The organism is Myxosarcina sp. GI1 (assembly GCF_000756305.1).
GTDB lineage: Bacteria > Cyanobacteriota > Cyanobacteriia > Cyanobacteriales > Xenococcaceae > Myxosarcina.
In genome coordinates this window covers 173015-230685 of record NZ_JRFE01000016.1, presented here as the reverse complement: position 1 = coordinate 230685, position 57671 = coordinate 173015, and the positions used below count along the sequence as shown (strand labels likewise).

58 protein-coding genes (2 of these 58 running past the window's edge) are annotated in these 57671 nt (G+C 40.3%); 22 read left to right on the top strand and 36 right to left on the bottom strand.

All coding sequences use genetic code 11. The features are described from left to right. Both KV40_RS12645 and ilvN read left to right on the top strand, forming a co-directional pair. A protein-coding gene (locus tag KV40_RS12645) for an alpha/beta fold hydrolase (protein ID WP_036481769.1) crosses the window boundary here: on the top strand, positions 1 to 114 show its 3' end. The gene continues 795 nt to the left of window position 1, outside the view; the window shows 114 of its 909 coding nt (coding positions 796-909); the start codon falls outside the window, past its left edge; it ends in the stop codon at positions 112 to 114. 184 nt (positions 115 to 298) lie between these two features. After that, complete coding sequence (gene ilvN / locus KV40_RS12640; protein WP_036481766.1) at positions 299 to 823, top strand: acetolactate synthase small subunit; 525 nt, start codon at positions 299 to 301, stop codon at positions 821 to 823. Here the strand turns inward: ilvN and KV40_RS12635 are convergent. Both KV40_RS12635 and KV40_RS12630 read right to left on the bottom strand, forming a co-directional pair. Then, positions 818 to 1648, bottom strand: a complete 831-nt coding sequence (locus KV40_RS12635) for an alpha/beta fold hydrolase (RefSeq protein ID WP_052055598.1) — start codon at positions 1646 to 1648, stop codon at positions 818 to 820. The two genes, ilvN and KV40_RS12635, sit on opposite strands and share 6 nt — an antisense overlap. 65 nt (positions 1649 to 1713) lie before the next feature. Next, entirely contained in the window at positions 1714 to 2430 is a 717-nt protein-coding gene (locus KV40_RS12630) for a 1-acyl-sn-glycerol-3-phosphate acyltransferase (protein ID WP_036481763.1), read from the bottom strand. Between the two features lie 470 nt (positions 2431 to 2900). Here KV40_RS12630 and metG point away from each other — a divergent pair, with 470 nt between their 5' ends. Both metG and KV40_RS12620 read left to right on the top strand, forming a co-directional pair. After that, the gene (gene metG / locus KV40_RS12625; protein ID WP_036481760.1) at positions 2901 to 4499 is read left to right on the top strand and encodes a methionine--tRNA ligase; all 1599 of its coding nucleotides are present in this window, start codon (positions 2901 to 2903) and stop codon (positions 4497 to 4499) included. 101 nt (positions 4500 to 4600) lie between these two features. Then, positions 4601 to 5218 carry an NYN domain-containing protein gene (locus tag KV40_RS12620; protein WP_036481757.1) on the top strand — a complete coding sequence of 206 codons (618 nt, stop codon included), beginning with the start codon at positions 4601 to 4603 and terminating at the stop codon, positions 5216 to 5218. 69 nt (positions 5219 to 5287) lie between these two features. On the opposite strand, the gene msrA is transcribed toward KV40_RS12620, so the two are convergent. Together msrA and KV40_RS12610 are read right to left on the bottom strand one after the other, a co-directional pair. Continuing rightward, a complete protein-coding gene (gene msrA, locus KV40_RS12615; RefSeq protein WP_036481753.1) occupies positions 5288 to 5770 on the bottom strand; it encodes a peptide-methionine (S)-S-oxide reductase MsrA in 483 nt (160 codons plus the stop codon). Between the two features lie 176 nt (positions 5771 to 5946). Further along, a complete protein-coding gene (locus KV40_RS12610; protein WP_036481750.1) occupies positions 5947 to 6684 on the bottom strand; it encodes a GAF domain-containing protein in 738 nt (245 codons plus the stop codon). A gap of 285 nt (positions 6685 to 6969) precedes the next feature. Between KV40_RS12610 and KV40_RS12605 the strand changes: the two genes are divergently transcribed. Beyond that, the gene (locus KV40_RS12605; RefSeq protein ID WP_036481747.1) at positions 6970 to 8295 is read left to right on the top strand and encodes a TMEM143 family protein; all 1326 of its coding nucleotides are present in this window, start codon (positions 6970 to 6972) and stop codon (positions 8293 to 8295) included. 12 nt (positions 8296 to 8307) lie between these two features. Here the strand turns inward: KV40_RS12605 and KV40_RS12600 are convergent, their stop codons facing one another. Continuing rightward, a complete protein-coding gene (locus tag KV40_RS12600; protein ID WP_036481743.1) occupies positions 8308 to 8517 on the bottom strand; it encodes a hypothetical protein in 210 nt (69 codons plus the stop codon). Positions 8518 to 8665: 148 nt separating this feature from the next. Between KV40_RS12600 and KV40_RS12595 the strand changes: the two genes are divergently transcribed. Continuing rightward, positions 8666 to 9406 (top strand): SDR family NAD(P)-dependent oxidoreductase, encoded by a 741-nt coding sequence (locus KV40_RS12595; protein ID WP_036481741.1) that lies wholly within the window; start codon positions 8666 to 8668, stop codon positions 9404 to 9406. Positions 9407 to 9429: 23 nt separating this feature from the next. Here the strand turns inward: KV40_RS12595 and KV40_RS12590 are convergent, their stop codons facing one another. Further along, complete coding sequence (locus KV40_RS12590) at positions 9430 to 10017, bottom strand: ParA family protein (RefSeq protein ID WP_036481739.1); 588 nt, start codon at positions 10015 to 10017, stop codon at positions 9430 to 9432. Between the two features lie 265 nt (positions 10018 to 10282). On the opposite strand from KV40_RS12590, the gene KV40_RS12585 reads away from it, so the two are divergent. Then, on the top strand, positions 10283 to 10846 hold the full coding sequence (locus KV40_RS12585; protein ID WP_036481737.1) for a DUF3124 domain-containing protein: 564 nt from the start codon (positions 10283 to 10285) through the stop codon (positions 10844 to 10846). A 17-nt stretch (positions 10847 to 10863) separates the two neighbouring features. Continuing rightward, positions 10864 to 12468 carry a cation:proton antiporter gene (locus KV40_RS12580; RefSeq protein WP_371260778.1) on the top strand — a complete coding sequence of 535 codons (1605 nt, stop codon included), beginning with the start codon at positions 10864 to 10866 and terminating at the stop codon, positions 12466 to 12468. Here KV40_RS12580 and KV40_RS12575 read toward each other — a convergent pair. Then, positions 12465 to 13145: a TrkA family potassium uptake protein gene (locus tag KV40_RS12575; RefSeq protein ID WP_036481734.1), complete on the bottom strand. Its 681-nt coding sequence runs from the start codon at positions 13143 to 13145 to the stop codon at positions 12465 to 12467. The two genes, KV40_RS12580 and KV40_RS12575, sit on opposite strands and share 4 nt — an antisense overlap. A 171-nt stretch (positions 13146 to 13316) precedes the next feature. Here KV40_RS12575 and KV40_RS12570 point away from each other — a divergent pair, with 171 nt between their 5' ends. Further along, positions 13317 to 14729: an NAD-dependent malic enzyme gene (locus KV40_RS12570; protein ID WP_036481732.1), complete on the top strand. Its 1413-nt coding sequence runs from the start codon at positions 13317 to 13319 to the stop codon at positions 14727 to 14729. 37 nt (positions 14730 to 14766) lie between these two features. Next, positions 14767 to 15576: a D-alanyl-D-alanine carboxypeptidase family protein gene (locus KV40_RS12565; RefSeq protein ID WP_036481730.1), complete on the top strand. Its 810-nt coding sequence runs from the start codon at positions 14767 to 14769 to the stop codon at positions 15574 to 15576. Between the two features lie 70 nt (positions 15577 to 15646). Here KV40_RS12565 and KV40_RS12560 read toward each other — a convergent pair whose 3' ends face one another. Next, a complete protein-coding gene (locus KV40_RS12560) occupies positions 15647 to 15841 on the bottom strand; it encodes a cation transporter (RefSeq protein ID WP_052055596.1) in 195 nt (64 codons plus the stop codon). Between the two features lie 308 nt (positions 15842 to 16149). On the opposite strand from KV40_RS12560, the gene KV40_RS12555 reads away from it, so the two are divergent. Both KV40_RS12555 and KV40_RS12550 read left to right on the top strand, forming a co-directional pair. Continuing rightward, entirely contained in the window at positions 16150 to 17016 is an 867-nt protein-coding gene (locus KV40_RS12555; protein WP_036481726.1) for an SWIM zinc finger family protein, read from the top strand. Between the two features lie 17 nt (positions 17017 to 17033). Then, positions 17034 to 17525, top strand: coding sequence for an OsmC family protein (locus KV40_RS12550; RefSeq protein WP_036481724.1), 492 nt, complete (start codon positions 17034 to 17036; stop codon positions 17523 to 17525). Between the two features lie 81 nt (positions 17526 to 17606). On the opposite strand, the gene KV40_RS12545 is transcribed toward KV40_RS12550, so the two are convergent. The 4 genes from KV40_RS12545 to clpS form a co-directional block, all read right to left on the bottom strand. Then, positions 17607 to 18398: a biotin transporter BioY gene (locus KV40_RS12545; protein ID WP_036481721.1), complete on the bottom strand. Its 792-nt coding sequence runs from the start codon at positions 18396 to 18398 to the stop codon at positions 17607 to 17609. A 107-nt stretch (positions 18399 to 18505) separates the two neighbouring features. After that, positions 18506 to 20050 (bottom strand): NAD(P)/FAD-dependent oxidoreductase, encoded by a 1545-nt coding sequence (locus KV40_RS12540; protein WP_036481718.1) that lies wholly within the window; start codon positions 20048 to 20050, stop codon positions 18506 to 18508. Positions 20051 to 20060: 10 nt separating this feature from the next. Further along, complete coding sequence (locus KV40_RS12535) at positions 20061 to 20354, bottom strand: DUF2103 domain-containing protein (RefSeq protein ID WP_036481715.1); 294 nt, start codon at positions 20352 to 20354, stop codon at positions 20061 to 20063. Between the two features lie 41 nt (positions 20355 to 20395). Next, complete coding sequence (clpS, locus tag KV40_RS12530) at positions 20396 to 20689, bottom strand: ATP-dependent Clp protease adapter ClpS (protein WP_036481712.1); 294 nt, start codon at positions 20687 to 20689, stop codon at positions 20396 to 20398. Positions 20690 to 20912: 223 nt separating this feature from the next. Here clpS and KV40_RS12525 point away from each other — a divergent pair, with 223 nt between their 5' ends. Beyond that, positions 20913 to 21698 carry a type 1 glutamine amidotransferase gene (locus tag KV40_RS12525; RefSeq protein WP_036481709.1) on the top strand — a complete coding sequence of 262 codons (786 nt, stop codon included), beginning with the start codon at positions 20913 to 20915 and terminating at the stop codon, positions 21696 to 21698. Between the two features lie 46 nt (positions 21699 to 21744). Here the strand turns inward: KV40_RS12525 and KV40_RS12520 are convergent, their stop codons facing one another. From KV40_RS12520 to KV40_RS12495, 6 genes are all read right to left on the bottom strand, one after another. Continuing rightward, on the bottom strand, positions 21745 to 21960 hold the full coding sequence (locus KV40_RS12520) for a DUF5818 domain-containing protein (RefSeq protein WP_036481706.1): 216 nt from the start codon (positions 21958 to 21960) through the stop codon (positions 21745 to 21747). 245 nt (positions 21961 to 22205) lie between these two features. Next, positions 22206 to 23969 (bottom strand): S8 family peptidase, encoded by a 1764-nt coding sequence (locus KV40_RS12515; RefSeq protein ID WP_036481703.1) that lies wholly within the window; start codon positions 23967 to 23969, stop codon positions 22206 to 22208. A gap of 233 nt (positions 23970 to 24202) precedes the next feature. After that, complete coding sequence (locus KV40_RS12510; protein ID WP_036481700.1) at positions 24203 to 25165, bottom strand: pentapeptide repeat-containing protein; 963 nt, start codon at positions 25163 to 25165, stop codon at positions 24203 to 24205. A 138-nt stretch (positions 25166 to 25303) separates the two neighbouring features. Further along, positions 25304 to 25900 (bottom strand): 3-isopropylmalate dehydratase small subunit, encoded by a 597-nt coding sequence (gene leuD, locus KV40_RS12505; protein ID WP_036481698.1) that lies wholly within the window; start codon positions 25898 to 25900, stop codon positions 25304 to 25306. Between the two features lie 18 nt (positions 25901 to 25918). Further along, positions 25919 to 27223 (bottom strand): hypothetical protein, encoded by a 1305-nt coding sequence (locus KV40_RS12500; protein WP_036481695.1) that lies wholly within the window; start codon positions 27221 to 27223, stop codon positions 25919 to 25921. Between the two features lie 174 nt (positions 27224 to 27397). Beyond that, positions 27398 to 27796 (bottom strand): hypothetical protein, encoded by a 399-nt coding sequence (locus tag KV40_RS12495; protein WP_216595605.1) that lies wholly within the window; start codon positions 27794 to 27796, stop codon positions 27398 to 27400. Between the two features lie 76 nt (positions 27797 to 27872). Here KV40_RS12495 and ispF point away from each other — a divergent pair, with 76 nt between their 5' ends. From ispF to KV40_RS36965, 6 genes are all read left to right on the top strand, one after another. Then, positions 27873 to 28358: a 2-C-methyl-D-erythritol 2,4-cyclodiphosphate synthase gene (gene ispF, locus KV40_RS12490; protein WP_036481693.1), complete on the top strand. Its 486-nt coding sequence runs from the start codon at positions 27873 to 27875 to the stop codon at positions 28356 to 28358. Positions 28359 to 28561: 203 nt separating this feature from the next. Then, on the top strand, positions 28562 to 29302 hold the full coding sequence (locus tag KV40_RS12485) for a peptidylprolyl isomerase (RefSeq protein ID WP_036481691.1): 741 nt from the start codon (positions 28562 to 28564) through the stop codon (positions 29300 to 29302). A 12-nt stretch (positions 29303 to 29314) separates the two neighbouring features. Continuing rightward, positions 29315 to 32344: a peptidase domain-containing ABC transporter gene (locus KV40_RS12480; RefSeq protein WP_036481689.1), complete on the top strand. Its 3030-nt coding sequence runs from the start codon at positions 29315 to 29317 to the stop codon at positions 32342 to 32344. A gap of 79 nt (positions 32345 to 32423) precedes the next feature. After that, positions 32424 to 33260 (top strand): prephenate/arogenate dehydrogenase, encoded by an 837-nt coding sequence (locus KV40_RS12475; protein ID WP_036481686.1) that lies wholly within the window; start codon positions 32424 to 32426, stop codon positions 33258 to 33260. A 2-nt stretch (positions 33261 to 33262) separates the two neighbouring features. Continuing rightward, positions 33263 to 34084 (top strand): ion transporter, encoded by an 822-nt coding sequence (locus tag KV40_RS12470; RefSeq protein ID WP_036481684.1) that lies wholly within the window; start codon positions 33263 to 33265, stop codon positions 34082 to 34084. A gap of 26 nt (positions 34085 to 34110) precedes the next feature. Further along, positions 34111 to 34242, top strand: a complete 132-nt coding sequence (locus tag KV40_RS36965) for a hypothetical protein (RefSeq protein ID WP_256381123.1) — start codon at positions 34111 to 34113, stop codon at positions 34240 to 34242. Here KV40_RS36965 and KV40_RS12465 read toward each other — a convergent pair. Next, entirely contained in the window at positions 34223 to 34900 is a 678-nt protein-coding gene (locus KV40_RS12465) for a Uma2 family endonuclease (RefSeq protein ID WP_036481941.1), read from the bottom strand. The genes KV40_RS36965 and KV40_RS12465 overlap by 20 nt on opposite strands. 60 nt (positions 34901 to 34960) lie before the next feature. Between KV40_RS12465 and hxpB the strand changes: the two genes are divergently transcribed. Beyond that, positions 34961 to 35623 carry a hexitol phosphatase HxpB gene (gene hxpB, locus KV40_RS12460; RefSeq protein WP_036481683.1) on the top strand — a complete coding sequence of 221 codons (663 nt, stop codon included), beginning with the start codon at positions 34961 to 34963 and terminating at the stop codon, positions 35621 to 35623. Here the strand turns inward: hxpB and KV40_RS12455 are convergent. From KV40_RS12455 to KV40_RS12380, 16 genes are all read right to left on the bottom strand, one after another. Then, positions 35620 to 37485, bottom strand: a complete 1866-nt coding sequence (locus KV40_RS12455) for a fatty acyl-AMP ligase (protein ID WP_036481680.1) — start codon at positions 37483 to 37485, stop codon at positions 35620 to 35622. The two genes, hxpB and KV40_RS12455, sit on opposite strands and share 4 nt — an antisense overlap. A 398-nt stretch (positions 37486 to 37883) precedes the next feature. Then, a complete protein-coding gene (locus KV40_RS12450) occupies positions 37884 to 39296 on the bottom strand; it encodes a serine/threonine-protein kinase (protein WP_036481678.1) in 1413 nt (470 codons plus the stop codon). Between the two features lie 288 nt (positions 39297 to 39584). Further along, entirely contained in the window at positions 39585 to 39941 is a 357-nt protein-coding gene (locus KV40_RS12445) for a hypothetical protein (RefSeq protein WP_052055595.1), read from the bottom strand. A 307-nt stretch (positions 39942 to 40248) separates the two neighbouring features. Then, positions 40249 to 40626: a type II toxin-antitoxin system VapC family toxin gene (locus KV40_RS12440; protein ID WP_052055594.1), complete on the bottom strand. Its 378-nt coding sequence runs from the start codon at positions 40624 to 40626 to the stop codon at positions 40249 to 40251. An 83-nt stretch (positions 40627 to 40709) separates the two neighbouring features. Then, positions 40710 to 40868, bottom strand: a complete 159-nt coding sequence (locus KV40_RS12435) for a type II toxin-antitoxin system Phd/YefM family antitoxin (RefSeq protein WP_172657282.1) — start codon at positions 40866 to 40868, stop codon at positions 40710 to 40712. Between the two features lie 63 nt (positions 40869 to 40931). Next, positions 40932 to 41288, bottom strand: a complete 357-nt coding sequence (locus KV40_RS12430; RefSeq protein WP_036481674.1) for a type II toxin-antitoxin system PemK/MazF family toxin — start codon at positions 41286 to 41288, stop codon at positions 40932 to 40934. Between the two features lie 3 nt (positions 41289 to 41291). Beyond that, the gene (locus KV40_RS12425; protein WP_036481672.1) at positions 41292 to 41558 is read right to left on the bottom strand and encodes a ribbon-helix-helix domain-containing protein; all 267 of its coding nucleotides are present in this window, start codon (positions 41556 to 41558) and stop codon (positions 41292 to 41294) included. A 115-nt stretch (positions 41559 to 41673) separates the two neighbouring features. Continuing rightward, the gene (locus KV40_RS12420) at positions 41674 to 43098 is read right to left on the bottom strand and encodes a DUF6745 domain-containing protein (protein WP_156114024.1); all 1425 of its coding nucleotides are present in this window, start codon (positions 43096 to 43098) and stop codon (positions 41674 to 41676) included. 465 nt (positions 43099 to 43563) lie between these two features. Continuing rightward, positions 43564 to 45822, bottom strand: a complete 2259-nt coding sequence (locus KV40_RS12415; RefSeq protein WP_036481669.1) for a PBP1A family penicillin-binding protein — start codon at positions 45820 to 45822, stop codon at positions 43564 to 43566. Between the two features lie 289 nt (positions 45823 to 46111). Beyond that, positions 46112 to 46318: a chlorophyll a/b-binding protein gene (locus KV40_RS12410; RefSeq protein WP_036481937.1), complete on the bottom strand. Its 207-nt coding sequence runs from the start codon at positions 46316 to 46318 to the stop codon at positions 46112 to 46114. A gap of 317 nt (positions 46319 to 46635) precedes the next feature. Next, a complete protein-coding gene (locus KV40_RS12405) occupies positions 46636 to 48708 on the bottom strand; it encodes a Na+/H+ antiporter (RefSeq protein WP_036481666.1) in 2073 nt (690 codons plus the stop codon). A 120-nt stretch (positions 48709 to 48828) separates the two neighbouring features. Continuing rightward, positions 48829 to 49551: a Crp/Fnr family transcriptional regulator gene (locus KV40_RS12400; protein ID WP_036481663.1), complete on the bottom strand. Its 723-nt coding sequence runs from the start codon at positions 49549 to 49551 to the stop codon at positions 48829 to 48831. A 197-nt stretch (positions 49552 to 49748) separates the two neighbouring features. Next, the gene (locus tag KV40_RS12395; RefSeq protein WP_216595604.1) at positions 49749 to 50423 is read right to left on the bottom strand and encodes a Crp/Fnr family transcriptional regulator; all 675 of its coding nucleotides are present in this window, start codon (positions 50421 to 50423) and stop codon (positions 49749 to 49751) included. A gap of 165 nt (positions 50424 to 50588) precedes the next feature. Continuing rightward, on the bottom strand, positions 50589 to 51029 hold the full coding sequence (locus KV40_RS12390) for a response regulator (protein WP_253274240.1): 441 nt from the start codon (positions 51027 to 51029) through the stop codon (positions 50589 to 50591). Positions 51030 to 51200: 171 nt separating this feature from the next. Then, positions 51201 to 51890 carry a hypothetical protein gene (locus KV40_RS12385; protein WP_036481654.1) on the bottom strand — a complete coding sequence of 230 codons (690 nt, stop codon included), beginning with the start codon at positions 51888 to 51890 and terminating at the stop codon, positions 51201 to 51203. Positions 51891 to 51983: 93 nt separating this feature from the next. After that, a complete protein-coding gene (locus KV40_RS12380) occupies positions 51984 to 53636 on the bottom strand; it encodes an ABC transporter ATP-binding protein (protein ID WP_036481651.1) in 1653 nt (550 codons plus the stop codon). A gap of 91 nt (positions 53637 to 53727) precedes the next feature. Between KV40_RS12380 and lptC the strand changes: the two genes are divergently transcribed. Beyond that, positions 53728 to 54885, top strand: a complete 1158-nt coding sequence (gene lptC, locus KV40_RS12375) for an LPS export ABC transporter periplasmic protein LptC (RefSeq protein ID WP_052055593.1) — start codon at positions 53728 to 53730, stop codon at positions 54883 to 54885. Positions 54886 to 55059: 174 nt separating this feature from the next. Continuing rightward, a complete protein-coding gene (locus KV40_RS35725) occupies positions 55060 to 55236 on the top strand; it encodes a hypothetical protein (protein WP_172657281.1) in 177 nt (58 codons plus the stop codon). Positions 55237 to 55490: 254 nt separating this feature from the next. Here KV40_RS35725 and KV40_RS12370 read toward each other — a convergent pair whose 3' ends face one another. Further along, on the bottom strand, positions 55491 to 57671 hold the 3' end of the coding sequence (locus tag KV40_RS12370; RefSeq protein WP_052055592.1) for a translocation/assembly module TamB domain-containing protein. The gene runs 3339 nt beyond the window's last position; only the last 2181 of its 5520 coding nucleotides appear in the window; its start codon lies beyond the right edge, outside the window; its stop codon occupies positions 55491 to 55493.

Here is a 57671-nt window from a genome sequence, read left to right as displayed (position 1 = left end):
GCTTTAAATTCTCAGATAGAGTTAGTCGAACTAGAAGATGTAGGTCACTGTCCCCACGATGAATGTCCCGATCGCTTTAATTCTCTCTTACTAAGTTGGCTACAAAAGTTGTAAGCTTTAACATCTGTTAGCTTCTTGTAAGTTATCTTACTTAGATGATATACTAATTAACTTTACAAACTATGATGGATGGCGTTTGTTTATTGTAGCCATGAGGTACAAACCAAACGCGAAAAATATTTACTAAAATTTAGTGCTCGGTAGCTAGTGCCTAGAGCATAATGACTAATTATTAATGATGAAACATACAATTTCTGTATTAGTAGAAGACGAAGCGGGAGTTTTGACTCGCATTGCTGGGTTATTTGCCCGTCGCGGTTTTAATATTGAAAGTCTGGCCGTCGGTCCTGCCGAACAAATGGGCATCTCGCGGATTACTATGGTGGTACCTGGAGACGATCGCATTATCGAACAGTTAATCAAACAGCTTTACAAATTGATTAGCGTACTTAAGGTACAAGATATTACTGAAAAGCCTTGTGTAGAAAGAGAATTAATGTTGGTAAAAGTAAATGCCACCTCTTCCAATCGCGCTGAGGTAATTCAGGTAACTCAGATTTTTCGGGCGCGAATTGTAGATATGTCTGAAGATAGTCTAACAATTGAGGTAGTAGGCGATCCCGGTAAAATGGTGGCAATTATTCAAATGTTAAATAAGTTTGGCATCCGTGAAATTGCTCGTACTGGAAAAATTGCCCTAGTTCGTGAATCAAAAGTCAATACAGAATATCTCAAGTCTTTAGAAGCCAAAGTTGGATTATGAAGCTAGATTGGCTCCATAGTTTTCGCTCGGTAAAAAGTTTTGTCGGGCGAGAATTTCGTAAAGATCGAGTTGATTTTCCAGCAAACAAGCATGCCCGCTATGAGGCAAAATCGTCATTTTCGCATGAGATAGTAGAGCTACTAAGCGTCGTGCTTCTTCGACAGAGGGTAAAAGGCGGTCTGCCGCACCTGCCAAAATCAACGTGGGTATATCGATACTGCTAAGTTCTGCTGGAGAAACCTCAAAATCTCGTAGTAGTGCCAAACGGCGACTTACCTGTTGTGGTGAAAGCAGCTTCATCGCTTTAATTAAAGCTCTACGATCGTTAGGTTCGATGCGAGATAGTTCGGCTAAAAAAGGCAGTAATCCTACAGAAGAGTAACCATGTAGCCAGGGAGGCATCCACTGGACTAGATCGACTCCCCAGCCTAAAAAAGGTCTGCGATTGAAAGATGATGCGGGATTGGCTAAGATCAAACGCTGAATCAAATTAGGAGCAGTAAGAACGACTTTAATTGCCAGACAGCCCCCAAAAGATTCGCCGCAAAGATATACCAAACGTTGGGAATTGAAATTTAATTCTCGTTCGATTAGTTCGATAGTTTCTCTTGCCAAAATGTTCCAATTGCCCAAATGGTTAGCAGGGATCGACAAACAGCGCAAAGCAAAATTAGCTGCTAGTTTGGCTTCGTGTATTTGTAGTAATTCTCCAGTCCCATCCATACCAGGAATGTAAACAAATAAAGGAAGATTAGCTTCTCGCTTTACAGGGCGATCGCCAAAACCTTTTTTCGCTGGCAGAAAATGTAGTTGGGGATGTTTCATTTAAATAAACGCAGTTAAGAGATCGAAGCCAGTAAAAAATAAAAATACTTATTAACTAGTATGTATTATTTATTAAGTAATTCAGAAATTTGCGTATGGCAATGGTTAGTAAGATCGAGAGCGAGTTTTTTTGCCTGCTTGCCCTGATACTGCTCCTTTTTTTCATTGCCAATCCAATAGGGATGACCGATAGCAACCCTGACTCGATGGTAAATTATCATTGGGTGCGAACCAGAACGGTCAAAAAACGGTTCTTCTCGATCGAATCTTTTCAACCAGCGAATGGGAATTGTGGGATAAATCGTCTCATCCAAAGCAGCAATGGCAATCGGTAAAACCGCCAGATTAGATACGGGAACTCTCCAGGCTAAATGAGCAAATCCACGCTCGAACTTACCTAACTGGTTGGGTTTAGTTGGTTCGACCATTGGTTTGGTTCCTTCGGGAAACAAACCAACCCATTGCCTGACTGCTAAAAGTTCCGAAGCGCGGTCGAAAAACTGCTTTTTTTTGCGCCCAGATTCTGCCAGGGGAAAGCATCCTAATAAATCGACTGCCACCTGTCGAATCCCTGGTGCTTCTCCCATATAGTGATGACAGGCGATCCGCAATGGATAAGGCAAACTGGCGATTAAAATTGGTGCGTCTAAAAAGCTGCGGTGATTACTGACGACAATTACAGGAACATCTTGAGGAATACGAGCCGTACCTTCTATAGATAACTGAATATTAATTGCTGACAAAATAGAGCGAGCAGTCAAATGAGAAAGATCGAAATACATTTACGTAGTTAAACTTAAGGAGTAATTTGATTTGAGAGTCAAAAAGACTGTATGCCGACATAAAATAGTTAACAAATTTTTAATTTTTTTCAATCTCACGAAAGCTATATTTAAGACGGAAATAGTCAATTCAGGGAAAAAGTAGATTTATCTTACGAATTTTGTTAAATAAATCGCATAAGTATTAAGTATTTTCCATAGTGGCAATATTCATCTATGTCGTAAATAATACTGATAGTGAAAGCTCGTCAAGCTATAAACTATAAAAAGTATAATTTGTATTTTGCGTAACAAAACTAAGATTGCCGATAAACTATCGCTAAGCGCGATCGAACTCGATAAATCCTGCAATTCCCTGTTAGCTAATTAATTTTGTATAACAACCAAACTATAAAAACCTATGCTATTAAACACGATTTACTCTGAAGTTGCGGCTGTGGAGTTAAATTTATATCTCTAATAACTAATTAATGAACGATTATCAAACTAACTTTGACAGATTTACACTAACAACTCCTCTTTATTATGTTAATGATGTTCCTCACATTGGTAGTGCCTACACTACTATAGTGGCGGATGTTATAGCTCGTTTTCAACGTTTGCAGGGCAGATCGGTACTGCTAATTACTGGTACCGACGAACACGGGCTTAAAATTCAGCGCACGGCAGCCGAAACGGGTTTAGCTACTCAAGTTCATTGCGATCGCATCGTTGATAGCTTTAAGTCTCTCTGGGACAAGCTAAATATTAAATACGATCGCTTCAGTCGAACTACTGCTAACAACCATCAGGCGATCGTCAACGAATTTTTTCAACGTGTTTGGGATAAGGGGGATATTTATCTCGCTCGTCAACAGGGCTGGTACTGCGTATCTTGTGAAGAATTTAAAGAGGAAAGGGAACTAACTACAGATAAGTGCTGTTCGATTCACGTAAATAAACCAGTTGAATGGAGAGACGAGGAAAACTATTTCTTTCGTCTTTCTAAATACCAACAGTATTTAGAAGAACTTTATAGCAAAAGACCGAATTTTATTCAGCCAACCAGCAGACGCAATGAAATTTTAAATTTTGTCAATCGAGGTTTACAAGATTTTTCAATTTCGCGCGTCAATGTTGATTGGGGGTTTCCCCTTCCTGTAGATCCCAAACATACAATTTATGTGTGGTTTGATGCTCTTTTAGGGTACGTAACGGCATTACTAGAACCAGGAGAAGAACCAACTTTAGCTAATGCTCTATCGAAATGGTGGCCGATCGATCTGCATTTAATAGGTAAAGATATTTTACGTTTTCATGCGGTTTACTGGCCCGCTATGTTAGCTTCTGCTGAATTGACCGTACCAAAAACAGTGTTCGGTCACGGTTTTTTAACCAAAGACGGACTAAAAATGGGAAAAAGTTTGGGTAATACTTTAGATCCCTTTAGTTTGGTCGATCGCTATGGTGCTGACGCAGTACGCTATTACTTTATTAAAGAAATTGAGTTGGGTAAAGACGGAGATTTTAACGAAACCCGCTTTATCAATACGCTCAATGCCGATCTCGCTAACGATCTGGGCAACCTGCTCAATCGTACCCTGGGAATGTTGCGTAAATACTGCCAGGGCAATGGTCCACAGTTGAGCCAAGCCGATTTCGATCGCGAACATCCACTTAAAAAAATCGGGATAGAATTAGGCGATCGCGTCAGTCAAAACTACATGAGTTTTAAACTCTCTCAAGCTTGTGAAGACATTTTTGCTCTAATTCGCGCTAGTAATAAATATATAGATGATAGCGCGCCCTGGAGTCTGTTTAAGCAGGGAAAACAAGCTGAAGTCGAGCAAATCTTGTATGCAGTCCTTGAATCTGTTAGATTAACGGCTTATTTGTTATCGCCAGTTATCCCTAACTTAAGTAATAGTATTTACCAGCAGTTAGGATTTACTGGGGATTTTAATCGTATCGACGAAGGAGACGAGAAACAGCTTGAATTCGCGCTTCATTCTCAGTGGGGCAAACTAGCGGCAAATCAAAATTTGGGCAAAGCCAGCCCAATTTTTGCCAAACTAGAATTACCCGAGTAAAATTACGGTTTTAATTAATAATCAAAATAAATTTAGCTTTGACGATTAACTACAAATTTAATACATACAAAAAACAATTTTAATAAAATGAGGCAAAAAAAATGTTAGATAATTACTATGGAAGCGATCCGATATTTACTCCAGAGCAGATTCTGGAAAATAGAGGTAGAGTGGCAATATTTATAGATGGCTCGAACTTATTCTATGCCGCTTTACAGTTAGGTATAGAAATTGACTATAGCAAACTACTGTCTCGACTTACAGGAGGTTCGAGACTGCTGCGCTCCTTTTTTTATACTGGAGTCGATCGCACTAATGAAAAACAGCAGGGGTTTTTGCTCTGGATGCGCCGCAACGGCTATCGGGTAATTGCCAAAGATTTAGTACAGCTACCAGACGGCTCGAAAAAAGCCAATTTAGATGTGGAAATCGCCGTCGATATGATGTCGTTAGTAGGGGCATACGACACGGCAATTTTAGTCAGCGGCGATGGCGATTTGGCATATTCTGTAGATGCCGTCAGTTATCGCGGTGCTAGAGTAGAAGTCGTCAGTTTGCGATCGATGACTAGCGATAGTCTGATTAATGTTGCCGATCTTTATATCGATCTCGATCAAATAAAAGAAGATATTCAAAAAACTACCAAACATAGCGATCCCTATCGCAGTTTTTCGGGTTTTGGTATTTTAGAAAATTCTCCCAGTCCTGAAATAAGATAGTTTAAAAAATTATTTAGTTTTGTTTTTGTAAGCTGGCGACTGAGATATTTGTCTCTTTCCGCCAGCTTTTTAGATCTGATTTGAAGTATTAATTAAAGAGCGTTTCTTTTTTTCTAAATACTGCTGGTCTGACTCTCTTGCCAAATAGTATTCTGACGCAGGCTTAATTTGAGTGACAATTTCTCGGTCGAATCGTCCCGATTGTTGTAGCTTGCCTTTGGAAGCTCTAGCCTCTCTTTCTTGTTGGGAACTATGATAAAAAATTACCGAGCGATATTGTTCTCCTTTGTCTGCTCCTTGGCGATTTAATTGAGTGGGGTCGTGAATCGACCAAAAAACAGCTAATAGTTCCAAATAACTAACTTTTTCAGGATCGTACATGACCTGGGCTACTTCAGCATGACCCGTAATTCTTGAAAGTACGTCCAAATAACTCGGATTGGCAAAATGTCCGCCCATATAACCTACGGAAGTCTCACTAACTCCCTTTAGTTGACGGAAAGCCTCTTCTATTTTCCAAAAACATCCCGCTCCAAATGTAGCTGTTTCCATGTTTTTTCGTTCTTTAACTGTCTATATTAAAATTATCTCGCGATAAATCTGTAATAGTAAAAATGTTCTATTTTTTTTGTTGGTGCCAAAGAAAGCAGCGATCGCTTTGCCAAAACTTCAAGCTAATCCAACTTTGACTCAGACAGTAGACTGGACTTATAGCGAACGATATTACTTTATTGAAGTGTAGATTCGCTATCTGCATCTGTTTCTGTTAGCAAAACCTCCGCCACTTCTGGAAAGTATATTTGCATACAGCTATCGCATACACCGTGAGTAAATTCTACGTCTGAATATTTCTCGATAAACTGCTCGACAGTTGACCAATAACCTCGGTCGTTACGAATACCCTTACAGTAAGAACAAATTGGCACTAACCCCTTCATAATTTCGATTTTTTCCAGGGCGTCGGCTAGTTGAGACGAGACTCGTCGTAACTCTAGTTGCATAACCACCTGGCGAGCTAGTGCCTCTAAAGTTTTTTTCTGAGACTCTGATAAATCTTCTCTAGGCTTACGGTCGATTATACAAAGCGTTCCAATAGAGTATCCTTCGGGAGTAATAAGGGGAACTCCTGCATAAAAGCGAATGCCTGGAGCACAAGTAACCAGCGGATTATTTACGAAGCGTTCGTCGCGAAGTGCATCTTTGACCACCATTATGCTTTTACTAAGAATAGTATGGGCGCAGAATGAGACATCACGAGCAGTTTCTGCGACATTTAGTCCTACTTTGGACTTAAACCATTGTCGTTCTGAATCGACAAAACTAATTAAAGCGATCGGTACCTCACAAATAAAAGCAGCCAGGGTAGCAATGTCATTGTATGCTGATTCGGAGGGAGTATCTAAAATTCTATATTGTCTTAGTGCTTCGAGTCGCGCAGCTTCTCTAGCAGGAGGCTTATCTTTCATTACTAGAATACTCTAATCCATATACCTACCATTCAGTATATGACAGCCAATTTAAGCAAGTTACTCAGGCACAATAGCATTTAATAATGCTTAATGATTTAAACATAGATGAAACTACCAACTACATAAGACAATCAATAACAACTTTAAAAATGCGATCGAAGTTTTTAGGGAAGAAACTTAAATGTATTCAAGGAAGCTCTGTTTGACATTCGTTATAGCAATCTAGCGGTTAGTTTGTCACAAAATAAATAAAGATATTAAATTTTGAGTAACAGTAGAATTATGGCATCGTATCAAGATCGAGAAGCTTATATTCCCTATCGGCAAGCCGAGCTAATCGAACTTTGTTTGGAAGACGGACATTTAAATAATGAGGAGAAACAAAAGTTTAAGGATTTTTGTTCGCTTTTATCAGCTTTTTATCATTTTAAATTTCAAGCTTATTTAGAACATCTAAAAAATAATTATGCTCCCTTTAACCCCGATACCAATTTAAAGTCTAATAAGATAACTAAAGAAGACTTGCCTAAGATGGAAACCAAGTTGATAGAAGACTTCAAACTAGTTTTAGAAAGAGCCAACTATAAGCCCATCTCGCAAGCTGCTTTAAAAGATGCTTTCAAAAATAGATCGGTTATCGAACTCAAAACGAAAGTAGATTTTGATGATTTCGACCAAATGGTTTGTTACCGTCGAGGTGACTTCAAGCAAACTATTGAGTACAAAAAGTTTTTTAGAAAAAAAACAAAGCAAATTGAAGTTCTCGATCGCGTAGTTTTATTAATCAAGTTTAAAGATGAAGAATATTTTAGAAAACAAGATACTGACGGAGGATTACTTAAATTTGTTCCAGGTAAAATGTATGTTTATTTTTACCGAAATGTCCCTCAATACGATCTGGAGCTACTATTTCCCAATATTAAAATTAGTATGACCTGGAAAGACCGATTAAAATTGATAATTCCTGCTTTTGGTGCGGCGATTCCTGTAATACTCAAGGCTCTACCCAAACTAGCATTACTTATCGGGGCAATTTCTTTTTTAATTTTTGGCTCGACAAGCATTTTAGGCATTGAAGTTAGTGAAGAAAATGTACGCAATTTTATGCCCGTTCTAACTGCTCTTTTATCTTTAGTAGTGGTTTTAGGAGGTTATGCTTTTAAGCAATATAGTAAATACAAAAGCAAGCTAATCGAGTTTCGTAAAAAAGTAACAGATACTTTGTTTTTTAAAAACCAGGCTAATAACGCCAGCGTTTTTTATTCTTTAATTAATGCTGCAGAAGAAGAAGAATGCAAAGAAATTATTTTAGTTTACTATCATCTTTTAACTAGTAAAACTCCGCTAACCGCGTCGGAATTAGACGATCGCATCGAAACCTGGATGGATGACAAATTCAAAGTGAAAATTGATTTTGATATCAAAGGTCCAATTAATAATTTAAAACAAACTCGCGGTAAGGTTGTCTATCCCTATAATAATGAAGCAGATTGTCCTGAAATTTCTCTGCTAAAACAAGACGAACGAGGAAACTGCCATATTTTGTCTTTAGATGAATCTAAATTACTTATTGACTATATTTGGGACAATATTTTTCACTATACTTAGAACTCAACCTTTTCAATCGGCTTTTCCTTCTATTAGCTCAGTTTTTTGAATCAAAAAAGTGGCAACAAAATCGATAAAAGTGCGAATGCGAGTAACGTATCTTAAATCTTCATGAGTTAAAATCCATAACTCTTTTTCTAATTCAGGAATTGGCAGAGAAACACGAGCTAAAGCGCGATCGCTATCTTTATAAATAGCAAGGTAGTAAAGCCAGTCCTGCATGTTCCTTTACTGCTGCTAGTATTCCCATACAGGTATCGAAGCGATACCAAAATTTTACCCTGGGAACGGTATGCTTTAGCCAACGGGCAGTTGCCGAATCAATTATGCTTTCCTCAAAACCAAGTTTTGTAAATATAAGGTAAACGAAATGACAGAATTACAAGGAAAAAACGCCTTTGTTACTGGCGGAACTCGCGGAATTGGCGCAGCAATAGTCCGAAAAATGGCAGAGGCAGGTGCAAACATTGCCTTCACTTATCATAAGTCTCAGGATAAAGCCGATATTTTGGTGAGAGAAATTGAAGCTAGAGGAGTTCGGGGATTAGCAATTCAGGCTGATGCTATGGAAGCAAACAATGTTGTGCAGGCAATCCAAAAAGCTGTATCGGCACTTGGAGCTATAGATATTCTCATCAATAATGCAGGGATTTTCGAGCTTAAATCTATTACCGAAAGTACCTTAGAAGATTACGAAAGAACTGAAAAAGTTAATATCAAAGCTGTTTTTGCCGCCACGATGGAAGCTGTTAAATCTATGCCAGAAGGGGGGCGTATTCTTACTATCGGCAGCGTGAATGCAGATTCTATGCCGTTTCCTGGTGGTTCGCTTTATGCTATGAGTAAAGCCGCCGTACAGATGATGACTAAAAGCTGGGCGAGAGATTTAGGCAGTAAAAAAATTACTGCAAATGTAATTCAACCAGGTCCAATTGATACGGACATGAATCCAGCCGATAGTGCTTTTGGAGAAACCATAACGGAGATGACAGCGATTAAACGCTATGGCAAACCAGAAGAAATTGCCGAATTAGCTGCTTTTCTAGCCAGTCCTAAAGCAGCTAACATTACTGGTTCGATAATTAACATTGATGGAGGGATGACAGTTTAGTAAATATTTTACTAACGCTGTGTTTATCTCAAAATTTCTTTGCCTACGGCAACGTATTTAGACCATCCCAAATGCGATCGCTCGTCGGGAAAATCTTTGACAATTACGCCGCGACTGGGAGATCTTTGAAATGCCACCAACAAAGGAATATCGGTTTTAAATAGAGGCAGTTGGGCTGCTTCCAAAAATTTTCTTGCTTCTCTACCATTGATAGTTCGAGAGTCTACTTTGGTCAACAAAACTTTGTAATTAGCCTTGAGAGGTTTGAGCAACTCGATCGCCTTGACGGTAGAATCTAAATCTAAATGGTTGGGTGTTGTGGGCAAAATTAGTAAATCGCTACCTATTGCTAAATCTTCTAGTTCTTCTGGTTCTGGTCTGGCTTGGGTATCGATAATAATGTGGGTGAATTTTGAGATCAAACCAGGAGAACCCGCTTGCGAAGCGACGTAAAAAGGTAGCTTATCTTCTTTCGACCAGACTAAAGCCGAACGGTTTTTATCCGCATCGATAAGCAGTGTCGGTGCAATAGTTTGAAAATAGGCAGCTAAATGAACCGCCGTTGTGGTTTTACCCACTCCTCCTTTTAAAGCTGTAATTGCAATTATCATCGTCAGCCAGATGAACATAGTTTAGTAGTAGTAGTTTACCTATAAGCGCGTCTAACGCAAACAAACGCGAGCGCGATATACACAAAATTAAACAGCTTGGGAACGGCAAAAGGCATAAATAGACAATAGGGTCGTGTCGCTAAAAGTGAGAAAAATAATAATACTTTTGTGTTATTTACCGTAACACTTCGCTCTAACATCATCTATTCTAAGATATTTTGTACGTCGTCACTCAGACCGCCAACGCACCTAAAATCTATTGTTAATGAAGCTATATAAACTTTTTAGTTGGGTAACTGCTGCTGTTTTACTTACATCCTGCATAGCACAGGAGAAGCCGAATCAGTTACAAGTAGATTCCAATCGCCCAACTCCATCGCCAAAAACCATAACCTTGGATGAAAATTACCAAAAAGTAATGGGTCAGACTGTTTATGTTCCCGTTTACTCTCATGTTTTTCATCAGGATGAGAAAAACATTTTCGATTTAGCTGCTACTCTGAGTATTCGCAATACCGATTTCAAAGAGGCGATCGCGATCGCTTCGGTAAAATATTATGATTGGAATGGCAAACTGGTGAAAAATTATCTAGAGCAGCCTATTGAGATTGCGGCATTGTCTTCTACAGATTTTTTCATTAATACTAGCGATCGCAGTGGTGGTTCTGGAGCTAAATTTATTGTGGAGTGGGTAGCCCAAACCAACGTGAGCGAACCGATAGTTGAGGCAATTATGATTGGTACTGGTTTTCAACAGGGAATTTCTTTTGTTAGTCCTGGTAAAGTTATTGAAAATCATCATAATTCTCAACCTGAAAACCCAAATTAGTGACTAACTCTTTGCTTATTGAGCGATTTAGTAATTTACCGTTAGAAGAACCCGCTTCCCTACCTACTGTCGAATTCACTGGGTTGGTAAATAGCTTAATTATTCTGCTTCTCGTCGCAATTGCCGTAGCTTTGGTTACCCGATGGCTGCGAATTCCTTATGTAGTGGGTTTAGTTTTAGCGGGTTTGGCAATTTCTAAGCAAGCATTACCCGAATCTGTCGGTCTAAATCCCGATGTAATTCTGAATTTATTTTTGCCTATTCTGATTTTTGAAGCAGCCATTAATACGGATATTAGCCGTTTACGCAGTACAGTTAAGCCCATTGCTTTACTCGCAGGACCAGGGGTAGTTCTATCAGCAGTTATTACAGCTTTTCTTCTTAAATATGGGTTGGGGTTGTCATGGATTACCGCTTCGGCTGTAGGAGTAATTTTAACTATTACCGATACGGTTTCGGTGATTGCTGCCTTCAGAAGCGTTCCCGTACCTGGGCGATTAGCCACCATTGTCGAAGGAGAAAGTCTTTTTAACGATGGAATTGCTTTAGTGTTGTTGAGCATAATTACGACAATTCATCTTCAGGGAGCGTTTGCTCTTGGTGAAAGTGTCGAACAAATTTTTATTGCTTTTGTGGGTGGTGGTCTTCTCGGTTTGGGGTTGGGTTATTTATGTGTGGGGTTATTTCGGCAGTTAGATGATGCTTTTAGTAATATTTTGCTTACGGTAGCAGTCTCTTTAGGAACATTTCAAATCGGTCAAGCCTTGGGAGTTTCTAGTGCGATCGCAGTTGTCATCGCTGGTCTAGTAATTGGTAATTTGGGCTTACGTCAAACCTCTGCCTCAATTCAAGTGACGTTGCTAAATTTCTGGGAATATGCTGGCTTTGGGGTTAATACCTTTATTTTTTTATTCGTAGGTCTTGAAGTTCAACCGCCCATTCTTTTAGAAACTTTGCCCACTGCTCTTTTAGCCATTGTAATTTATCAAATTGGGCGCGTTTGTTCTATCTATCCCTTACTATCTTTCTTGCGTTTTATCGATCGTCCACTTCCTTTAAAATGGCAGCACGTTTTAATTTTTGGCAATGTTAAGGGGTCGCTGTCAATGGCTCTGGCTTTGAGTTTGCCCTTTACTATGCCTGGAAGAATGCAGGTAATTACCTTGGTGTTTAGCACTGTGTTGGTGTCTCTCATCGGACAGGGGCTGAGCTTGCCTTGGTTGGTCAAACGGCTACAGTTAATAAAACCCTCCTCGATCGGGCAGAAAATCGAAACTTTACAACTGAATTTGATTGCAGCTAAAGCTGCTCAGGAAGAACTACAAAATCTCTTGCAATCTGGCAGTTTACCAAAATTTCTTTACGAAGAGCTATTTGCCAGCTATCAAGCTAGAATTGCTTCATCTGAACGAGAACTACGCGATCTTTATAATCAAAGAATAACCTATCTATCAAACAAATTTGAGGATCGGCAATATTTAGATGGTCTATATCGTCGTCTCTATTTAGCAGAAAAAGGAGCGATTAATGACGCCATTTTTAATGGATTGCTTCCAGATGGTATTGCTCAGTCATATCTTCAAGAACTTAACGAAAAACTACTATCTCTCAAAGATGACTAAGAAGAACATAAGCCGATAAAATCAATTAGTTGTCGTACGAGTTCGGGTTTAGTTACCGCTAAAATAGTAAATCCGCTTTCTATGATAGTGCTACCATTGGGAATGTTTAAAGCTTCGTGAGGATGCGCTTGATAGCCAATAATTAATGTGCCTGCAGGAAACCGAGAATCCCGAGCTATTTCAGCCACACTACGCCCTATTATATAACAGGTTTGGGGAATGGAAAGCTTTAAAACCTCAATTTGTCCCTGTTCAAAGTGCATCATGGCATCTATTTGGGGATATTCAATCGCGTTGACAACTCTGTTAATGGCTAACTCTGTAGTGCTGATAATATGGGTTGCACCCGCCAATTGATACGGTTCGGTGAAGTCGCGATTGCGCATTCGCACGACAATTTGAGATACGCCGTAGTGTCTGCACAGAGTAACCAGTGCTAGATTGATTGCATCTTCTGTTAAAGTGGCAATAACTGCATTGGCTTTACGAATCCCCGCTTCTAGCAGTACGGTTGTGTTGACCGCACTTCCTTCAAAAGCCATTACGCCAATTTTTTCACGAGCATATTGACAAGCAAGAGGATTAGTATCTATTACGGCAATAGTATGTCCTCTCTGTAGTAGGGTTTTAGCTAAGTCCAGTCCCATCATTCCAGCCCCACCAATAAGAACGTACATTTTGTCTTTTAACTCATCAATTTTGATTCCAAATTTAGTATCTCGTATTTTTTAACCTGCTATTAAATTTTCATGTGTTTAAAAAGTACGATCTAAGTTGACGCGATTGGATAAACTGTCTTAAAAGTAAAAACGAGCTACAATTGTCTATTCTTAAAGTAGGTAGAAAAGATGGTTGATTTAAATCCAAGTTCCAGTTTTAGTTTAAAAATCGAACTGGAAATTCCTAATCGCCCAGGAGCATTAGCTTCAGTCATGAGTGCGATCGCGTCTTTGGGTGGTAGTTTGGGAGACATTTCGCTGCTGCAATACAATCACAAATACACTCAGCGAGAATTAACGGTAGATGCTTCTAGTAGCGAACACGCCGATAAAATTGTCAGTGCCATCGAAGCTCTACCTAGCGTCAAAGTTATTAACTACAGCGATCGCACTTTTGCCATTCATCGGGGAGGCAAGATTAGCATCGAGAGCAAACTTCCTCTAAAATCTCAGTCCGATCTTTCGATGGCTTATACTCCTGGAGTTGGCAGGATTTGCAGAGCGATCGCAGAAAATCCCGAACGGGTGTATTCCCTGACGATTAAGAGCAATACCGTAGCAGTAGTTACCGATGGTAGTGCCGTATTAGGTCTGGGTAATTTAGGAGCGGGTGCGGCTCTACCAGTGATGGAAGGTAAAGCTTTATTATTTAAGGAATTTGCTGGAATTGATGCTTTTCCCATTTGTTTGGATACTCAAGATACCGAAGCAATTATTCAAACTGTCAAACATATCGCTCCAGTGTTTGGCGGCATAAATTTAGAGGATATTGCCGCTCCTCGGTGTTTTGAAATCGAACGACGTTTGAGAGCAGAACTAAATATTCCCGTATTTCACGACGATCAGCACGGTACGGCAATTGTAGTCTTAGCTGCTTTATATAATGCTCTAACCTTAGTTGGGAAATCTCTAGCTGAAGTAAAAATTGTCATCAATGGTGCGGGGGCAGCAGGAGTAGCGATCGCTACTCTGTTACAGAAAGCAGGAGCGACAACAATTATTTTATGTGATTCGCAAGGAATTATTGCTAGAGAGCGCGATAATCTTAACGAGCAAAAACTAGCATTTGCTGTAGCTCAAAGTGGTAGTTTGGCTGATGCCATGCAGGAAGCCGATGTTTTTTTGGGAGTCAGCGCACCAGGAGTAGTTAGCCCCGAAATGGTCGAATCGATGGCAAAAGAGCCGATTGTTTTTGCTATGGCGAATCCCGTACCCGAAATTCAACCAGAATTAGTTTACAATCGCGTAGGGGTAATGGCTACAGGACGCAGCGACTATCCCAATCAGATCAATAATGTGTTAGCCTTTCCTGGTGTTTTTCGCGGTGCTTTAGATTGTCGCAGCATGGCAATTACTACTAATATGTACCTCGAAGCAGCCAAAGCGATCGCCGCTTTAGTTGCTCCTCAAGATTTAGATCGCGAACACATTATTCCCTCTGTGTTCGATGCTAGAGTAGCCACTGCTGTAGCCACTGCCGTTAGTTTGGCTGCCGAACATGACGGAGTTGCTAGAGCGTACCAGCAACAAAAACTACAATAAGTGTCGAAGCCCAAAGCCCAACAATTCTTAACTGACAATGGATGAGATCCCAGAAGCAATAAGAGTTAGAGAAAGCATTAACGAGACTAAACGTTCGTCTGTAACTTTAGTTGCTGGAGGTGTGCTTTGCCTCGTTATCGTTGGTTCGCTAGCAATTTTTTTAGCTTCTTCCAGCAAACAGCCACAGCCTACAGTAAGTTCGCTTCCTGCAAAAAGCAAGGTTGAGACTGATAATAGCAACACAGAGGCAGTTTCTAGTCCGTCACCACCAGCAAACGCTCAGGCACTCAAACCCACGTCTTCGTTTGACTCAAACTCTGCCAGACCAGATAAAGAAAATTTACTCGGTCACTTACCCTACCAGGAAGTTTCAGAAGCAAATTTAGAATCTATTACTGCTAACGGTAGTGTTCGCCTGCATCCTAAAGCAGCAGCCAAATTTCGCGAAATGCAGGCAGCAGCCAGAGCCGAAGGGGTTATTTTGACTCCAATCTCTGGTTTTCGCTCGGTTAAAGCTCAAGAACAGTTATTCTTTGGAGTTAAAGAACAAAGAGTTCAAGATGCTGTAAAAAGAGCAGAAGTTAGCGCGCCGCCTGGATACAGCGAACATCATACGGGATATGCGATTGACATCGGCGATGGTAAGGTTCCAGCAGCCAATGTAGAACCAGAATTTGAGAACACTGCTGCTTTTCGCTGGTTACAGGCAAATGCTGCTCGCTATAGCTTTGAGTTGTCTTTTCCGCTCAATAATTCTCAAGGAATTAGCTACGAACCCTGGCACTGGCGTTATGTAGGCGATCGCCAGAGCTTAGAGACTTTCTATAAAGTTAACAACGAACAATGAACAATGTTTACCGAGCGTTGGCGATCGCTCATTGCTCATTGTCAATACCGCCCATTAACCAAAAACAATACTATTCTTCTATTTTGTGACCCTCAGCTTCAATTAGCTCGATAAAAGTTTCTGCTGATGCTTTTGAATCTACAGTTACTTTTTTAGTGTTGGTATCGATTTCAACTTTAGCATCTGGTTCGGAAGTAAGAATAGTTTCTTTAAGTCTGTCAGCAGCTTCGGAACTATTAATGGTAGGTACTTTTAATTCAATCATTATTAATCCTCAATAAAAATTCTGTAAACAACCTGAATCCAAATAAATAAGTATTCAATTATACGATTCTAGCTTTACTGCTACTATTGATAAACTAACTTTAGAAGGATTTGGTTTCGACCGAGCATCGCTCGCTGTTGTTAAAGGCGCTCGCCCAAAATTTATAGCAGTTTTCATCTTAAGTTAAATACAAATTCAAACCAAACCAAGGTCGCCAAAATCTTAATGCCTAGTGTCTAACTAATCCAAAGTGTACTTTATTCGATCGAGAATTGCTTTAATCGCATACAGATAAAAGTTTTATAATTATGGAATTTGCTACAGAAGAATGGTGGGTCAGGCGCTGGTTGGAATTACTCGATTCTTATCGGTTTAAAAAGCGGCTCGAACGAGGCAGAAACTATGCCAGAGAAGGAAACGTTTTAAGTATTGTATTCGAGCGATCGCAAGCTTTAGCGGCAGTGCAGGGTAGCGAAGCCGAACCCTATCGAGTGGCAATTTCTCTCGAACCATTTCCCAGTGAAAATCGCGAACGAGCAATTGCTAAGATGTCTCAGCCTCCCTTTACCGATGAAGATTGGGAAGCTGTAATTCAAACTATGTCTGAAAAAGCGATCTTTTCTGCCCAATTACTGGCAGGAGAAATGCCAGAAGACATTGAAGCCGTGTTTACCGCCAATGGCTTGAGTTTATTTCCCTTTACTCTCAACGACGTTCGCTCTCGCTGTAGCTGTCCCGATAAAGCCAATCCTTGCAAACATATTGCGGCAGTTTACTATCAGTTGGGCGATCGCTTTAAAGAAGATCCCTTTATTATTTTTCAACTTCGCGGCAGAACTAAAGAGCAAATACTTGAAGGTTTGCGGCAGATGCGTACTCAAAAGGCAGCATCATTACCTAAAGAACCAACAGATAAATTAGAAAACAATACTGAGGCTACCATGCCAGCAGCCGATGAAACCCAAGTCAATCGCTTTTGGCAGTACGACGAACCTTTAGAATCTTCCTTAGTAGCGATCGCGCCTCCTTTAGAAAATAAAAATGTTCTCGATTTACTAGGCAGAATTCCGTTGCCAGCTGCCGATACCGAAGCTTTAGAGCAATTTTTAACTCAGACCTATCAAACAGCTACTCAACAGGCGATTATGGCAGCTTTGAGCAATGAAAATAAATAAAGCGTTCCAGATAAATTATGTCAAAAGAACATAAGTATCAAACAATTCTCAAATGGACGGGGAATAGAAATAGAGGTACTGAAAATTACCAAGCCTATGACCGCACTTATGAAATAGAAGTAAAAGGCAAGCCGATCGTTTATGGCTCATCAGATCCTACTTTTCGTGGAGATAAAACCAAATATAACCCCGAAGAATTATTGGTAGCTTCTCTGTCTAGTTGTCATATGCTGTGGTATCTGCATTTATGTTCTGAAGCAGGAATAATTGCGATCGCCTATCGAGATATCGCTATTGGCAAGATGGAGGAAATGAAAAATGGTAGCGGAAAATTTACCGAAGTTGTTCTTCAGCCAGAGGCTACTATTACTACTGAAAGCGATTTGAAAAAGGCAAAACAGTTACACCAAACAGCCCACAAATTTTGTTTTATTGCTAATTCAGTTAACTTTCCCGTTCTTTGTCAACCATCGATTAAACAAAGCTCAAATAGAGAAGGGGATTTATAAACTATCTCAGATAGTCAAACATTAATAAATAGAATGTTGAGTCTTACTTTTCAGAACCTTGAGAACAATTAGCGCTCGCGCTTAAGAAAACATAATTCTTCGCATAATTAGAGCAATTATACTTATGGCACAAATTACCGCTAATTGACCTGGAAGGGGCGTAAGGGAATAAATTACAATTGCTTGCCACCAAGAATCAAGTCCTTCTCCCAACCCAATAGAAAAATGCAAACCTGTTAGATAGATAAGACCTGTTAAATGAATTACTAATAAACCCGTCAAACAACTAAGCACTAGAGTATCTAACCTGGATTTAGACTGAAAAGCCAAATAGCCACACAACCAACCACCAAAAATAAAGCCCAGTAAATAACCAAAATTAGGCTGCTGAAAATATTGCCAACCGCCGCCGCGATCGAAAATAGACAGCCCTGTTAAACCCAATAATAAATAAGCCAATTGTGATAGCCCAGCAGCACTTTTGCCACCCAAACAGCCAACAAGTAAAACAGCACCAACCTGATAACTAACACCTATAGAGTAAGTAGTGATTCCTCGCTGCCAGGACCAGGGTGCGGCAATAGTATGGGCGGAAATAAAAGTACAGCCTACTGTGAGGAATAAGCCAATAGTCGCCCATAACAAAACTTCGGGTAGAGATGGTAAAGAAACGCGATCGCGCGAATTCAATTCCAAATCGAGCCGTTGGCGCAACAACTGGTTCTCTGCTTTTAATTGTTTGATACGCTCTTGATGTCGATCTAGCGATTGTTGAAAACGATTGATAATTATTTTTACGGCAGGAGGAGTTAAATCCCACTCGTAATTACTAATTTCCTCACTGGGTTTGGGAACTGATTTGAGGTTAGTCATACTCGAACTCGTTCGATAGCATCTCTTAGTTTAGCTCTCAATTGCGGTTTTTACAGGAAATACCGTAGTTATACTGAATTATCCCAATCTTTAATTCTAAGTAATCACTAAGTAACTAACTCCAGCATTTGCAAATGTTGCTTCAAAGAAGCAATGGTATTAGCTGCGATCGCACCACTGGCAGCAACGGCAGGAATGCCGATACCAGGAAAGGTAGAATCTCCGCAGCAGTACAATTTGGATAGGGGAGTGTTAGAACCAGGAAACAAACCATTTCCTGCTTTTATTGCAGGTCCATAGGTACCGCAATGGCGACGAAGATAGCGTTTATGGGTTAAAGGCGTACCAACCAAAGTTACTTCACAACGGTTGCGAATGTCGGGAATGATGCGTTCTAAGCCCTGCCACATAACTTCAGCCCGTTCTGTTTTTAGTCGGTCGTATTCTGCGCTGCGGCGATCGAGTCCCGCCCAAATTTCGTAAGGTTCGTTACCTGGTGTATAAACATGTACGACGTGCTTGCCAGCAGGAGCGAGAGAGGGGTCTAACACCGAAGGAATAGAAGCTACTACTACGTTTTGCGGTGCGGTAACGCCTTGTTCCCAATCGTTTACCACAATATAGTGACACTGTAAGTTTTTTGGTAGTCCCGTCCCGTCAATACCTAGATGGAGGTGCATAAAGCTTTCGCATTCGGGGATAGCTTGACGTTCGGTGACAAAATCTTGAGGTAATGCGCCCTGGGGTATTAAGGGCAAAGTGTCCCAAATAGAGGCATTAGAGACTACTGCTTTAGAGGCAGCAATCTTTTTGCCATTACCTAACCGTACGCCTACCGCCTGTTTATCTTCAACTAAAATTTCGGCTACGTGGGAGTTATACAAGATTTCGCCCCCATTTTTAGTCAATCCTCTAAGTAAGGCATCGACGATCGCGCCACTACCGCCGACGGGATAATCTAGCTCTACCCCTGGTTTGTACCATTCGGCAAACATAAACGCCATTACCGCTCCTACCGTACCGCTGGCAGGTAGACCAGACAACAAAAAGCATAATAGATCGAGCCAGTCACGAATGAAGCGATCGCTGACGGTTCCATCGATAATTTCGCTAAACGGTCTGGTTAGTTTGAGAATGTTGGGTAAATGCCACAGCATTGAAGGAAGATACTTACCCATACTTACGGCTGCCCCCAGATCGAAGCGCATTGCTAGAGGAGGCAGGGCATTAACTGCTTCGGCAAATATTTTCATTTCTGCCTGTAGTTGTTGCCACTCGGCTACGGCAGCTTCACCCCTCAGTTTGGCTAAAGTTTCAGTAAAATGATTGGCACCAATGTAAGCATCAAAATCTGCTTCTGGTAGCCGACAACCCCAAACATCGTAGTTGACCCACTCAATATCTTCATCGAGTACATCTAAAACCTGTCGCAAAGGATTATTAGACGGAGAACGAGACATGCCCGAATAGAGCGAGGGACCAGAATCAAACTTATAGCCATCGCGCTCGAAACTATGTGCCGCACCACCAGCGATCGCATGACTTTCGCAAACAATTACTTTAAAACCGTATTTGGCAAGTAAGGCCCCACAGCACAAACCGCCAACGCCACTGCCGATAATTACTACATCTGCTGCTAGAGAATCGTTCATTAATTTATTGCTAAGAGTCTAATAAAGAGGCGATCGCTTTTTCCAAGGCTTTTTGTTCTAGTACTGTGAGAATAAAAACTTCCTGTACGGTCTTACCCTGACGAGCGATAACTTTATAGCCTCCTCTAATCGGTACGGATACTCTCAGTTTTAGATGAGGAGAGCGACCTCTAGCGGTTTTTATTCTACCTGGAGTAACAGTACCTATGCCCTCACAATCAACTAGCTTTTCTAGAATGGGAATCAAACCAGGAAGATGAGTAGAATGATTCCAAACTAGCCTACCGTCAGAAGAGTCAGTCATAACTAAAGGGCGATCGCCATAAACTAATAAATTATTTAATTTTACGCCTTTTCTAACGGTGCCATTGTCAAACCCGCTCTTCTTAATTGTTGATGATATAGTTCGGCTTGTTCTTGAGGACCTACCCAGACTATTGCCTGTCCTTCATTGTGTATTTGCTCGGTTAATTCCCAGGCGCGATCGCCATTCATACCAGGAATATATTTCATCAAACATTCGGCAACGTGCTTGAAAGTATTAAAGTCATCATTGAGGACGATTACTTTATAGTTAGGATAAAGTTCTTTTACGGTTTGACCTGCACGTTCTCTAATAGTTGTAGGCGTAGCAGTCATGAGCGATAAATCCTGTTAATTCGGTAAAACTCTATTGTAATGTTCGACAAAACTTAAAGTGCTGAAAATTATTAAGAGCGAGCCTTAAAACAGTTTACCTATTTTTAATATTTTGTTCAAAATTAAACTAGCAATTTTTTACAGAGATAGATATAAAAGAGTTTCATATTGTCTAATTTTGTATTTTCTTCATGGCTCGCATTAATTCCGAACAACTAGCAAAATGAAATTATCTATCGGTTGGCTATATCCAAACTTAATGAGTACTTATGGCGATCGCGGCAACGTAATTTGCTTGCAGCAACGCTGTCAGTGGCGCGATATGGAAGTCGAAATCGTTCCCCTACAACGAGAAACAGCGATCGCAGAATTTAAGCGAGTCGATCTGATTGTTGGTGGTGGCGCGCAGGATCGGCAGCAAGAAATCGTAATGCGAGATCTGCGAGGAGCAAAAGCTGATGCTCTACGCACCATGTTAGAAGCCAATACGCCTGGTGTATTTACCTGTGGTTCGCCACAGCTTTTGGGGCATTATTACGAACCTGCTTTAGGACAGAGAATTGAAGGCTTGGGCTTGTTGGATTTGGTTAGCAAACATCCAGGTATTAATGCCAAACGCTGCATCGGTAATTTAGTCTTTGAAATTGCCGCTTCTCCTCTCGCTGAAGAACTACAGGCAATGTTAGGTGAAAAACCAATTGCCATTGGCTTTGAAAATCACGGCGGCAGAACTTATTTAAATAGCGTTCAGCCTTTGGGTAAGGTAGTGAGCGGATTGGGAAACAACGGTGAAGATGGTTGGGAAGGGGCTTTTTACGGTAATGCGATCGCTACTTACGCCCACGGACCTTTATTGCCCAAAAATCCTTTTATTGCCGACTGGTTGATAAAAAAAGCCCTACAAAGAAAATATCAAACCGAAATCAATTTGATTAAACTCCCAGATACTCTGGCTTATGAAGCTCGTAAAGCCATGCTTCAACGATTAAATTTAGCCAAAATCTCTTAGACTTCATTGTTGCTCAGGAAAATGCTGTATATAAAAGCGATCGCGCCTAGAGTTTTTTATAAGATTCAATTTCTAATACGGGACCAATCATGGCAATGGTCATTACGTCTTCTCTGGTTTTTCCTTCGATTTCTACCCTAATTGACTCTTGCTTGAGTTCTTCTGGAGGATCTTTTAGTTCGTAAGTCGTACCATCGTCAGTTACTAATGCCCAAGTGCCAAAGCCAAATCCCTTTTTTTCTATTTTTCCTGTTACAGTCATAGTTCTAATCTATCAAGTTATTTTATCCGCCCCCTCAATCCCCCAATCCTGGGGGACTTTTACAAATTTAGCTCCCCCAAATTTGGGGGTTGGGGGGCTTATCCGAACAGTATTAGTTAGCGATCGACAGTTAATAGCAAATATAACGTGAGTTAACTTACTCTACAATAGCTATAAAAATAGGGGAGAAAAACTCCCCATTTATAGACTAAAAAATTATTCGCTCGACATAGCAAAGACAAATTTTATGCCCTTTGCTTTTCGTTTTGACTGGCTACATAAGCCAAAGCAAGGCAGAGTATAGCGTTAATACCGAGAAAACTACGAGCGGCTACACCAGCACCCAATCCCCAGACAGCAGGATCGATCGCCGCGCTAACTGCCAAACAAGCAGCTACACCAATACTCGAACCGATAGCAAACCATTTCCAACTAGAGTGTCCGAGTAACAAAACAATTAAAACAAAAGGAATTAAAACGCTGGCAAACACGGGATTGAGGCTGGCGGTTCCTCTAACGACATTACCCAATTCGGGAATCGAACTACCAAACAGACGTAGAGGCCATTGAGGTAGATCGAAAATGTATAGTCCCTGTAAAAAGAACAAGCCCGAACTGCCCAAAATTAAACCGCTATTTAAACCCAAAGTAAACGGTAAATAGTTACGTAAAAACCAAGCCAGCAGGTAAGAACCGATGACCATTGCCAGTTTTGGTAAAAAAGCAACCGCACCGCCATCTAGCCAGAAACCAGGATTGAGATAGCCGCTATTGCGTAACCAACGGAAAAAGTCTTTAAAGGTAATTTGACCTTTGAGGGCAAGTTTTACCGCGCCACCAGCATCCAATTGACCCGCACCAAAATGGTTTAAGGGATCTTCTTTGATTTTGCGAGAAGATTGCTTGAGAATATTTACTACTTCTGCTGGTTCTTCTATACCGCTAGCTCTAACCAAAGCTGCTACACCTGCAACGTGAGGTGCTGCCATACTCGTACCCTGAAAACCGACAAACACCGACTTACCGCTACTAGGATCGACGGTATTTTGCAAAATCTTTCCTGCTTCGCTGCCTCCAGGGGCAGAAATATCAACTCCCGCACCAAAGTTAGAGTAGGGAGCTTTTACTCCAGTAGCATCGGTAGCAGCTACACTCATTACGTGGGGGTAACGGGCGGGATAAGAAGCAGAATTTCGGTTTTCGTTACCTGCGGCTGCAATAATCGTTACGCCTTTAGCGTAGGCATAATCGACGGCTTCTTGCATTAAATGGCTAGAACCTATACCGCCCAAACTCAGGTTAATTACATCGGCATTATTGTCGGCAGCAAATTTTATTGCCTCGGCAATATCGGCAACGGTTCCCCCGCCACTACTCGACAGCACTTTTAACGGCATGATCGAAGCTTCGTAAGCAATTCCCGCAACTCCATAACCGTTATTGGTAGATTGAGCGATAGTTCCCGCTACGTGAGTGCCATGACCGTTATCGTCAGCAGCATCAACTTTATCGCTAACAAAGTTATAGCCTTTAACAAACTTAGTTAATTTTAAATCTGGTACCTGGGTAACTCCCGTATCGATTACCGCTACGGTAACGCCATTACCCTTGGTTTCATCCCAAGCCTGTTCGACATTAATGTTGTGAAAGTTCCACTGTTTGCTATATTCTGGGTCGTTGGGAGCGTCAAACTGATGGTATATATAGTTAGCTTCTATATATTCTGTTTGTTTTTTTAGAGGCGATCGCTTCAACTTACGTAAAAACTCTTTATTTCCTTCAACGACATATACGCGGTCATTAATCGAAAAAATGCTGTTTAAGCGAAGCGATCGCCCGTATTGTTGCGAAATATCCTGAATATCTTCACTTATCTTAGTTATAGGTATATCTTCTTTAAAATCAATAATAATTGACTCAAATTCTCCTCCTTGAGCCAAACCTTTAAAATTAAATAATGCAAAGCCAATTCCCAATATAAATAGACATAGCAGCACAAATTTTTTCATTGCTACTTCCCCAGGTTAGTACTTAATTTTTAACTACGGTAACTCAATCCCAAATAATTCTGTCCTCAGACGATCCTAATTAGAGCGGATTTCTTCAAATTGGAATCTTATTTTAAGTTGCTTTGGCAATAAGAAATATTTATATAGTAATTCTTAAAACTGTTTTGTTGCGAACAATCTTGACAAATATATATTTAGTTGGCTTAATTTTGAACTATTTAAGGATCGGACTGCTATAAATGAATACTACCATCGGGCATCACCGTATCTTTCCAGTTAACATTACTAAGAACACATTGATGCAAAATAGCCCCTCTTAAATCTGCATCTCGTAAGTAAACATCAATCAGGCTAGCACTATTAAAATTAGCTTGCTGTAAATTTGCTTTATATAATGAGACAAATCTAAGGTTTGCATCTTCAAGGCAAGCTCCAGACAAATTGGCATTGGTGAGATTTGCCGAGCGTAAATCCAATCTAGACGGACGGTTAAATCCCGGTAGATTGAGTTCCGATATCGTTGCCAGACTGCTATTTACTTCTTTTAACACCGCACCAGAAAAACTAGCTCCCTTGAGGTTAGCACTGCGTAAATTTGCTCCCTTCATAATCGATCGCTGCATGTTAGCCTGTTTTAAATTGCTTTCACTTAAATCTGCCTTATTGAGGTTGACTCTAGTTAAGTTAGCTTGACTTAAATTGGCATGAGAGAGATCGGCACGACTCAAATTGGCATGAGCGAGATTTACCCCACTGAGATTGGCATCACTGAGATCGGCACGGCTGAGATTAGCCCCTTCGAGATTTACCCCGCTGAGATTGGCACCACTCAGATTAGCGTCTCGCAAATCGGCATTTTTAAAAGAACACTGATTGAGATTGGCATCACTAAAATCTACCCGTACCAAAATCGCACCTTCTAAATTTGCCCAGCTAAGATCGGCGTTAGTTAAGTCGGCGCAGTTTAAATTTGCTTCAATCAGTTGTGTTTTAATTAATCTGGCATTTACCAAGTCAACACGATTTAAATTAGCAAAGGATAAATCGGTACCGCTAAGATTAGCCCAATCGAGTTCGCTACGACTGAGATCGATATACTGAAGTTTCGTTTGAATAATTTGTATTCTACTTAAATCGCTGCGGCTAAAGTCTCTGTTTCCCGTTTGATACTTTTCGAGTAATTCTTCATTGGTCATGATCGATCGCGATCGCAAATTGTTATTTTTACTACAGCTTATATAGTTCCCGATCGCTCTATAAAAAACAACAAACGACTAATAACCGCTTCGCGGTAGCTTTTAGCCAAAAGCCAAAAGCCAAAAGCTATTTGAAAATTACGCGCTTTGCCAATTAAGATAGGGTAATTTATTAGCCGTAGTGCGAATGCTGTTAGAATCGGCTATCAGTTGACCGCAATTATCCCAGGTTCCTTCGATAAACATTTGTCGCGAACCTTCATTCATTTCGACGGGGAAAGTTAAATTGTCACAAGTAACCTGCTTGGCTGCCAGATCTATTGTCATAGCTGCCTGGGGGTAATCTGCTAATTTTGCCTGTAGCTGTTGGACGATTTTTGAGGAGGCAACTACACAAGGTACGCCTATAGCCACACAGTTACCAAAGAAAATTTCGGCAAAGCTCTCGCCGACGATCGCCCGAATCCCCCACTTGGCTAATGCCTGGGGTGCGTGTTCTCTAGAAGAACCACAGCCAAAATTGTTATTAACTACTAAAATATTTGCTTCTTGATATTGAGGCAAATCGAAAGGATGTTTTCCTGCTGACGAGGCGCGATCGTCTTCAAAAGCATGGCTTCCCAAACCGTCAAAGGTAACGCAGCGCAAAAATCTAGCAGGAATGATGCGATCGGTATCAATATCATCACCTACTACGGGTATACCTTTACCAGAAATATGATTGATTTTAGTCATCGTATTTAATAAAAAGCTTTAAGAATCAGATTGTAATCTTTGTTGCCACTCGCGATCGATTTTGTCAGCATTCTCAATATTTTGGTCTAACAGATCGGTTTCAGTAGTATATGCCAGATCGCGATCGCCGATTACTTTTTGTTGGGCAAACTGGCTGGCGTAGACGATCTTCTGCTGTAAAGCTGTATCGGCATTATTTAAAGCGATCGCTCTTTGTTCGCGTAGTTGATTGCGTGCGGCAATTTTTTGGTTGCGCCTTTGAATCCAGAAATAGCGAATTAGAGGAATAGTTAAAAAGGCAACACCATAAACTAATAAGATGCCGTAAATAGAACCCACAAAAGCGACCAAACCTCCTAATTGGGCGGCAATCGTCCCATCTCTTAACAGTGAACCCAATACCAAAGCTAAAACTAAATTTAGCGCGCCCAAGCCAACCGATAGCATAATTTGATTGCTGCTAGCCTGACTAAAACGCCATAGTTGCTCTTGCAGATAGCTTACAGACGATCGCTTTTGCCGTTGACTTGCCATCACCTGTAGTTCGGGGAAATAATAGATGATTTCTCCCTGGGGCGAAACTTCAGGATAACCATTAAAACGGCTTAGAACTGGCAGCATATAGTCTTCATATTCGTCGGTTCCATCGACATAAGGAGCGATTTGTTCGCCTACTACTGCGCCTTTATTATTGCGGATTACTCCACCAATAGTTTGCCAGCGTTGCGCTTCTAAATCTTCATTAGGATTACCATCGCCAAATAAAAAGGAAAAGATCGCCTCAAAAAAATTCATTTGGTTGTTATTTCCAGGCGATATTCTACGGCGTTGACGACGACGAGAACTGTAGTTGGGACTAAAGAACCAAAAAAGATCGGGTCCAAACCAAAAACGAGGCAGAAAGACAAAGCCACTACCACCGCCAAAGCTACCGCCACCTCGATTATCCTCATCACGACTAGAATTAACCGAAATAACAATAATGGCGATCGCAGCTAACATTAGCGCGATCGAGGCAATTAAAACAACGCCAAAAGAAATGCGAATAATATAAAATAAAATCCGCCATACTTTGCCCCACCACTGTTGCCAGCGCATTTGCCAGTATTTATTACGCAGGATCGAGCGAAAGTTTTTCGGAAATAGATACACTACATCTCCCGACTCGGCAACTTGTAAATGTCCTCCTGCATCGGTTGCTAAGGCTAACAGTCCTTGTTGTGCCAGATTTAGTTCTATTCCCGCCTGGGCTGCTACATCACCAACGGTAACGCGATAATTTAGCTGCTCTACTGACTGAAGAAGCTGAGGATTGGGAGTCATGCTTTTGAAATTAAGTTAAATAATCGAGTAGTGCTTTACCAATTTTGTATATCCTTAGCTCTAAGCTATATAACAGCTTCAAAACGAATCACTTTTTAAAGATAAAACTTAGAGCTAATAGCTTTTATTTATTCTATCGTTTTCCCAATTTCTGCTTATCGGCGCAACTAGGGGTTAAAACCGAAAACCGATTTTGCCGTTAAAACCGCGAATTGAGTGATATCCCGCACCTAAAACCAAATGTCCCTTACCAAAATGTACTCCTCCAGAATAAGCTACCGTATCGTCACCAGAGTAAATTCCCAATCCTACGTAAGGAGAAATTGCAGGTAGGGGCAAAAAAGCTAGAACATCTCCGCCTGTAGCACCTTCTTTTCCCGTACCGACTTCTACCCCAACATTTAAAAATCTCGCTCCTGCACCGTAAGTGAAATCGCCTTCATTACCGCCCAATGTTACCCATGCTTGAGGAAAAAGTTGACTTGAGGCAGGTGCAATATTTACGGTAGAGATACCTGCGGTTACAACGCCGCAATAAATTGCCAATTTGGAAATAGATTTGCGATTTAGCATAATTTTTATCTTTGCTTAGTAGTTAATCTAGGATAATTCAATCTATACCTATACCTTTGAAAAATAATTGAGAAAAATGAATATTCGGATCGGTAATGGTTACGATCTCCATCAACTAGTAGCGGATCGACCTTTAATTTTGGGTGGAGTAAAAATTCCCCACAATTTAGGTTTATTGGGACATAGCGATGCTGATGTGCTAACCCATGCCATTATGGATGCAATGTTAGGAGCTTTGAGTATGGGAGATATCGGACATTATTTTCCTCCCAGCGAGCCGCAATGGGCGGGTGCAGACAGCATAAAATTATTAGAAAAAGTTGCTGATTTAGTTTATGCTCGAGGATGGCAAATAAATAATATCGATTCGACTATAGTTGCCGAACGTCCCAAACTAAAACCTCACCTTAATGCAATGCGCGATCGCCTATCAGCAGCTTTGAACATCAGTGTCGATCGCTTAAGCGTCAAAGCTACTACTAACGAAAAGTTAGATGCCATAGGCAGAGAAGAGGCTATTTGCGTTTATGCTGTAGTGCTACTTTGTAATTTTCAAGGATAAACTTTTTAAAACTTAGAGCAGTTTGAAGCGTGTCATTCTTAACAAATTAGGTTAAGTTTGTATAGCCGAATCGAGCTAGAGAAATTCACCAAGATTAATAAATTTTTAATTTATGTGACTAAAATTCTGCTAATTTTCACTTAATAATACAAGTATAAAATTATTTTTTTATTGCATAATTTTCTCTCAAATTCAATGAAAATATGAGCGTAATTTTAGAAATAGACGATAAAGTTTACACGGCTCAGGATTTAGCACCTTTGCTATCAAAATACCAAATGTTACCGAGATTGGCGCAAGAAATTGTAGTCGATCGCGCGATCGCTGATGTCGAATGTACCCCAGAAGAAAAAGAGCGGGCATATCAGGGATTTTACCAACAAAGTCAGCTATCCTCTGAAGAAGAAGTAGAAGCTTGGATGGCAAAACAGGGAATGGATCGCCAACAGTTAGAAGAGCTAATTACTAAAAAGTTGCGGCTGGAAAAATTTAAAGAAGCTAACTGGGGTAACAAAGTTGAAGCCCATTTTGTCAAACGTAAACCCCAACTAGATCGGGTAGTTTACTCTTTAATTAGGATCGACAAAACTGAAATTGCTCAAGAACTCTATTTTCGCATTCAAGAAGGAGATAATACCCTTCAAGAGTTGGCAATGAAATATTCTCAGGGAACGGAAGCCCAAACAGGAGGATTGATCGGTCCTGTGGAAATTAACGCGCCCCATCCTAAAATAGCCCAAATTCTAGCCACTTCCCAACCAGGTCAGCTAATTCCCCCTACACGCGTCGGCGAATGGATTATAATTCTGCGGCTTGAAAACTACATTTCTGCCCAACTCGACTCACCCACGCGGCAGAGAATGCTAGACGAACTATTTCAACAATGGCTGAACGAAGAAATTAAAAATAAAGTGTCTTTTGTACCCAGCGCAGTCGCTAGTTAAGGCTTAATTAATATGACAAATACTAACAGTACTAATACCAAAGTTGTCGAACAATTTCTGTCATTAGTTCCTCAGTTCAATCAGCTTCCCCAAGAGGCACTTGCCAAGTTAGCACTCAAACTCAAACCAATGAGATTTGGTATGGGAAAAGTAATGATTGTGCGCGAAAAAATGCAGGGACAGGTAGCGATTATTTCTGAAGGGGAAGTCAGAGTATTAGGTTACGATCCCAACACTAAAATGCCTATTACCCTCGACAAACTCAAACCGGGAGAAATTATTGGTTGGGTAAATTTAGCTAGAGGTGTCCCTTGTGAAACGGCAATGGCGAGTACCGAAGTAGTTTGTCTCGCTCTTGACAATCAAGACTTTTTGAAGCTGCTGGCGCAATACCCTCACCTACAGCAAGAATTTAGAGCTAAAGCTGCCAAAGTTGAAGTATTCGATCTGTTAGCTATTCAATTAGAACGCCAGGCGCGGGGAGATGTAGAACTTTCTCAACTGGCAAACGAAATAGCAGCACGGGCTGAAGTTTACTATTTACCCCCAGGCGAACATCAACTAAGTAGCGAGATAATTGCGCCTTTACGAGATGGCGAGCGCATCTGGTTAGTTAGTGGTGGTGGCGAGATTGCTGATTTTCCTGTCGGTAGCCGACTGGAGTTTACTAAAGAGCGTCGTACCATTAACATTGCGGGAGACAAACCCGCTCGCTTGATTTCTATACCTAAAAGTAAATGGTTTGTAGAAGAAGATACCGAGACAGCAGAGAATGTAACAGAACCAGATAGCTATGAATTAGTTGCGCCAGATTTTGGTGAAATTGATGAATCAGAGGGTCCTCTGCCAGAAGATAAATCGATAACTCTATATTCAGAACCTACTGCTTCGGAACCGAAAAACTATCCTTTTATTGGTGGTAAAACCACTCTAGATGTTGGCGTTGCTTGCTTTCAAATGTTGAGCAAGTATTTTAAAATGCCGTTTCGTCAGGAAGTGATTCGCCGCGTGCTTTCAGAACAATTAGAAAGAACGGGAAGTCTTTCTCTTCCCTTGTGCGGTGCGATTTCAGAACTGATGGGACTCAATCCTCAACTGGTTAGTATTCCTGCTAATGCAATTACTCGTATCGAAGGACCGTGTTTGGTGCGCTGGCAAGATAGCCTGGCTTTAATTTACGAACTCAACGAGAACGAATTAGTTATTGCCGTACCAGAATTAGGAATCCGCCGTTTAAAACCGATTGAATTTACCAAGAGTTGGGGCGAGGGTGGAGAAATTCTGCTGTTGAAAAAAACCAAAGAAACCCCACAAGAACGCTTTGGTTTGAGTTGGTTTTTGCCCGTTCTTTCTAAATACAAGCGCATTTTAATCGAAGTTTTTGTTGCTTCTTTTTTCGTACAGCTATTTGCCTTAGCTAACCCGTTAATGATTCAGGTAATTATCGATAAGGTAATTAACCAAAATAGCGTTGATACTCTGGGTTATTTGGTCTTTTTCCTGATTGTTATCAACATTTTTGAAGCTTTGCTTACCACTCTGCGTACTTACTTATTTGTCGATACTACCAATCGGGTAGACTTGACTTTAGGTTCGGAGATTATCGATCACCTGTTGCGACTACCATTGCGATATTTCGAGCGCAGACCTGTAGGTGAAATTTCTACTCGCGTCAACGAACTAGAAAGAATTCGGCAGTTTTTGACAGGAACCGCGCTGACAGTGGTTTTGGATGCGGTATTTTCCGTAGTGTATGTCATAGTTATGGTGCTGTACAGTCCCTTACTTACAGCAGTATCTCTAGCAATCGTTCCCGTCTTTGTCGCTTTAACTTTAATTTTCTCGCCAACTATTCGCCGCCAGTTGAGAGTTAAAGCCGAACGCAACGCCGAAACCCAGTCTTATTTGGTAGAAGTACTGGGGGGAATTCAAACCGTAAAAGCCCAGAATATCGAACTGCGATCGCGCTGGAAATGGCAAGAACGCTATGCTCGCTACGTTTCTACGGGTTTTAAAACAGTAATTACTTCTACCATCGCTAGCACCACCAGTCAGTTTCTCAACAAGCTATCTAGCGTCTTGATTATTGGTTTGGGTGCATTTTTAGTCATCGACGGCAAGCTCACTTTAGGGCAATTAATTGCCTTTAGAATTATTGCTGGTTATGTAACGCAGCCAATTATGCGGTTAGCGCAACTGTGGCAAAACTTCCAGGAAACCGCTCTATCTTTGGAACGCTTGGCAGATATTGTCGATCATCCAGAAGAAGGAGAAGAAGACCGCAACAATATTCCCATGCCAGCAATCGAAGGTAGAGTCAAATATGACAATCTTTCTTTCCGCTTTAAAAATTCAGGTCCTTTACAGTTAAATAACGTTACCGTTGAATTTGCTCCTGGTACGTTTGTGGCTATTGTCGGCGAAAGCGGCGCGGGTAAAAGTACCATGACCAAGCTGTTATCGCGGCTTTACGAACCTTTAGGTGGTCGGATTCTCGTTGACGGTTACGATATCAACCGCGTCGAACTTTATTCTCTGCGCCGTCAAATTGGAGTAGTACCGCAAGATACTTTATTGTTTGAAGGCACAATTATCGACAACATCGCCCTAACTAATCCCGATGCTACTACCGAAGAAATTATCGCCGCCGCTCAAATTGCTGCCGCTCACGAATTTATTATGAATTTGCCTAACGGCTACAATACCAAAGTAGGTGAGAGGGGTTCTTCCCTTTCTGGGGGACAAAGACAGAGAATTGCGATCGCTCGTACGATCTTGCAGAACCCTCAAATGATGATTTTAGACGAGGCTACCAGTGCGTTAGACTTCACTACCGAACAAGAAGTCTGTCGCAATCTGAAAGAAGCTTTGAAGGGACGCACCGTGTTCTTTATCACTCACCGTTTGGGAACAATTAAAAATGCCGATACAATTCTGATGATGGACGCAGGTTCGATTGTCGAACAGGGAACTCACGAAGAATTAATGGCTCTTAGAGGACGCTATCATTTCCTCTATCAGCAACAAGAATCGACAGTTTAACTCACTTTGTTCGTAGCTATAAGCTATAAGCTTGGGTTTAATTTGCTTATAGCTTTTTAAATCGCCATTTTGGATAATGATGAAAATTGGTATTGTGGGTTTGGGTTTGATTGGTGGTTCTCTGGCAATTGATTTGCGATCGCAGGGACATCAAATATTTGGTATATCTCGTAAAGAAATAACTTGCAAGATCGCTTTAGAAAGAAAAATAGTAGATCTAGCTAGTACGAACTCAAATATTCTCAACGAGACGGAAATTGTTTTTGTTTGTACGCCAATAAAAGCGATCGCGCCTACAATCGAACAAATAATTCCCCATCTTCATTCTCAAACCATTATTACCGATGTAGGTTCGGTAAAACAGCCCGTAGTAGAAACCTGTTCTCAGTTGTGGGCTAACTTTGTCGGCGGACATCCAATGGCAGGGACGGCTGAAAGCGGCATCGAAGCAGCGCAATCCAACCTGTTTGTGGATGCATCTTATGTTTTTACTCCTGACAAGAATACTTCTCCCGAAGCTGTAGAAAGATTAAAAGCGATCGCCCTATCTCTAAATGCCGTACCCTATATCTGTGATGCTAAGATACACGATCGCGCTGTCAGTTGGATTTCTCATTTACCAGTGATGGTAAGTACCAGTTTAATTACATCTTGTCTGTCTGACGAACCAGAAATCTTGCAATTAGCCAAACAGCTTGCCAGTTCTGGCTTTAGAGATACTAGCAGGGTAGGAGGCGGCAATCCCGAACTAGGAATAATGATGGCAAAATACAATCGTGCAGAACTATTACGATCGCTTGTAAAGTATCGTCAGAGTTTAGATAAAGTTATTACACTTATAGAAGCTGAAAATTGGGATAATTTAGAACAAATATTGCAAACCAATCAACAAGCCAGACCAAAATTTTTAAACTAAACGTGTCCAGCGATTCTCCATTAACTAATAAACTTTCTTTACAAGAAAAGGTCGCTTTTTATTTAGAAGATACGCGAACGATTGTTGGCTTATGGTTTAGTTTGATTATTCTCGGTTTAATTTTGCTCTCTTCTGCAATTTTTGTCGCCGAGACATATCCAATTTCCGATCGCCTCAGAAACATTATAGAAATTTGCGATCGCCTGATTTTAATAATATTTACTATAGAATATTGTTTGCGGTTTTGGTCTGCACCTAATAAAACTAAATTTTTCTTGAGCTTCTTTTCTTTTATAGATTTATTAGCTATTTCTCCTTTATTGTTTGGTTTTATCAATATTAGCTTTATTCGGGTTTTTCGTTGGTTTCGGATTTTAAGAATAATTCGTTTTTGGCAATTTGAAACCGAATTGTTTGGTATTAAAGCTCAAGATAGTATAGTTTTTGCTCGAATTTTTTTAACTCTATTTTCGATAATTTTTGTCTATGCTGGTTTGATTTATCAGGTAGAACATCAGGTAAACGATCGTGGCTTAGAAAACTTTTTCGATGCTTTTTATTTTGTGGTAGTTACCATGACCACTGTAGGTTATGGCGACGTTACTCCGCTGTCTGAAGCAGGTAGAGCCATGACCGTACTAATGATTTTTACAGGGGTATTATTTATTCCCTGGCAGCTTAGTGAGTTGATTGGACTAGTGGTTAAAACCGCTACGTCAGTAGAAGAAAAATGCCACAACTGTGGTTTATCTCGTCACGAACCCGATGCTATATTCTGCAAACAATGCGGCACGAAGTTAGATACTGAAGAAAATGAAGGCTAGTATCGATTATCGACAAGAATTAGAAGATGCGATCGCAAATTGTTAAAAAATTAGAAAGAGCTTTCTTTAATAAGATAGAATCTGCTTATGCAGACCAGTTAGCTAATGCGATCGATATTTTGGAAGAGGCGATCGCATCTACGCAAGACGCTGAATAAATTCTCGATGCTCGGTTGAGTCTAATCCCTGTTGCAATACTGCTAACACTTCATTCATTTTCCCCGATAATAAAGCAGAGATGTTTAACCACAAGCCAGGAAAGACTACAGAACGAGTAACACCTCGCTCGTCAGCTTCTAACTTTATATACTCTCCCGCTTCGAGGCAAAACCAATCTATTTCTCTGTCGTATACTCGCCAAACCAAATATTCTTTTACACCATTGCGTCTGTATGCCCGTTTTTTATCGTGCAAATCATAGGCAGCACTACTTGCAGCCACTTCGACGATTAGTTCTGGTGCGCCTTCAATGTAGTCATCATCGCTAATTATGGCTTGTCCGCCTTCAATTAACAAAACTGCATCGGGTTGAGGAGTATTGTCTAAATCTAAGCGAACGGTAGGATTATCTCCTAGCTCTACTCTTGGTGTAAATACTTTATACACTCCCAACCATGTCATTAGATCGGCATGAGGTTGACCGTGACTTCTAAAACGTAAAGCTGCTGGCACGTAGACGACTCCTTCTATTAGTTCGGCTTTTTTGAGATGAGGCATTGCTGCATAACGCCGTTCAAATTCATTACGTGTCAGGCGATCGCCGTTTTCCAAAGGGGGAATAATAGAAGTCTTAGCATTCGTTTGATTGGCTATCATCTCGATCTTTCCTACGCGAGCCACCTTACAATCTTAACTTAGACGTAGTTTGAGTTATTTATGATTGAAGCGGTAATTTTTGATATGGATGGGTTGCTAATTGACTCGGAACCCCTTTGGCAAGAAGCAGAAATAGCAATCTTTAAGCAGGTAGATATAATTCTTACGCCGTCAATGTGTTTGCAAACTAAGGGATTGAGAATCGATGAAGTAGTAGAGTATTGGTATCGAAAATATCCTTGGAGTAATCTTTCTAAGTTAGAAGTCCAAGAGGCGGTCGTAGCTGAGTTAATTAAGTTAATTTATGCTAAGGGCGAAGTCTTGACGGGAGTAGATCGCGCCATTTCGTTTGTAAAAAAACAAAATGTCAAAATTGCTTTGGCTTCTTCTTCGGCATATAAAATTATCGATGTGGTATTGAACAAGCTAAATTTGACCGATACTTTTGCAGAAGTGTATTCGGCAGAGTTAGAACCTTTAGGTAAACCCCATCCTGGTGTCTATCTGACAACAGCTAAGAAACTTGGTGTGTCTTCTGCTAATTGTTTGGCTATTGAAGATTCTTTAAATGGTGTTTTAGCTGCTAAATCAGCACAAATGAAGTGTATAGCCGTACCAGAAGCACAAGAAAGAGATAATCCCAAATTTGCGATCGCCGATTATATTTTAAATTCTTTACAAGAGTTAGATACAGAGGTTTGGCAGCGACTTAATGATAATTAACTCTGTTTATTATTAGTTAATAAATAAAAATATCTTCTCAACCTGCCTCTAGCATTAGTAGCAAGCATTTTTACATAAGTCATGGGATTGGTGTATTTTTGCATCAAAGAAGTAATATCGCTGGCTTCAGTTTCTGGCAAATGCCACTGCGCCATAACCTCCAGACTATTATCGAGAAATTTAGCTTTGCAAGCACTGCGTTGTACTTTGCCACTAGAAGTTTTAGGTAGTCCTCCTGGTTTGAGCAAGGCGATCGCATAAACGTCGATAAGATGTTGTTGAAAAATTGCCCAGCGAATTGCTTCGACTATGGCATCAACTGGCAAACACTTACGATAGCTGCGCTCGATTTCCTGAACGATAACTAACCGTTCTTTACCCGCTACCGTAATGGCAAAAGCTGCACCAGAGTTAACTTTTAAAGCAGGATGACACTGTTCTACAGTCAGTTCTAAATGTTGTGGATAGTGGTTGCGTCCCCAAAACACTAAAACATCTTTAAATCGTCCCGTAAGATAAAGTTCGCCATCAGAGATAAAACCCAGGTCACCAGTACGCAAAAACTGGCGATCGCCATTTGGAAAACGAGCTTGAAAGGTTTTTTGAGTTACTTCTGGCATTTTCCAGTAACCTTTACCAACGCTGGAACTAGAAAACCAGATTTCCCCGATTTGATTTGGCGCGCACTCAGTCAATGTTTGGAGATCGGCGATCGCAACTTTACCATCTAGCCAGGGATAACCAGCACTAACGAGGGTAGTTACTCCTGCTTCCTGGCGATTATCGCTTTCTACTACTTTATTTTGTTCTAAAGCTGCCTTGTCTAAATGTTTAACTACTAGTAGTTTGGCTTTACTTCCGCCAGTAATCATTAACGTTGCTTCTGCCATACCGTAGCAGGGATAAAAAGCCGTCTCGCGAAACCCACAGGGAGCAAATTTACGGCTAAATCGCTCTATTGTTTTTTGTCGCACAGGTTCGGCACCGCAAAAGGCTAATTCCCAACTACTAAGGTCTAGTTTGGCTAACTGCTCGTCATTGGCACGATCGCATAATAAATCGTAGGCAAAATTGGGTGCGCCGCTGGTAGTAGCCTGATAGCGGCTAATTGCCTGTAGCCAACGTAGGGGTTTTTGGACGAAACTAATAGGAGACATCATCACACAAGAGCCTCCAACATAGATGGGTTGAATGACATTGCCGATCAAACCCATATCGTGAAATAAAGGCAACCAACCAACACCAACTAAATCCGAACTGTGTCCGAACGACAGTTTCAATATTTCTTGACTTTGCATCAGGCTACGGTGTGTTACCATCACTCCTTTTGGTTCTCCCGTAGAACCAGAAGTGTATTGCAGAAAAGCCAGACTATCGGAATTTATTTCGGGAAAATTTAGGCGATCGCTTGATTTAAGATTAATTTTATCCGTATTGAGCCAATGCAAGTCTAGTTTTAAATCTACTAACTGGTCTTGAAGCTTAGTTAGCAAACTAGATTCGGTCAAAATTGCCTCGGCTTCAGTAGAACGCAAACGTGCCTGCATCTCCGTCACTCTCAAACGATTGAGGGGAGGATTATAAGGAACTGCTACTACTCCTGCATACAGGCAGCCAAAAAAAGCAGCGATAAATTTTAAGCCTTCGCCGTAGGGATAGATTAGTAAAACTCTCGCGCCAGGAGTAGTCAGTTGCTGTAATCGTACGGCGATCGCTCTGGCACTTTGCTCTAAGTCTCGATAGGTCAGTTCGATTGTTTTGTTTTCACCATCTTTGAGAAAAATATAAGCCGTCTTCTGAGGTTGGGAAATGGCTCGCTGTTGTAAGATTTCTACTAGATTAGAATCGTGTTTTTGAGACATCGTAACTGACAAAGATTGAAAATTCAGAAAAAATAATCGTTGTAAATTATTGCGAGTCTAATATGACTTTTTTCTATTGACCTCCAGTAGGTTTTTCCTCTTTTCTTGGTTTTACTCGTATTCCTCTAACTCCGTCTTGATTGTAATTTTTGACAATTCTTTGAGCATAACCATAGCTAATTCCTACCGCCACAGCACTATTTTTAATCGTCTAACCTTATGCTATTTTCTACAGTAGATGCCATCTTCTCGATTCAATTGGATTTTTACTTTGTTGATATCGCTTTTTAAGCTCGAACCTACTGAGTTGTGATGCTAAATAAGCTTTTTTTGGCATTGGTGATATCAGCTATTTTTAGCTTTTATTTTAAACTACTTTATATGGAATACTTTAAAATTTACTGTATGTCTCGCTCACTTTCTCGTCGCTCCAATAAATTGACTGCAATATCGTACCAAACCGAGCGATATCGCTTGTGTTCTGAGCGATCGCTTAGCTGTATTCCTCTTAGTTCGGGATACTGACGATGAAACTCGTTGTCTACATTTTTAAAAAAAACTCCTGGTTCTAGCTCCAGAGCTAGAACTCGCTGATAAATTTCCTGTTGGCGTTTTTGTTCTCTTTTATCAAGAGCTAAATTACTAGAATTAGAGTCAGAAATAAGTGAAGCATCTGCCTGAATTAGCTTATCTTTAATTACGGCAAAACTAACTAACCCAGGTATTAATACTACTCCTGAAACAATTAAACCCCATTGCCAAGCTTTTATCTGTCTTAACTCACTACGACTAGGTATTCTAGTTGCTTGTCGCGAAAAATTAGTGGCATTAGATGCAATTTGAGAAACACTATAGCGAACTTGAGAAACTACTTGGCTGAGGGGAACAGTAATGTTAGCGGTACTAATATTTTTGGGTGCTACCACTAAAGTACGAATTTGAGAAATAAGAAGATCTAGAGGTGTTTCCGTTTGTGTTTCTATGCAGTTACGAAGCTTGGTAACAGACTGATAGCGATCGCGAGGATTGTAAGCCAACATCTTGGTTAAAATTTTTTGCCAAGAAGAGTTTAGTTCTATTTCCTTATCCCAATGCCATTTTCCTTTTTGAGGATCGTAAAGTTCGTGAGGTTGTTTTCTAGTTAATAAAACTAAAGCTGTCGCCGCCAAAGAATAAAGATCGCTACAGGGAAAAGCCTGTCCGCTTCGCATTTGTTCTTCTGGCGAATAGCCCTTTTTACCAATTAAAGTAATCGATCTCCCTGTAGATCTCGATACGGCATTAGCAGCTATTTTTACGCAGCCAAAATCAATTAAAACGGGCTTCCCATCAACGTCGCGTCGAATCAAATTATCGGGAGAAATATCGCGATGGATTAAATTTTGAGAGTGAATATATTCGAGTACGGGCAGCAATTCTATAATCAACTCGGTTACTTCTGCTGCGCTTAGTTTTCCCTGTTGTTTTAAAATCTCCCAGTAGGTTTTGCCTTCGATATATTCTTGAACCAAAAATAATGCTTTTTTATCTTCGATGCGGGTTCGGAGTAAAGCTTCAAATCTGGGAATGCGATCGTGGCGTAGCTTATAAAGTATTCCTGCTTCACGTTCAAAAAGTTCTTCGGCTTTTTCTAAATCGCGATCGCTTTCTACTTGGGGAGCAAATTCTTTTAGTACGCATAATTCACGATAGCGTTGGGTATCTTCTGCCAGATATGTTCTGCCAAAACCACCCCTACCAATTTGCTTGATAATGCGATAGCGATCGCTGAGAATTGTACCATCTCGTAGTAAAGCCGAACTTCGAGTCATACCTAGTTTTATCTATTTCCAGAAAACACAGCTATTTTAACAAGGCTTTTTTAGATCGCCATCCCTCTACTTTTTTGACTGGCAACCGTTATATTTATTTAGCTGCTATTAGCTATTTAAACTTGAGTTTCTCATTAAAAATACTTGCTTGTGACAGTTTTTGTTTTAACTAAGTCGCTTTCAATAGCTGTAAGCTTTTCTTATAGCTAAAAGCTTTTTGATAAATAACTCAGGCTGTTGCAGGGAATAACCTGAGTTATGTCTTTGAGCGACATAGCAAACCTAATATCAGTCGTTTTCTGTAGCTAATTGTCTTCTAGTCCAGCTAGACAACCATAACTGTAGCGGTTGACGATATTTTAAAAGCGATAGATTGACTAGCAAGCAGGCTGTTCCCAAGCTAAACAAAATAAAAGATACGGGCGTAACAACACCAATAACAAACCAGGTAGAAATATGCAGAAATAAAGTTATAGCAAGAACTGAGGCGATCGCTACAGATAACCGCATTAGTAGTACCGATTTCCTCAAACCTAACAGCACCATAGTTTGGATCGTAGCTAACAAGTTAGCTGGTACTAGAAATGCACAGATAGCTACACAATTGTTACGTGAAAATTCAAAAATAGGTTCGAGAGCTAGCATAAAAAATGATTTATTAGCTTTTATGTGCTTATTTTAGCGAGCTTTTTGATAACAACCAACTAGTTTTTAGTTTTAAAATCCAATCTTTAGCAAATATTAATAATGTCCAAATTTATTTGTGTTTTTTCGTGCTATTTATTATAAAAGCAACTATCAAAAGGCTTAACTACCAGTTAAATTACTTTATTTTTTTATTAAATAAATTATTGTTATATCGCGCTTTATTTTTTAATTTTTGTGATTTCTTATTATGTTTATTGCGATCGCACAAAAATTTTTATTTACATAAGAATAGGATATTGAAGATTCAACATTTAATTAGATCGACATCATAAGAGTCGAATTTGCGATCGCGAGTAACAATTGTCAAATTGAGCGTTTTAGCCTGAGCAATTAGTAGGCGATCGAAAGGATCTTGATGATGCAGTGGTAGTTTTTCTACCGTTAGAGCTTGTTCGACAGTAATTGGAAGTTGCCGAAATTTTTTCTTTTCGATTTGTTCTGCAAGATCGTCAGGTGCTTCTAGTTTTTTTAAATATTTTTTGATGGCTATCTCCCAAGCAGAGGCAGCAGAGACAAAAACTATATTGTGAGGATTGGCAATTTCTTGGTAGGCTTGTGTTGATAGTCGGGAATTTTTGCTCAACCACCAAATCAGAGCATGAGTATCTAACAGAAGTTGCACTATTCTTCTTCATCCATAAAAGCAGCTAATAGATTGGGTGGAAGTTCATCATCAAAATCATCGCTCATAGTTACTTTGCCTTCCTAACCTCCAGGAATTCTTGGTTTTGGTTCTTCTTGATAAGGTATGAGTTTTACTAAAGGTTTTCCCGACTTGGCAATAATAATTTCTTCTCCTGCCAGTGCCGACTCAATTAATTTGGATAGTTGAGTTTTGGCTTCGTGAATGTTGGCTATTTTCATTTTGCAAATTACCTAGCTAAACTTAGCTAAGTTCAACATTAATTCTCAGTAACATAATATTGATTAAAAAATGCCGATCGCTATTTGAATTGCTCTTTGAATACGTGCAAATGATTCCAAAGTTATTTCTCCATAAGGATCGCTTTCTAGGTAACGTTTCTCTATAGTAGTCATAACATCACACATCGCCACCGAATCTACATTCAGCCCTCCTTCACCACGATCGATCTTGACACGACTGGGATTAGCTGCATCAGAAGTATTGCTAGAAAAAGGAACGACTAAGACAGTTGAACTATATTGATTGCGAATATCTATTGACACTACTACTACAGGACGTTTCTTTGTATCTCCAGATTGTTTTAATGCCTTAGATAAATAAACCTGACGCTGGCGAGGAAAATTTGCACTATTAACCATTTCCTAATCAGAAGGTTTCTGTGAAAATTCATCCCAAGCGGCGATCGCTTGCTCTTGAGTCGATCGCGCCCACTCTTGTTCAAACTCAATATCTTTCTGGGAACGATTTTGATAGAAGTTTCTTAACTGTTCCTCAATTTGCTGCTTATGCCACAACCGCAAACCTGCTTCTACAGCAGCAGAACGATTTTTGGTTAGGCGATCGATTTCTTCAAGCAACTGTGAATCTACGGTAATTGATATCCGTTGTTTTGAGGAATTATTAGTCATAGGTGTTTATTGTATCTCTATACAAATAATCATACTTTTTATATATATTATTTATGAATGAGTTCCAACAGCTATAAAAATTTCTTTTAATGCAAAATAATTCAATCGTTGCTCGTTATTCTCCCTCAAGATACATAGGCTCAACTGTCCCTGGATTATACTTATGTCTAATTCTTGCTAATTGCTTAAAATCGACATCAACAGAACCAAACTCATCTAGATTTTCTGCTCGATAGTATCCACATTCGTAGCTCTCCGCTAAAGCTAGCATCATTGTAGTTATGCTGTTAAAGACAAGTGTTACTTCAAAAATATCGCTAATGTGGTAAACAGGGGCAGTCTCTACAACCTTGTCTCCACCAGCTACCGCAAAATATTCGCTCTCAAACTCAAACAATAGGAAAAGATAAGCAGGCTCGTTGTCTCGTTCGCGTTCTGGTATAGACTTGGATAACATTTCTGATTGCTCTATGGCACGCTCTAGTTCTAAAAAATCGTGATAAACAAAAAGCATTCGTTCGGAACTTATACCATTGCGCCATTGATATAGTTCACAGACTTCTCTTGGGACTTTAAAAGGAAGCTGTTCGAGTCGCCTAGAAATTTCTTCTTCATCTAAACCAGGTAAAAAATCATCAACGAAGTTAGGAGCATATTGTTCGAGCCAAGCTACAATCGTTTCTAATGAATCTCTCATCAGAGAAGCTCTCAACTGTTTTAAGTTGATGGTTGGGGATGAAGAATCGCGAATGAATTTAGCAATACGGGGTTCTTCTTGATTTTGCAGCAAGGCAAAAGCTACCCATAACAACGAACCTGCATCTTCTGTTAAGGCTTGTGGTAGCAAACCAAAGGGATCGGAATCCTGTAGAGAGGCTATAATTCGCTCTGAACCTAGTTTTTGAAATAGAATTTCTCGAACTTGAAAATCGCTCTCCATAAACAGCCAGTCCACATCTAAGTTTTCGACGGAATAACTCTCAACGATCGCTTGTCTGAGGCGAGGATTTGTTTCTTGTTGATATTTTTCAGCCAACTCTAGTTTGGGGTTTAGCGGTTCAGTCTGCAAAGCTCCCCGATAGGCATAAACACAATAACCGTCTGAAAATTCTATGGCGGGTTCTCCAGAGGCGTGTAGTTGTCTTTTTTCATCTAAAGAAATTTTGGTAGGGCGATCGCAAATTACGCAAACTTTTTTAAAAGGAAAAATCCAACCACAAGTTTTGAGTAGAGCTTTAGATGTTTCCCATTCTTCTTGGCGATGAGGCAATTTCAGTACCGAAAAACAAAAATCCCACTGACAATAATCTGCGGCTAGACTGCTCGTAGTAATACTATTGTAAAATAGCTGAGGTCTTATTATTCCTCTAGATATGTTTTCTATATACGCCATAGCTTGCCGTCCTTCTGTGAGCTTCTGCTCGTCATCTACTGAAGGATCGTTAAACATAGTAGTGAGACGCTCTGATAAAGCTTGAAGTTCTGGGTTTTCTTCCTCTTCTGTAGAATATAAATTTTTTGTAAGCTTTTGTTCTATCAAACGGTATAGCTCGCCAAGATATCTCAAGGGTTCACTGAAATGCTCATGAAGTTGAATCTGCAAAGTTCGAGAGCCATTCTTATTGTTAGTAAAAAACCAACGATTATGATGCTGAATCTCTTGATTTAAGCGTTCTCCTAAGTCTCCAATTCTTTGTTCGAGTTCGACTAGTTTCTGTATTCCTTTGTAGGGACTCTCGCAGATGTAGATTTCTGGTTCTTTAAAACCATTAACAGAGTATGCGGCTTTAATAGCAGCGATCGCCTGTTGTGAGTCTATACGTTCGGTACAGAGAGCTATTTTTGTCTATTTTTCTCTGTAATGCTGTGTTAAAGCTATCTGTTCTGAAGAAAGCCGATCGTTCATTTTAGATAATTCTATTTGTTATCAATTAGCTAGTATAAAAGTACTAATATAATACTGGCGATTGCCAGTTAAGCAAAATACAACCTAACAACCATTAAATTAAGAATTATCCAATACCGCTTGCATATATCTACCCCATAGAGCCGCAGCCTGGTAACTACTGCCGTTGGTAGGGGAGTTATCGTCATTACCGAGCCAAACACCCGTTACTAAGTCTTTTCGGGGTAAATAACCGATAAACCAAAGATCGACGCTGTTATCTGTAGTTCCCGTTTTTCCTGCCTCTCCTTTATCAATATTTGCGGCTTTACCCGTACCGTCTTTTACCGCACGTCGCAGCATTCTAGTCAATCTATCTGCGGTTCGTTCTTCGATAACTTCGCGAGAATATCGCTCGTCTTCACCTATAGAGTAGATTTCACGGCAGGTATCGCGATCGCTCGGATCTTTACAGTCGCTACCATCTAAAATACGATTGATTGCATGGGGACGATGCCAAACCCCATTGTCGGCAAGAGCCGTATATGCTCCAGTCATCTCTAAAACGTTGGTTTCACTCTCGCCAATAACCAAACCAGGAGAAGCCGTTAGGTTAGATTCAATTCCCATCTGCTTTGCTAAATCGATAATTCGCTCTAACCCTACATCCTGAGCTACTCTAATGGCTACTGCATTTTCCGACTGTTCCAAACCGCGATACATATCGATGTCGCCGCTACTGCGTTCGCAACCTCGATAACGCTGTCCTTTCCAGAATACGGGAGCGCAAGAATATTCTTTGTCTGGATCTATTCCCTGTTCTAGTGCCGCAGCATAGGTGAAAATTTTAAATGTCGAACCTGGCTGTCTTTGTGCCTGTACCACCCGATTAAACTGGCTTTGGTTGTAGTCAACTCCCCCGACTAAAGCCACTATTTCTCCCGTTTCGCTGTCGAGAGTCACTACCGCACCTTGAGAAAAGCCCAAACGCGAACCGTCTTCATTTACCGAATAGCGCAGTGCTTCTTCTGCTTCTCGCTGTATTTCTGGTTCTAAACCTGTTTCAACGATAAAGTTTCCTTCATTTGCTACTTCCGAACCCAATAAAGCTTGCAGTTCGTCAAACACATAGCTGTAAAAATAGGGTGCAATAGTATTAGATAGAGTTTCTCTAGCTTTGGGACTGACCTCGATGCGCGATCGCCTGGCTCGCTCTCCTTCTTCTTCACTAACCATACCCATTGCCACCATGCGATCGATAATGCGATTCCGCAAAGCTACCGCAGTTTCATAGTCTTTTATGGGGTTGTAAAGATTGGGTGCGGGAAGCACCGCTACTAGGGTAGCAGCTTCAGAAAGATTGAGATCGGCAGCAGATTTTTCAAAGTAAAATTGTGCCGCATCTTCAAAGCCATAGTTACCTACACCTAAATAGACGCGATTGAGATAGGTTTTAAGAATTTGGTTTTTACTATAGAGAGTTTCTAGCTTTAAAGCCACCCACATTTCTCTTAACTTACGCCCTGCGGTAGTTTGTCTGCCTACTTCGGGGAATAAACTACGAGCTAATTGTTGGGTAATGGTACTCGCTCCTTGACGCACTTCTGAAGATTGCAGATTGACAAAAACTGCTCTAGTAATGCCTATGGGATCGACACCAAAATGCCAGAAGTAGCGGCTATCTTCTGAAGCAATTACCGCTTGGGGAAGATATTTAGAAAAGTCAGATAGTCTTTTTAGTTCGTGGTGAGTGTTTTGAGCGATAGGATTAATGGGAGTTTCTCCATCGCGAGCATAAACTACTATGGGTCGTGTCGATTCTTGAGGTAGGGGATATACGGGAACTTTTGCCCATTCAATACCTAATAATAAAATTAATAACCCCAAAATACCGCTAGTGCCGTAGAGTGCGTAGCGAATTGCATACAGCCATAGAGGTGGTGGATTAAAATAATTTAGCTCGACGGCAGCAGCCAGTTCTGGCGGTCCTAATGTAAAGCTTTCTCCATGATAGAGTGAAAATGATTTAAAACGGTGTTTGCCCCGATAGATGCCGTTGGTAGATGCTTCATCCTGGACGATAAAAGCGCGGGGGTGTTTTTGGTTTCTTTTTAAAGTTACATGAGTTTGACTGACGACAGCATTGCGAATGCTAATATCGCAGCGAGAACTACGTCCGATAGTATAGCGATCGCCCGTTAGCTGATAGACCTGTGGTTCGGTAGCATTAGCATCTTTAACTCTCAATTCTGGTACTCGTTTTCCTGGCTGAAGTTCGATCGCCTCAAAGTTAACTTTAGCTCGAACATTGCGTACGGCTTTGGTAATGGCTTTACTAATTGGCGATCGCGAGTTGCCAGAGGGAGGTTTGCTAGTCATTAGTTTTTTCTAGGGCAAAGACACAAATCAAAATTATTCTCATTTTAAGCAATGCTACTAGGGATCTATTTTGTCTTGTGCCAGAAGATATAGCATTACGTTAGTTAGATTAAGTTAATTGGTTTTTTTAGGTAAAAGGCAGCAGGCAACAGGTGACGTAACAGTTAATAGATTTATTTTCTTAAACTGCTATGTAATTAATCGCAAAAATAACCCAGGTAAACTTTTACTTCGTTGCCTGGGTTAAATATCTATTTAGTTTTTTAGTCTGGCAAAATCAATCGGCGATTTATGCAATGCCTAGCCAATGAAAGAAGCCTTGTCCTGTAGCTAGCTCGACGACAAGAGCGGCAAGAAAACCAATCATTGCCAGTCTACCGTTCCAAATTTCTGCACTGGGGTTAGAACCAAATTGAAACTTGGTGGCAAATTCGCCGTATTTACGTTCTGATTGTTCTGCATAGTGTGGTGTTGTGTTAGGAGTTGGGTTAGTCATGATGATACGATAGATAATTTCGTCACTGAGTAGTTGACTCTTCTTCATATTAAGCAAAATAAATTTATATTTTTTCTATCCAAAGTGATAAAACAGACCGCAGCAATTAAATATTATTAATTGTTATTCGATCGCTCAATTTTTTAGAGTATATAGTTACTTTTTTTTGATTTTTAAAATAGTTTTTGTTTAAATGTCAGCGACAAAAAAAATCAAATTTTAGAAATTGCGCGATCGCAATATTTATTCGTTTATAACTTTGTATAGATGTAAATAGTAGTAAATCTTTCTCAAGAGCTAGCTTAAAATTTATAGCTCTATAAATATCTATTTTCCCGTTCGATTAAATCCTGAATGCGATCTAATGCTTTTTCGGGAATAACGCCGTCGGCAACTAGTTGCTCGATCACTTCTCCTTCACTAATGCGAGCGGCGTGAGTAGCTACCTGTTTTTGCAGTGCGCTTGCCAATTCTTCTCGGCTCGTCCCCATTGCCTCAACTCTTCTAAATGCTCCTTTACTTGCTTGCTGGTAAAACGAAATACAGTCTCGTGCTACTGCCTCTTCAACTGCGTGGGCAGCAACCAATTGTTTTACTTGCTTGACGATTTTTTGACTTACATAAGCAGTTACAGCATCATATTCATAACGAACTGCTGCTAGCTGTCCGTGACGTTTGCCGAAAAACTTACGGTTGCCAAAGAAATGCTTTAGCTGTTTGAAAATTAACTTTTCTAAAGGAGTTTCTAACGACCAAAGAGCAGGCATTCGCGGTGGAATTTGACCGTCTAAAACACTATCCCTTTTAGCATCAACCATAAGTTCTAATTTGTGCATGGCATTTTCTAACAAAAGTCCTCGGTCGTATAATTCGATATGAGCTTGATGCTCGATTCTAAGTACCTGTAACCAAAGAATTTTACGCGCCATTCCAGGATCTAGTTTGAGTTCTTCCCAAATCTTGGAAACGGTAGTTTCTGCTTCATCTAGAACCTGTTGATAATCCCTTTCTATTTCAGTAATGATTTCATTATTAAACAGTCGCATCGATTCTAGCTTTTGCAGTAATTTTAGAGCTTCGCGCTTGGCTAAAATAGTTGCCTGAGCTTTTCCCAATCTTTCTAACATAGGCGGTTCGTCTATTTTGAGCCAGCTAATTAATTTTCCTGTAGTCGTACCGCCAATCAGGATCGTAAACAGGGCTACCCCTAAAGTCATGGCGATAATTAGATCGCGGTTGGGAAAATCGCGATCGAGACTTAGTGCTAAGGCTAAAGCAACTGCTCCCCGTAGCCCTCCCCAAAAAGTCACTAGTTGATAGCGCCAGTTAATTGGCTCCGATCTTTGCAACAGGTTAGAAAGCGGTGTCAAACCAAAAACCGCTACCGCACGGGCAATAAGGACGACAATAATTGCCCAGCCAATAGAAAACCAAAAAGTCGAACTTTCCGTTCCGAGTCTGGTAATAAAACTGCTGGTTGTCAGCCCTACTAATAAAAAAATCAAACTGTTGGCGATAAAAGCTCCATAGTCCCAAAACTCTTGCAAATAAATTCGTACTTCTGGTTTTAGTCGATGGGTTAGATACCAACCTACTACCAACCCTGCCGACATGACTGCAATTACTCCCGATACTTTGAGGTAACGTTGGGCAAAAATGAATGCTGCGTAGGCAATAACAATAGTTACTGTAGTTTGAATCAGGGCGTTATGTTTGGCTTGGGTAATAGAATAACCAAAAATGATGGCGGCAATAACTACACCAACCAAAATTCCGCCAAGCATCACAACTAAAAAATCAACTGAGGCTTCTCCTACTGTTAATACCCCTACCTTACCAGAAGCGATCGCCGACATTACTAGATCGAAAAGAACGATTGCTGTGGCATCATTGAGCATACTTTCCCCTTCTACCAGCATTGTCAGACGCTTGGGAACGCCCAATTCTTTGAATAGGGCAATTACTGCCACTGGATCGGTAGCGGAAATCAAAGCTCCAAAAACTAAAGCTCCGCTAAAAGATAAAGGTGTCAGCCAGGCAACCAAACCACCAACGATGGCTGCTGAAACTAACAGTCCTAACCCTGCTAACATTAATGCTGGTGTCAGGGTTTTAAATAAAAGCTGATTATCTAGAGCGATCGACGATTCAAAAATTAGCGGTGGAATGAAAATAAATAGAATAATATCGGGAGATAAAGTTAGAGAGCCGAGAGGATCGGCTGCAAAAACCAAAGGGCTGAGAAATCCCAAACCCAAACCAATTACCACCAATCCTACTGTATAAGGGATTTTGAATTTTTTAAGGGTAACTGCTCCCAAACAGGCAATGAGCAACAATAGCAGTAGCTCCACTTCTGAAGACAAAAGCGGGCTAGATGAACTTTCCATTTAAAGTTTTTTATTTTTTATTTCATTGTTGAAATTTGGTATTAATTATTTTAGTTGATTAGATCGCCCGAAAATTAAGTGATGTTAATATATTTTGCGGAAATAGCAAATGCGATCGCCTTACTCATAGTAAGGCGATCGCAACAGGCGATCGAACTCATTGGCAATTAACTTATAGCATTCACAAGCAGAAGTTTTTAATTTTTCTGGATCGGTAATAGTTATCGAGCCGCGCACATAATGAATAATGCCTTGCTCTTGAAATTTAGAGGCAACTGTTGTTACTCCCGCGCGGCGTACCCCCAACATCTGAGAAATAAATTCTTGAGTTAGCTTAAATTCGTCTTTCCCGATGCTGTCTCGCACCATTAACATCCACCGAGCAAATCGCTGTTCGATAGTATGGTAGCGATTGCAGGCAGCAGTTTGTCCGAGTTGAATGATTCGAGCCTGAACGTAGGACATCAACGCCTGCTTTAATTCTCTATTGTGTTCCATCTCTTCTTGCAGACGATAAGCAGCAATTCTCACACCAGTTCCGCCTACCTGAACTATAGCTGTAGAGTTAGTATAAGTAGTATTAAGGATGATTGGCAGTCCTACCATGCCTTCATTACCAATGACTCCAATCTCGGTAGTCGAACCATTTTCCATAATTGCTACGGTAGAAACAATTGCGTGAGAGGGAAAGTAGGCATAGTCATAACTTTCCCCTGCGTGATAGAGAATTTTATGTTGGGGTAGCTCTACTGACTGCAAATAAGGAACGAGTTTTTGATATGTTTCTGAAGTTAGAGCAGCTAATAAACGATTGATTGGTTTGTGGTGATGGGAAACTGCCATTCATTGACTCAGCTAAAAATGTCACTATAGCTAAACCTCCTGTTCCCCGTTGTATAGGCAAAAATATTTTTTACTTTTAAGAAAAATTAGAGTAATTCTAAACTAGAATTTTTTTGCTTAGCTTACTCACAGTATCAAAAATCGATTGATGTCAATGTTCCCTAGCGGACATAAGTTAACAAATATTCATAAATCAGCTAAATTTCGACAACTTGATAGCACTCGCAAGCAATTTCTTCTAAGGCTTCGCGATTCAAAATTTTAATCTTACCTCTTTGATAATCAATAATTTGCTGCCGTTGAAGTTCCGCAGCAATTTCTGAAACACCAGTACGACGTACTCCTAGCATCCGAGAAATAAATTGCTGTACGATCGAAATCCTATCATTCTCAAGGCGATCGCCAAGCATCAGCAGCCAGCGAGCAGTTCGCTGTTTGACTGTATGATGATTGTTACAGGCACTACATTGGCTCACCTGGTTGAATAAATTTAAAGCATAACGTAGTAGGTTAGTTTGCAGCCTCCCACCTCGATTGTATTCTACGCGCAGCGACTTTACGTCTATTTGCATTGCGGCACCGTTTATTTGCACCGTAGATAGACTATTAGATATTCCATCTCCAAGAAATTGATGCGTCCCTACCATTCCTTCTTTACCGATAATTCCAATTTCTGTAGTCGAACCATCTTGCATCGTCGAGACTATAGACACCACTCCTTCAATAGGAAAATATAAAGATTCAATCTGTCGGTTGGCTTTGAGAAGAGTTTGACCCCGAACAAGCTTAATTAATTTAAGGCGATCGCTTAGTCGTTGGTATTCTTCGGGTAATAGTGCTGACAGTATGTAATTGTTTTTTGGTTCGTTCAAAATAAAGGAAACTTACTTTTCCTACTGATATTTATGTTAATTTTTCAATAACTGATATATATTTCTAGTCGATCTAAGAGACTATATTTTTGGTAAAGGCAGTAGGATTGCACTAAGACGGCAATAGATATTCTCCGATTTCATTTAAGATTGCCAAAAGTTCGATTAACTACTTAGTGCCAGAGAATTATTGTAGGCTTTATTGACTTTATTTAGTAGTTCTAGAATATCGAAAGGTTTGGTAATTACTTCTATTTCTTCGCCAACTTGCGATCTAACTATTTCTTTACCATTCATCACAGCGGTTAGAAAAATAATTGAAATCGAACGAGTAGTTTTATTAGATTTCAGCAGTTTATAGATATCTAATCCATCAATATCGGGCATTGCTATATCCAGTAAAATGACATCTGGTCGTTCTATTATTGCTTTGGTAATACCCACTTTGCCGCTTGAAGCCGTAAAAATTTGCCAGTCGGTGTAATTTTCTACAATAAATTTAACCAAAGTAAGAGTATCATCATTATCGTCTATAATTAACAGCCGTTCGGGAACCATAGCTTCCTCAATACTTTTGGTAATAACTAGAGCGAAACTCCTCGACAAGATTTAAACTTTTAGAACTACTACCCTTTAATTTTTCATAGTTTTTTAACCGTGTCTGAGCGATAGCAGACATAGTGAGCTATTGTGTTTTTAAGTTGGCAATTAAGAACGATAAGGTAGGGTCGAGAGAGAGTATGACCTCTAGCTCCTACTAAAGGCTAAAAGCTTTTTTTAATTACTCTCAGAAACATATTTTAAAATATCGTTATTATTTTTATCGATATCATAAACAAAACCTAGAGCGATCGCGATTCTTCTTCTCAACCCAAAAGATGGATATAGTTTATCTTCTAAACCAGTAACTGCATAATTGTTAGCAGTTTTGACAATTTCAAGAGTAGTAGGTTTTGATAAATTAGTTCCTAAAAGATTAAAAATATTATTAGCACATTCATTTTTAGACATCTTTTCTAATTCGGTAACTCTTTGCTCGTATGCTAATAAAACAGCATCTAAGCAAACGCTATAATCATAAGAATTATCAAAATTAAATTTTATTTGTTCTACTTTAGGATCTAAAATCGCAGTTGGGGAATTATCATATTCATTGCTGTTTTGAACTGGAGGCGGACTTGTAGATTCGCTAGCAATTTGTCGTATCTGGTTATTAGTAGAGTCGTAAATATACATGCCAGAGCTAATTCTAGCATCGGGAACTATACAAGCCACTTCGCCAGTAACGTCATGCTTAATTTCTGCCACATCTCCCTGACAGTCGGTAACACTGAAACCCCATTGAGTAGATAGTTCTACCATTTGGTTAGTGGTTTGAGCAGGTTGAGATTTACTGGCAGTTGCTATAACTGGCTGTATGCCAATACTAAAGCCTAATATTATTGATAACTTTATAATTTGATTCATTTTAAATATATATTTTTAGTAGAAGTTTAACTAAGATCTTAATTAGATTATTGAAAATTTTTGGTTAACGCTTGCCAGCAAACAAATTTAAATTTAGGATGCTAACAAAGGTGCGGCAGATAAAAGTTTTTTGGTGTAGGGGTGTTCTGGCTGAGTAAAAATTTTCTCTGTGGTGTCGAGTTCGACAATTTTACCAGCATTCATTACCGCAATGCGATCGCAAAAGAACCTGGCTACCCATAGATCGTGAGTGATAAATAAATAAGTGAGGTTAAACTCAGCCTTTAAAGCCAACATCAATTCTAGTACCTGGGTTTGCACCGTCGCATCCAGCATACTAACTGGTTCGTCACAAATTATTAATTGCGGATTAGTAATTAAAGCCCGTGCGATCGCCACTCGCTGCTGTTGTCCTCCCGATAGTTCTTGCGGATAGCGACGGTAATATTCCTCGGCAGGAGTCAAACCTACCTTAGTTAGCATCTGTTTTACCTGTTGTCTGGCTTTATTAGCAGTTGCCAAATTATGAATCGACAACGGATCGGCAATACTATCTCCGACTATCATTAACGGATTGAGACAGGCATGGGGATCTTGAAACACCATTTGTAGCTGGCGACGAGTAGCACGCAATTGTTTGTTATTAAGCTGAGTCAAGTCTTGACCTAAAAATTCTACCTTGCCAGAAGTAGGCTCGATTAGCTGTAAAATCGTCCGAGATAAAGTGCTTTTACCGCAGCCAGATTCCCCTACCAAACCCAAAATTTCTCCTGAGTAGAGCTCGAAACTAATATTGTCTACTGCTTTAATGACTTTTTTTTCGGACGAAAATAGCTGTTGAATTAGATTGCTTTCTAGAGTGAAATGCTGCTTGAGTTCTTTAACTCGTAAAATAGGATGCGCCCGTTCTGTTTCGATAATATTTAATTTGGCTGCGGTTGGCTGTTGAATATGCAATGCTGCCTCTAGCAAAGATTGAGTATATTCATGTTGGGGATGGTGCAGAATCGATTTAACTAATCCTGTCTCTACCATCTTGCCGTCATACATTACCCCAATGCGATCGCAGTATTCTCCTACCATTGCCAGATCGTGAGAAATTAATAGTAGTGCCATGTCTCGGTCGCTACACAGTCTGGTAAGTTCGGTTAAGATTTCGGCAGAAACGGTAACATCTAAGCTAGTAGTCGGTTCGTCGGCAACGATGACTTTGGGATTGAGTAACAAAGCCAGGGCGATCGCCACACGCTGTCGCATACCACCGCTAAACTCATGGGGATACTGTTGGTGGCGATCGCGCGGTATTTTAACCGTTTCTAAGGTGTCTGCAACTATTTGTTTGGCTTGCGATCGCGATAACTCTGGCTGATGGGCTTTCAAAGTTTCTAAGCAGTGTTCGCCAATAGTCATCAACGGATCGAGGCGCGTCATCGGATCTTGGAAGACTAAGGCTACTACTTCGCCGCGAAATTCTCGTAACTGTCTGGGATTTAGTTCAAAAACCGACTTATCTTGAAAAATCACCTCTCCTTCTACCTGACTGCCTGTAGGTAACAGGCGCATAATTGCCCTACCTAAAGTAGATTTACCGCAGCCAGATTCACCTACCAAACCCATTTTTTCTCCAGCTTTGAGGGTAAAAGAAACATCATTTACCGCCCAGGTAGTTTCTGCTTCGGAAAGACGAGGATATGCCACTCTGAGATTCTTTACCGACAACAAACTTTGAGTTGTAATTTGAGTCATAGCGGTTGGAGATAAGATAATAATTCTCCTGCATTTTAATTACTAAAGTGAAAAATTGCCTCTGGTGACTACGAGTTTTTACAATACGAGAATGATTAAACTAAATTTGCCAATTTTTCTCTCGGTCGCTAAAAGCCTATTATTAATTGTCGTTTGGTTGAGTTTGGCGGCTTGTCAGCAGACAAAAACTCAAACTCCCTCTGCCGATGCTGCCGATCCTACCGAAAGGAAAGATACACAGTTAACCTTAAACAATGCCGTCTGGCAACAGTCCAACAGACAAGAGAATACCGTTTGGAAAATTCGCGCAGAAAATGCTGTTTACGGAAAAAACAAGCAAACAGCACAATTAGAAAATGTTACTGGCAATTTACTGCAAGATGGCAAAATAATTTTGCAGCTTAGTGCCGAACGAGGAGAAGTACGCGACAATGGCAACTTGATTTTACTCAACGATAATATAGTGGCAACCGATACTCGTAACGGTGGAACCATAAGCAGCGACGTAGTAGAATGGCAACCGAATGAAAACTTGTTGCTAATTCGACAAAATCTCAGAGGCAATCGCGACAAAGTTCGAGTAACGGCAACCGAAGGTAGGTATTACACCGATTCCGAAACTTTAGAATTGCAAGATAAAGTCGTGGTAACTACAGCAGAACCAGCATTACAGTTAACTAGCGATCGCCTGACCTGGAACATTGCTCAAAATATAATTAATAGTGAAGTTCCCCTGCAAGTAGTACGCTACCAAGATGAAATTGTAAGCGATCGTCTGGTTGCCGATCGCGGTATGGTAGATTTGGCAAACAACACCGTAACTTTAGCTAGCAATATAGAATTAATTTCTACCAATCCTCAGTTACAGATTGCTACCAATTCTTTAAACTGGAATTATCAAACGCGGATAATTAATACCGAAGAACCAATTCAAATTATCGATCGCGATAATAATTTAAGCGTTACGGGAAATTCTGGCGAAGTAGATCTAAGCCGCAACATAGCTCATTTAAAGGCTGGAAGTAAAAGCATCAACAATAATAATTCAGCACAACTCTATGCCCAAGAATTAATCTGGAATTTGGACACAGAAGTTGTAGAAGCGATCGGCAGTGTCGTCTATCAACAAAGCAAACCGCAGTTAAACGTAACTGGTAATAAAGCAGAAGGAAAATTAACCGATAACAGCATTGTCGTTACTGGTGGTAATGAATCGGGACAGGTAACTTCAATAATTGATGACTTATAATAATTCTATTTTTCTCATTCGTATAAAAAAATAGCCCGTACTGACAAGGCACTGCCTTGCCTTTACTCTATTTCATCAATTCTTTATTTAAAATTCAATTTTGCTTTACCTATTTCTCAGCTTGGCTTCTTATTGTTGAAGAATAAGAAATCGAACTTGGTAGGAATTGTAGCCATGAAGGTAAGGTGGAAAATATTATTAACAAGCATGACCATGTGGCTGATCGGAGAAATTTATCTCGGTCTATTAGGTTTAGATGAGTTTGCTGACTATAACCAGTTCCTTCAAGATCGCATTAATTTAATTTTAGTTGTCGCTAATTCAAGCCGCGTTAACAACTTAACAGCATAAAATGTATAGTCATTTCAAATAGAAACCGTAGAAAAATATGTACTGTCTTTTCTTCCTAAGCTAATGTGTATTTAAACTGCATATTATTCGGTTAAAGAATTAAGGATAGAGTTCTTGTCCTGTCTCCTGTCTCCTGTCTTAATAAGCAATTTAAATACGTGACAGCTTATTACCCATTACCTATTACCTATTACCCATTACCTCGAAACGATAATTTAAACCATAAGGAAATTAATTAGAACGACTATAAATGTTTAAAACCGCAGTTCGTACTCAATTAAACCTCTAGTTTCATCGACAAAATTAGACGAGCCTCTAAGCACGAAATTGTTATTTAAACGATAGCGAAAACCAAATTGTGCGGGAATATCAACGTTAAGAATCTTGAGAGCAGAAAAAGAAAAGTTATTAAAAAGATCGATCGCAATTTCTCCTGCTAGAGCATTAATAGTATTATCGGGTCGCTCTTCATCAATAATTTGCGTGGGAAACAGTCGTAATTCACCGATGGGAAAAGCATTATTAAACTGACTGTTAAAGCTGCCAAACAACGCCGAACCCGCTAAATTAGCCAAACCTATAGGACTGTTACCTCTGCCTAAAGTATTAACTAAACCACCTCCTAAGAGAGCAAAAATTTCTGTCTGACTGCGAGGAGGACTGCTAGTAAGCTCGATATTATTAGCGATTTGGCTGGCGAGTCCTTTTACTTGAGCGGAAATCCGAACGGTTTCCAGGGTGCCGAAACTAGATTCGGGTACGTCGCTAATTTCGTTAGATAGAGGATCGATAGGAATACGACTATTGTTGGTTTCTAATGCCGAACCAACCATCAATACGTCAACATAGGGATCGAGTCCATTTTTATCGGTAAAACGAGCGATATTGTTATAGTCGCGAGAAAGTGCTAGCTGAGTGGTAAACAGGTTGACCTGTCCGCGTTCTAGATTTATCGTTCCTTCGGGTGTAGGCTGTAAGAATGTACCGTTAAGATTTAAAGTGCCACTGGCATCAAAAGTAAATATAGGCGGTAAGCTAATCTCAATATTTTCTCCTAATTTCAGTTTTAAATTGCGATATTCGGTAAGGGCGACAATGCCTTCACTGCTGTCGGTTAAATCGTCAATTGAGTTGTTTTCGGTATCGGTAGCGGTAGTATCTGCCAGCAAAATCGTACCGTCATACAAAGTTATATCGCCAGCAAGATCTGGCTCGGTCGCCGTACCCAAAATTTGCAGTTCTCCTGCTACTTCGCCTTCGTAAAATTCTTTTAAATTGACAAAAATATTATCTAGATCGATAGTTAGCGGTTCGGAGATATTGAGATTATTAGTTAGAGGTAAATTACCAGCTACACGTATTTCACCACCGCCAAAATCACCGCGAAAGTTGGCTACCCGAACTTTGTTGAGGTCGAAGAAAATTTTACTATTGACATTAGTGAGTAAGCTATCTGGTAGTGCTTTGGCAGCAATAGTTGCATTACTGAGTTCGGCTGTTCCTCTAGCAACTATTTCGCTGGGAAGACTGCGATCGGGGTCTAATTTGCCAGTAACATCTAGAGCAATTTCTCCCTGTCCATCAATCCAGCTTAATTCCCCTCTAGAGAAAATATCAAGTAGTTCCAGTCCGCGATCGCGAACGTTAAGCTGGAGTTCTAAGCGATCGCTATCTGGTTCGACAGTAGCGGTGGGTAACTGGTAGGGAAGGTTGCCAGAAATAGTTAGAGGCTCGGCACCATCGGCAATAATACTACTGGCGAAAAAGTCGAGACGAGCATTATCGTAGTTAAAGCTGCCTTTGGTAGATTGGATTGAGGTTTGGTTGATAGTGGCATCGTCTACAGAAATTTCACCTCTAGCTTGGGGATTGTCGCCAGTGCCTGCAATACTGGCGATCGCATTTACTTCACCACCCAAAGCAATATCTGGCGAAAAGGCAAACATTTGTTCGATTAGTTCTACAGGTACTTGTCTCAACCGAAACTGTCCCGACTGGGTTTCGCCGCCAAAAGTCCCTGTAAAGATCAGTTGGGGAGATACAGTTTGTTTGCTCGGCTTACGAGTAAAGTCTTGTAGTTCGATACTAATAGGTAATAGAGTTAAGATACCTTCTTGATAGCTGCCACTGGCAACGACTTGCTTGACATCTAAATTTCCCCACTGCCAATTCGTACCAAAAAAGTCAAATTGAGAATCGATTCCCTGTTTGGCAGAACCAGATACGCCGATCTCGCCGTTAAAAGTTCCCTGTAAAAATTTTAATTTTGGTAAAAAAGCCTGTTGACGCTCTTGTTCGATAGTGTCTAAACGAGCTTGAATTTCTGCCAATAACTGCAATTGTTCGAGGATCGGAGCATCTTTAAAGCCCACGCTAAACAAAGGAGGAATGGCGGCATCTTTTTGATACAAATCTTCAGCATTACCATAGTCGCG

Bases quoted from the DNA above. Each gene is read 5' to 3' on its own strand.
- ilvN (WP_036481766.1), top strand. From the start codon at position 299: ATGAAACATACAATTTCTGTATTAGTAGAAGACGAAGCGGGAGTTTTG.
- KV40_RS12635 (WP_052055598.1), bottom strand. From the start codon at position 1,648: ATGAAACATCCCCAACTACATTTTCTGCCAGCGAAAAAAGGTTTTGGC.
- KV40_RS12630 (WP_036481763.1), bottom strand. From the start codon at position 2,430: ATGTATTTCGATCTTTCTCATTTGACTGCTCGCTCTATTTTGTCAGCA.
- metG (WP_036481760.1), top strand. From the start codon at position 2,901: ATGAACGATTATCAAACTAACTTTGACAGATTTACACTAACAACTCCT.
- KV40_RS12620 (WP_036481757.1), top strand. From the start codon at position 4,601: ATGTTAGATAATTACTATGGAAGCGATCCGATATTTACTCCAGAGCAG.
- msrA (WP_036481753.1), bottom strand. From the start codon at position 5,770: ATGGAAACAGCTACATTTGGAGCGGGATGTTTTTGGAAAATAGAAGAG.
- KV40_RS12610 (WP_036481750.1), bottom strand. From the start codon at position 6,684: ATGAAAGATAAGCCTCCTGCTAGAGAAGCTGCGCGACTCGAAGCACTA.
- KV40_RS12605 (WP_036481747.1), top strand. From the start codon at position 6,970: ATGGCATCGTATCAAGATCGAGAAGCTTATATTCCCTATCGGCAAGCC.
- KV40_RS12600 (WP_036481743.1), bottom strand. From the start codon at position 8,517: ATGCAGGACTGGCTTTACTACCTTGCTATTTATAAAGATAGCGATCGC.
- KV40_RS12595 (WP_036481741.1), top strand. From the start codon at position 8,666: ATGACAGAATTACAAGGAAAAAACGCCTTTGTTACTGGCGGAACTCGC.
- KV40_RS12590 (WP_036481739.1), bottom strand. From the start codon at position 10,017: ATGATAATTGCAATTACAGCTTTAAAAGGAGGAGTGGGTAAAACCACA.
- KV40_RS12585 (WP_036481737.1), top strand. From the start codon at position 10,283: ATGAAGCTATATAAACTTTTTAGTTGGGTAACTGCTGCTGTTTTACTT.
- KV40_RS12575 (WP_036481734.1), bottom strand. From the start codon at position 13,145: ATGTACGTTCTTATTGGTGGGGCTGGAATGATGGGACTGGACTTAGCT.
- KV40_RS12570 (WP_036481732.1), top strand. From the start codon at position 13,317: ATGGTTGATTTAAATCCAAGTTCCAGTTTTAGTTTAAAAATCGAACTG.
- KV40_RS12565 (WP_036481730.1), top strand. From the start codon at position 14,767: ATGGATGAGATCCCAGAAGCAATAAGAGTTAGAGAAAGCATTAACGAG.
- KV40_RS12560 (WP_052055596.1), bottom strand. From the start codon at position 15,841: ATGATTGAATTAAAAGTACCTACCATTAATAGTTCCGAAGCTGCTGAC.
- KV40_RS12555 (WP_036481726.1), top strand. From the start codon at position 16,150: ATGGAATTTGCTACAGAAGAATGGTGGGTCAGGCGCTGGTTGGAATTA.
- KV40_RS12550 (WP_036481724.1), top strand. From the start codon at position 17,034: ATGTCAAAAGAACATAAGTATCAAACAATTCTCAAATGGACGGGGAAT.
- KV40_RS12545 (WP_036481721.1), bottom strand. From the start codon at position 18,398: ATGACTAACCTCAAATCAGTTCCCAAACCCAGTGAGGAAATTAGTAAT.
- KV40_RS12540 (WP_036481718.1), bottom strand. From the start codon at position 20,050: ATGAACGATTCTCTAGCAGCAGATGTAGTAATTATCGGCAGTGGCGTT.
- KV40_RS12535 (WP_036481715.1), bottom strand. From the start codon at position 20,354: ATGACTGACTCTTCTGACGGTAGGCTAGTTTGGAATCATTCTACTCAT.
- clpS (WP_036481712.1), bottom strand. From the start codon at position 20,689: ATGACTGCTACGCCTACAACTATTAGAGAACGTGCAGGTCAAACCGTA.
- KV40_RS12525 (WP_036481709.1), top strand. From the start codon at position 20,913: ATGAAATTATCTATCGGTTGGCTATATCCAAACTTAATGAGTACTTAT.
- KV40_RS12520 (WP_036481706.1), bottom strand. From the start codon at position 21,960: ATGACTGTAACAGGAAAAATAGAAAAAAAGGGATTTGGCTTTGGCACT.
- KV40_RS12515 (WP_036481703.1), bottom strand. From the start codon at position 23,969: ATGAAAAAATTTGTGCTGCTATGTCTATTTATATTGGGAATTGGCTTT.
- KV40_RS12510 (WP_036481700.1), bottom strand. From the start codon at position 25,165: ATGACCAATGAAGAATTACTCGAAAAGTATCAAACGGGAAACAGAGAC.
- leuD (WP_036481698.1), bottom strand. From the start codon at position 25,900: ATGACTAAAATCAATCATATTTCTGGTAAAGGTATACCCGTAGTAGGT.
- KV40_RS12500 (WP_036481695.1), bottom strand. From the start codon at position 27,223: ATGACTCCCAATCCTCAGCTTCTTCAGTCAGTAGAGCAGCTAAATTAT.
- KV40_RS12495 (WP_216595605.1), bottom strand. From the start codon at position 27,796: ATGCTAAATCGCAAATCTATTTCCAAATTGGCAATTTATTGCGGCGTT.
- ispF (WP_036481693.1), top strand. From the start codon at position 27,873: ATGAATATTCGGATCGGTAATGGTTACGATCTCCATCAACTAGTAGCG.
- KV40_RS12485 (WP_036481691.1), top strand. From the start codon at position 28,562: ATGAGCGTAATTTTAGAAATAGACGATAAAGTTTACACGGCTCAGGAT.
- KV40_RS12480 (WP_036481689.1), top strand. From the start codon at position 29,315: ATGACAAATACTAACAGTACTAATACCAAAGTTGTCGAACAATTTCTG.
- KV40_RS12475 (WP_036481686.1), top strand. From the start codon at position 32,424: ATGAAAATTGGTATTGTGGGTTTGGGTTTGATTGGTGGTTCTCTGGCA.
- KV40_RS36965 (WP_256381123.1), top strand. From the start codon at position 34,111: ATGCGATCGCAAATTGTTAAAAAATTAGAAAGAGCTTTCTTTAATAAG.
- KV40_RS12465 (WP_036481941.1), bottom strand. From the start codon at position 34,900: ATGATAGCCAATCAAACGAATGCTAAGACTTCTATTATTCCCCCTTTG.
- hxpB (WP_036481683.1), top strand. From the start codon at position 34,961: ATGATTGAAGCGGTAATTTTTGATATGGATGGGTTGCTAATTGACTCG.
- KV40_RS12455 (WP_036481680.1), bottom strand. From the start codon at position 37,485: ATGTCTCAAAAACACGATTCTAATCTAGTAGAAATCTTACAACAGCGA.
- KV40_RS12450 (WP_036481678.1), bottom strand. From the start codon at position 39,296: ATGACTCGAAGTTCGGCTTTACTACGAGATGGTACAATTCTCAGCGAT.
- KV40_RS12445 (WP_052055595.1), bottom strand. From the start codon at position 39,941: ATGCTAGCTCTCGAACCTATTTTTGAATTTTCACGTAACAATTGTGTA.
- KV40_RS12435 (WP_172657282.1), bottom strand. From the start codon at position 40,868: ATGAAAATAGCCAACATTCACGAAGCCAAAACTCAACTATCCAAATTA.
- KV40_RS12430 (WP_036481674.1), bottom strand. From the start codon at position 41,288: ATGGTTAATAGTGCAAATTTTCCTCGCCAGCGTCAGGTTTATTTATCT.
- KV40_RS12425 (WP_036481672.1), bottom strand. From the start codon at position 41,558: ATGACTAATAATTCCTCAAAACAACGGATATCAATTACCGTAGATTCA.
- KV40_RS12415 (WP_036481669.1), bottom strand. From the start codon at position 45,822: ATGACTAGCAAACCTCCCTCTGGCAACTCGCGATCGCCAATTAGTAAA.
- KV40_RS12410 (WP_036481937.1), bottom strand. From the start codon at position 46,318: ATGACTAACCCAACTCCTAACACAACACCACACTATGCAGAACAATCA.
- KV40_RS12405 (WP_036481666.1), bottom strand. From the start codon at position 48,708: ATGGAAAGTTCATCTAGCCCGCTTTTGTCTTCAGAAGTGGAGCTACTG.
- KV40_RS12400 (WP_036481663.1), bottom strand. From the start codon at position 49,551: ATGGCAGTTTCCCATCACCACAAACCAATCAATCGTTTATTAGCTGCT.
- KV40_RS12385 (WP_036481654.1), bottom strand. From the start codon at position 51,890: ATGAATCAAATTATAAAGTTATCAATAATATTAGGCTTTAGTATTGGC.
- KV40_RS12380 (WP_036481651.1), bottom strand. From the start codon at position 53,636: ATGACTCAAATTACAACTCAAAGTTTGTTGTCGGTAAAGAATCTCAGA.
- lptC (WP_052055593.1), top strand. From the start codon at position 53,728: ATGATTAAACTAAATTTGCCAATTTTTCTCTCGGTCGCTAAAAGCCTA.
- KV40_RS35725 (WP_172657281.1), top strand. From the start codon at position 55,060: ATGAAGGTAAGGTGGAAAATATTATTAACAAGCATGACCATGTGGCTG.